Origin of the sequence: Actinomadura formosensis, assembly GCF_050948385.1 — a bacterium.
Classification (GTDB): domain Bacteria; phylum Actinomycetota; class Actinomycetes; order Streptosporangiales; family Streptosporangiaceae; genus Spirillospora; species Spirillospora formosensis.
Map to the genome: position 1 here is coordinate 4,961,059 of NZ_CP192011.1, position 55,897 is coordinate 5,016,955.

The 55,897-nt window shown below is 72.3% G+C and carries 54 protein-coding genes (2 of these 54 running past the window's edge); 22 read left to right on the plus strand and 32 right to left on the minus strand.

What is annotated here, in order from left to right; translation table 11 throughout:
• From ACQP1N_RS23435 to ACQP1N_RS23460, 6 genes are all read right to left on the minus strand, one after another.
• Positions 1–752: the 5' portion of a potassium channel family protein gene (locus ACQP1N_RS23435; RefSeq protein WP_067800423.1), read on the minus strand. Its footprint begins 307 nt before the window's first position; the window shows 752 of its 1,059 coding nt (coding positions 1–752); the start codon lies at positions 750–752; the stop codon falls past the left edge of the window.
• A gap of 98 nt (positions 753–850) precedes the next feature.
• On the minus strand, positions 851–1,201 hold the full coding sequence (locus tag ACQP1N_RS23440) for a hypothetical protein (RefSeq protein ID WP_067800425.1): 351 nt from the start codon (positions 1,199–1,201) through the stop codon (positions 851–853).
• A 70-nt stretch (positions 1,202–1,271) separates the two neighbouring features.
• Complete coding sequence (locus tag ACQP1N_RS23445) at positions 1,272–1,733, minus strand: peroxiredoxin (protein ID WP_433226648.1); 462 nt, start codon at positions 1,731–1,733, stop codon at positions 1,272–1,274.
• Between the two features lie 17 nt (positions 1,734–1,750).
• The gene (locus ACQP1N_RS23450) at positions 1,751–2,179 is read right to left on the minus strand and encodes a DUF3052 domain-containing protein (protein ID WP_067800433.1); all 429 of its coding nucleotides are present in this window, start codon (positions 2,177–2,179) and stop codon (positions 1,751–1,753) included.
• A 216-nt stretch (positions 2,180–2,395) separates the two neighbouring features.
• Positions 2,396–2,803: a secondary thiamine-phosphate synthase enzyme YjbQ gene (locus ACQP1N_RS23455; RefSeq protein ID WP_067800437.1), complete on the minus strand. Its 408-nt coding sequence runs from the start codon at positions 2,801–2,803 to the stop codon at positions 2,396–2,398.
• A gap of 119 nt (positions 2,804–2,922) precedes the next feature.
• On the minus strand, positions 2,923–3,120 hold the full coding sequence (locus ACQP1N_RS23460; protein WP_067800440.1) for a DUF1918 domain-containing protein: 198 nt from the start codon (positions 3,118–3,120) through the stop codon (positions 2,923–2,925).
• A gap of 215 nt (positions 3,121–3,335) precedes the next feature.
• Between ACQP1N_RS23460 and aceE the strand changes: the two genes are divergently transcribed.
• Positions 3,336–6,125 carry a pyruvate dehydrogenase (acetyl-transferring), homodimeric type gene (gene aceE, locus ACQP1N_RS23465; RefSeq protein ID WP_067800443.1) on the plus strand — a complete coding sequence of 930 codons (2,790 nt, stop codon included), beginning with the start codon at positions 3,336–3,338 and terminating at the stop codon, positions 6,123–6,125.
• 117 nt (positions 6,126–6,242) lie between these two features.
• On the opposite strand, the gene ACQP1N_RS23470 is transcribed toward aceE, so the two are convergent.
• The 3 genes from ACQP1N_RS23470 to ACQP1N_RS23480 form a co-directional block, all read right to left on the minus strand.
• A complete protein-coding gene (locus ACQP1N_RS23470; protein WP_067800446.1) occupies positions 6,243–6,617 on the minus strand; it encodes a VOC family protein in 375 nt (124 codons plus the stop codon).
• An 87-nt stretch (positions 6,618–6,704) separates the two neighbouring features.
• Positions 6,705–7,409 carry a helix-turn-helix transcriptional regulator gene (locus tag ACQP1N_RS23475; RefSeq protein WP_067800449.1) on the minus strand — a complete coding sequence of 235 codons (705 nt, stop codon included), beginning with the start codon at positions 7,407–7,409 and terminating at the stop codon, positions 6,705–6,707.
• Between the two features lie 118 nt (positions 7,410–7,527).
• Positions 7,528–8,556, minus strand: coding sequence for a PHP domain-containing protein (locus ACQP1N_RS23480; RefSeq protein ID WP_067800452.1), 1,029 nt, complete (start codon positions 8,554–8,556; stop codon positions 7,528–7,530).
• A 276-nt stretch (positions 8,557–8,832) separates the two neighbouring features.
• Here ACQP1N_RS23480 and ACQP1N_RS23485 point away from each other — a divergent pair, with 276 nt between their 5' ends.
• From ACQP1N_RS23485 to ACQP1N_RS23510, 6 genes are all read left to right on the plus strand, one after another.
• Positions 8,833–9,876: an alpha/beta hydrolase gene (locus ACQP1N_RS23485; RefSeq protein WP_433226652.1), complete on the plus strand. Its 1,044-nt coding sequence runs from the start codon at positions 8,833–8,835 to the stop codon at positions 9,874–9,876.
• A gap of 112 nt (positions 9,877–9,988) precedes the next feature.
• Positions 9,989–11,110, plus strand: a complete 1,122-nt coding sequence (locus ACQP1N_RS23490; protein WP_084263078.1) for a PucR family transcriptional regulator — start codon at positions 9,989–9,991, stop codon at positions 11,108–11,110.
• Between the two features lie 121 nt (positions 11,111–11,231).
• Positions 11,232–12,146 (plus strand): ACP S-malonyltransferase, encoded by a 915-nt coding sequence (locus tag ACQP1N_RS23495; protein ID WP_067800458.1) that lies wholly within the window; start codon positions 11,232–11,234, stop codon positions 12,144–12,146.
• Positions 12,143–13,111 carry a beta-ketoacyl-ACP synthase III gene (locus ACQP1N_RS23500; protein WP_433226655.1) on the plus strand — a complete coding sequence of 323 codons (969 nt, stop codon included), beginning with the start codon at positions 12,143–12,145 and terminating at the stop codon, positions 13,109–13,111. The genes ACQP1N_RS23495 and ACQP1N_RS23500 overlap by 4 nt, the downstream gene beginning before the upstream one ends.
• A 56-nt stretch (positions 13,112–13,167) precedes the next feature.
• Complete coding sequence (locus ACQP1N_RS23505) at positions 13,168–13,419, plus strand: acyl carrier protein (protein WP_067800465.1); 252 nt, start codon at positions 13,168–13,170, stop codon at positions 13,417–13,419.
• Positions 13,420–13,498: 79 nt separating this feature from the next.
• Positions 13,499–14,806: a beta-ketoacyl-[acyl-carrier-protein] synthase family protein gene (locus tag ACQP1N_RS23510; protein ID WP_067800468.1), complete on the plus strand. Its 1,308-nt coding sequence runs from the start codon at positions 13,499–13,501 to the stop codon at positions 14,804–14,806.
• A gap of 162 nt (positions 14,807–14,968) precedes the next feature.
• Here ACQP1N_RS23510 and ACQP1N_RS23515 read toward each other — a convergent pair whose 3' ends face one another.
• Complete coding sequence (locus tag ACQP1N_RS23515; RefSeq protein WP_067807251.1) at positions 14,969–15,463, minus strand: DUF3145 domain-containing protein; 495 nt, start codon at positions 15,461–15,463, stop codon at positions 14,969–14,971.
• A gap of 241 nt (positions 15,464–15,704) precedes the next feature.
• On the opposite strand from ACQP1N_RS23515, the gene ACQP1N_RS23520 reads away from it, so the two are divergent.
• The 4 genes from ACQP1N_RS23520 to ACQP1N_RS23535 all read left to right on the plus strand — a co-directional run bounded on the left by ACQP1N_RS23520 (position 15,705) and on the right by ACQP1N_RS23535 (position 20,412).
• Complete coding sequence (locus tag ACQP1N_RS23520) at positions 15,705–16,865, plus strand: S8 family peptidase (RefSeq protein WP_433226658.1); 1,161 nt, start codon at positions 15,705–15,707, stop codon at positions 16,863–16,865.
• Between the two features lie 78 nt (positions 16,866–16,943).
• A complete protein-coding gene (locus tag ACQP1N_RS23525) occupies positions 16,944–17,468 on the plus strand; it encodes an RNA polymerase sigma factor (RefSeq protein ID WP_242608921.1) in 525 nt (174 codons plus the stop codon).
• On the plus strand, positions 17,465–17,914 hold the full coding sequence (locus ACQP1N_RS23530) for a hypothetical protein (RefSeq protein WP_067807261.1): 450 nt from the start codon (positions 17,465–17,467) through the stop codon (positions 17,912–17,914). Before ACQP1N_RS23525 ends, ACQP1N_RS23530 begins: the two co-directional genes overlap by 4 nt.
• Entirely contained in the window at positions 17,911–20,412 is a 2,502-nt protein-coding gene (locus ACQP1N_RS23535) for a CHAT domain-containing protein (protein WP_433226661.1), read from the plus strand. The genes ACQP1N_RS23530 and ACQP1N_RS23535 overlap by 4 nt, the downstream gene beginning before the upstream one ends.
• Positions 20,413–20,423: 11 nt before the next feature.
• Here ACQP1N_RS23535 and ACQP1N_RS23540 read toward each other — a convergent pair whose 3' ends face one another.
• From ACQP1N_RS23540 to ACQP1N_RS23555, 4 genes are all read right to left on the minus strand, one after another.
• Entirely contained in the window at positions 20,424–21,251 is an 828-nt protein-coding gene (locus ACQP1N_RS23540; protein WP_067807264.1) for a sulfurtransferase, read from the minus strand.
• A 71-nt stretch (positions 21,252–21,322) separates the two neighbouring features.
• Positions 21,323–22,435: an alkaline phosphatase family protein gene (locus tag ACQP1N_RS23545; RefSeq protein ID WP_067807273.1), complete on the minus strand. Its 1,113-nt coding sequence runs from the start codon at positions 22,433–22,435 to the stop codon at positions 21,323–21,325.
• An 11-nt stretch (positions 22,436–22,446) separates the two neighbouring features.
• A complete protein-coding gene (locus tag ACQP1N_RS23550; RefSeq protein WP_067807268.1) occupies positions 22,447–23,028 on the minus strand; it encodes a DUF5998 family protein in 582 nt (193 codons plus the stop codon).
• Positions 23,029–23,440: 412 nt separating this feature from the next.
• Positions 23,441–25,879 (minus strand): GNAT family N-acetyltransferase, encoded by a 2,439-nt coding sequence (locus tag ACQP1N_RS23555; RefSeq protein ID WP_067807958.1) that lies wholly within the window; start codon positions 25,877–25,879, stop codon positions 23,441–23,443.
• 168 nt (positions 25,880–26,047) lie between these two features.
• On the opposite strand from ACQP1N_RS23555, the gene ACQP1N_RS23560 reads away from it, so the two are divergent.
• The gene (locus ACQP1N_RS23560; RefSeq protein WP_433226664.1) at positions 26,048–26,971 is read left to right on the plus strand and encodes a carbohydrate kinase family protein; all 924 of its coding nucleotides are present in this window, start codon (positions 26,048–26,050) and stop codon (positions 26,969–26,971) included.
• Between the two features lie 33 nt (positions 26,972–27,004).
• On the opposite strand, the gene ACQP1N_RS23565 is transcribed toward ACQP1N_RS23560, so the two are convergent.
• Positions 27,005–28,030, minus strand: coding sequence for a LysR family transcriptional regulator (locus ACQP1N_RS23565; RefSeq protein ID WP_207394117.1), 1,026 nt, complete (start codon positions 28,028–28,030; stop codon positions 27,005–27,007).
• A 427-nt stretch (positions 28,031–28,457) separates the two neighbouring features.
• Complete coding sequence (locus tag ACQP1N_RS23570; protein WP_067798639.1) at positions 28,458–30,536, minus strand: RecQ family ATP-dependent DNA helicase; 2,079 nt, start codon at positions 30,534–30,536, stop codon at positions 28,458–28,460.
• 193 nt (positions 30,537–30,729) lie between these two features.
• Between ACQP1N_RS23570 and ACQP1N_RS23575 the strand changes: the two genes are divergently transcribed.
• Genes ACQP1N_RS23575 through ACQP1N_RS23585 form a run of 3 tightly spaced genes read left to right on the plus strand, consistent with a single transcriptional unit; the run spans position 30,730 to position 33,596 of the window.
• On the plus strand, positions 30,730–32,058 hold the full coding sequence (locus tag ACQP1N_RS23575) for a threonine/serine ThrE exporter family protein (protein ID WP_067798656.1): 1,329 nt from the start codon (positions 30,730–30,732) through the stop codon (positions 32,056–32,058).
• Positions 32,059–32,108: 50 nt separating this feature from the next.
• Positions 32,109–32,435, plus strand: coding sequence for a hypothetical protein (locus ACQP1N_RS23580; protein ID WP_433226667.1), 327 nt, complete (start codon positions 32,109–32,111; stop codon positions 32,433–32,435).
• Between the two features lie 9 nt (positions 32,436–32,444).
• On the plus strand, positions 32,445–33,596 hold the full coding sequence (locus tag ACQP1N_RS23585; RefSeq protein WP_067798633.1) for a DUF6745 domain-containing protein: 1,152 nt from the start codon (positions 32,445–32,447) through the stop codon (positions 33,594–33,596).
• Positions 33,597–33,609: 13 nt separating this feature from the next.
• Here the strand turns inward: ACQP1N_RS23585 and ACQP1N_RS23590 are convergent, their stop codons facing one another.
• From ACQP1N_RS23590 to ACQP1N_RS23630, 9 genes are all read right to left on the minus strand, one after another.
• The gene (locus ACQP1N_RS23590; protein ID WP_433226669.1) at positions 33,610–34,464 is read right to left on the minus strand and encodes an STM4011 family radical SAM protein; all 855 of its coding nucleotides are present in this window, start codon (positions 34,462–34,464) and stop codon (positions 33,610–33,612) included.
• Positions 34,464–35,744 carry an STM4012 family radical SAM protein gene (locus ACQP1N_RS23595; protein WP_433226671.1) on the minus strand — a complete coding sequence of 427 codons (1,281 nt, stop codon included), beginning with the start codon at positions 35,742–35,744 and terminating at the stop codon, positions 34,464–34,466. The genes ACQP1N_RS23590 and ACQP1N_RS23595 overlap by 1 nt, the downstream gene beginning before the upstream one ends.
• Positions 35,741–36,541, minus strand: a complete 801-nt coding sequence (locus ACQP1N_RS23600) for an STM4013/SEN3800 family hydrolase (RefSeq protein WP_433226673.1) — start codon at positions 36,539–36,541, stop codon at positions 35,741–35,743. Before ACQP1N_RS23600 ends, ACQP1N_RS23595 begins: the two co-directional genes overlap by 4 nt.
• A complete protein-coding gene (locus ACQP1N_RS23605) occupies positions 36,529–37,605 on the minus strand; it encodes an STM4014 family protein (protein WP_433226675.1) in 1,077 nt (358 codons plus the stop codon). The genes ACQP1N_RS23600 and ACQP1N_RS23605 overlap by 13 nt, the downstream gene beginning before the upstream one ends.
• Positions 37,602–38,552 (minus strand): STM4015 family protein, encoded by a 951-nt coding sequence (locus ACQP1N_RS23610; RefSeq protein WP_433226677.1) that lies wholly within the window; start codon positions 38,550–38,552, stop codon positions 37,602–37,604. The genes ACQP1N_RS23605 and ACQP1N_RS23610 overlap by 4 nt, the downstream gene beginning before the upstream one ends.
• Positions 38,549–39,514 (minus strand): STM4015 family protein, encoded by a 966-nt coding sequence (locus ACQP1N_RS23615; protein ID WP_067798618.1) that lies wholly within the window; start codon positions 39,512–39,514, stop codon positions 38,549–38,551. The genes ACQP1N_RS23610 and ACQP1N_RS23615 overlap by 4 nt, the downstream gene beginning before the upstream one ends.
• Before the next feature lie 157 nt (positions 39,515–39,671).
• Positions 39,672–40,466, minus strand: coding sequence for a hypothetical protein (locus tag ACQP1N_RS23620; protein ID WP_067798615.1), 795 nt, complete (start codon positions 40,464–40,466; stop codon positions 39,672–39,674).
• A complete protein-coding gene (locus ACQP1N_RS23625; RefSeq protein WP_433226680.1) occupies positions 40,463–41,110 on the minus strand; it encodes a response regulator in 648 nt (215 codons plus the stop codon). The genes ACQP1N_RS23620 and ACQP1N_RS23625 overlap by 4 nt, the downstream gene beginning before the upstream one ends.
• Positions 41,098–42,354, minus strand: coding sequence for a histidine kinase (locus ACQP1N_RS23630; protein WP_433226682.1), 1,257 nt, complete (start codon positions 42,352–42,354; stop codon positions 41,098–41,100). Before ACQP1N_RS23630 ends, ACQP1N_RS23625 begins: the two co-directional genes overlap by 13 nt.
• A gap of 162 nt (positions 42,355–42,516) precedes the next feature.
• On the opposite strand from ACQP1N_RS23630, the gene ACQP1N_RS23635 reads away from it, so the two are divergent.
• From ACQP1N_RS23635 to ACQP1N_RS23655, 5 genes are all read left to right on the plus strand, one after another.
• Entirely contained in the window at positions 42,517–43,035 is a 519-nt protein-coding gene (locus ACQP1N_RS23635) for a hypothetical protein (protein WP_174548856.1), read from the plus strand.
• 110 nt (positions 43,036–43,145) lie between these two features.
• Entirely contained in the window at positions 43,146–43,712 is a 567-nt protein-coding gene (locus ACQP1N_RS23640; protein WP_084262947.1) for a hypothetical protein, read from the plus strand.
• A 40-nt stretch (positions 43,713–43,752) separates the two neighbouring features.
• Positions 43,753–44,334, plus strand: a complete 582-nt coding sequence (locus tag ACQP1N_RS23645; protein WP_067798606.1) for a TetR/AcrR family transcriptional regulator — start codon at positions 43,753–43,755, stop codon at positions 44,332–44,334.
• 83 nt (positions 44,335–44,417) lie between these two features.
• Positions 44,418–45,167: an SDR family NAD(P)-dependent oxidoreductase gene (locus tag ACQP1N_RS23650; RefSeq protein WP_433226685.1), complete on the plus strand. Its 750-nt coding sequence runs from the start codon at positions 44,418–44,420 to the stop codon at positions 45,165–45,167.
• Between the two features lie 39 nt (positions 45,168–45,206).
• On the plus strand, positions 45,207–45,896 hold the full coding sequence (locus tag ACQP1N_RS23655; RefSeq protein ID WP_067798600.1) for a class I SAM-dependent methyltransferase: 690 nt from the start codon (positions 45,207–45,209) through the stop codon (positions 45,894–45,896).
• Here ACQP1N_RS23655 and ACQP1N_RS23660 read toward each other — a convergent pair.
• The 5 genes from ACQP1N_RS23660 to ACQP1N_RS23680 all read right to left on the minus strand — a co-directional run bounded on the left by ACQP1N_RS23660 (position 45,893) and on the right by ACQP1N_RS23680 (position 50,931).
• Positions 45,893–46,498: a response regulator transcription factor gene (locus ACQP1N_RS23660; RefSeq protein ID WP_067798597.1), complete on the minus strand. Its 606-nt coding sequence runs from the start codon at positions 46,496–46,498 to the stop codon at positions 45,893–45,895. The genes ACQP1N_RS23655 and ACQP1N_RS23660 overlap by 4 nt on opposite strands.
• Entirely contained in the window at positions 46,495–47,634 is a 1,140-nt protein-coding gene (locus ACQP1N_RS23665) for a sensor histidine kinase (protein ID WP_433226687.1), read from the minus strand. The genes ACQP1N_RS23660 and ACQP1N_RS23665 overlap by 4 nt, the downstream gene beginning before the upstream one ends.
• 39 nt (positions 47,635–47,673) lie before the next feature.
• Positions 47,674–48,318 (minus strand): ABC transporter ATP-binding protein, encoded by a 645-nt coding sequence (locus ACQP1N_RS23670; protein ID WP_433226689.1) that lies wholly within the window; start codon positions 48,316–48,318, stop codon positions 47,674–47,676.
• A 91-nt stretch (positions 48,319–48,409) separates the two neighbouring features.
• Positions 48,410–49,690: an alpha-amylase family glycosyl hydrolase gene (locus tag ACQP1N_RS23675; RefSeq protein WP_084262945.1), complete on the minus strand. Its 1,281-nt coding sequence runs from the start codon at positions 49,688–49,690 to the stop codon at positions 48,410–48,412.
• A 77-nt stretch (positions 49,691–49,767) separates the two neighbouring features.
• A complete protein-coding gene (locus ACQP1N_RS23680) occupies positions 49,768–50,931 on the minus strand; it encodes a lactate 2-monooxygenase (protein ID WP_433226692.1) in 1,164 nt (387 codons plus the stop codon).
• 147 nt (positions 50,932–51,078) lie between these two features.
• Between ACQP1N_RS23680 and ACQP1N_RS23685 the strand changes: the two genes are divergently transcribed.
• Entirely contained in the window at positions 51,079–53,559 is a 2,481-nt protein-coding gene (locus ACQP1N_RS23685; RefSeq protein WP_067798585.1) for a DNA gyrase/topoisomerase IV subunit A, read from the plus strand.
• 240 nt (positions 53,560–53,799) lie between these two features.
• Here the strand turns inward: ACQP1N_RS23685 and ACQP1N_RS23690 are convergent, their stop codons facing one another.
• Positions 53,800–54,162, minus strand: a complete 363-nt coding sequence (locus ACQP1N_RS23690) for a nuclear transport factor 2 family protein (RefSeq protein WP_067798582.1) — start codon at positions 54,160–54,162, stop codon at positions 53,800–53,802.
• 324 nt (positions 54,163–54,486) lie between these two features.
• Between ACQP1N_RS23690 and ACQP1N_RS23695 the strand changes: the two genes are divergently transcribed.
• On the plus strand, positions 54,487–55,230 hold the full coding sequence (locus ACQP1N_RS23695; protein ID WP_433226695.1) for a hypothetical protein: 744 nt from the start codon (positions 54,487–54,489) through the stop codon (positions 55,228–55,230).
• Positions 55,231–55,282: 52 nt separating this feature from the next.
• Here ACQP1N_RS23695 and ACQP1N_RS23700 read toward each other — a convergent pair whose 3' ends face one another.
• On the minus strand, positions 55,283–55,897 hold the final stretch of the coding sequence (locus ACQP1N_RS23700) for a DNA gyrase/topoisomerase IV subunit B (RefSeq protein ID WP_433226697.1). 1,476 nt of this gene lie beyond the right edge of the window; the window shows 615 of its 2,091 coding nt (coding positions 1,477–2,091); its start codon lies beyond the right edge, outside the window; its stop codon occupies positions 55,283–55,285.

Here is a 55,897-nt window from a genome sequence, read left to right on the forward strand (position 1 = left end):
GGGTCGTCGATGTCGACCGGCTCGATGTCGGCGCTGACCAGGTTCAGCGCCTCGGTGATCTCCGTGCGGCGGCCGCCGTCGCGCAGCCCGGCCAGCAGATGCGCGGACGGCTCCCCGCACCGCCGCAGATAGGCCGACACGCCCAGCATGACGCGGACGGTCTCGTCGTCGGAGCGTCCGACGACCAGTACGGTCCGCGCCTTCTCCAGGCATGCCCGCTCGTAGGCGGTGTCGTCGTTGGCGACCACCTCGTAGAGGTCCGGGTCGGGGTTCTCGCCCGTCAGCTCCTCCGGCCAGAAGAGCGCGACGACGGGCGTCTTCACGAACTCGGGGTCGGCGCGCAACTGGCCGATGATGGCCCGCAGCGCGTCGCGGTCGTAGCCGACGACCACGATGTGGTCCCGCCGGTGCAGTTGCGCGTGGCCGTTCGCCTTCATGGTCCTGCCCTTCGCCATCCAGAGCGTCAGCTCGGCGAACAGCACGAGCCCCGCGGTGAGCCCGGCCACGATGATCAGCACGCCGCCGACCCGCCCGCCGGGCGTGGCCGGGGCGAGATCGCCGTACCCGGTGGTGGTGCCGCTGACGAAGAAGTACCAGAAGTACTCGTGCGGCTTCTTGATCTTGGCGCCCGGATCCTCGAACACCGCGATGAGCAGCCAGCCCACCAGGAACGCGGCGAGGAGCACGAGCGCGGGGGCGCGCCAGGTCCGCGCGGTGAAGCGGCTGACCAGGCGCAACAGCACGATCGGCATTCGCGCAGCGTTGCAGCGGACAAAACCCCACGTCAAGCGCGGTTCGGTCACGGTGTGCGACGCTCACCGGCCGGACCCGGCCACCGGGCGGCCGGGGCTCAGCCGGCCGGGCCCCGCTTCAGGACGCGCGACAGCGCCGCCGCCACCTCCTCCGACAGGCCGCCGTCGGACGGCCGCTCCGCGCCGGAGTGCACCAGGGCCGCAGTGCCCGGCTCGTCCCGCACGGCGTCGCGGGTGTGGCCGCAGGCGCGGCACTCGACCTCGCCGAGCCGGCACACCAGCGCGGTCGAGCCGCAGGCCGCGCAGCGGTCCAGGTCGTCCGCCCAGTCGCCGCCGGCCTGGCAGCCCGGGCAGATCAGGACCTGGTGGTCCGCCCGGACCCCGCGCTTCCACGGGCTGGCGCCGCGCACGGGATCGGTCTGCCGCACCCCGCAGCGGAAGCAGGGCATCAACACCTCCACAGGTGCGTGGACCGGTTCCGGCCACCGGCTCGGCCAGGCCCGGGACCGGTCCGTCCGCTCAGAGCCCGGCGAGCGCCTTGCGGTACTCGCCGATGTCACGTGCGTCCGGGATCGCGTTCACGACCTTCCACCGGACCACGCCCTCGGTGTCGATGATGAAGGTGCCGCGCAGCGCGACCCCCTTCTCCCCGTCGAAGACGCCGTACCGCTCCGCCGTGCCGCCGTGCGGCCAGAAGTCCGACAGCAGCGGGAACGGGAACTTCTCCCGGTCGGACCAGGCCCGCAGCGCGAACATCGAGTCGACCGAGACGGCGAGCACCTGCACGCCGTCCTCGCCGCCCAGGGTCGGGAGTTCGTCCCTGAGCCGGGAGAGTTCGCCCGCGCACACGCCGCTGAACGCCAGCGGATAGAACACCAGGACGACGTTCTTCCCGCCGCGGAAGCCCGACAGCCGTACCGGTGCGCCGTGCTGGTCCTGCAGCTCGAAGTCCGGCGCGTCGTCGCCCACGTTGACGGCCAAAGTCCTACCGTCCCCGGCTACTTGTGGACCTTGGGTGCGACCAGCCGCGTGCCGGACCACTCCTTGGCGGCGCTGATGCTGCTGGTCTGCGACAGGCCGGCCGTCTGCGCGGCCTCGCCGATGTCACTCGGCTCCACATGCCCGTCCCGGCCCGCCTTCGGCGTCAGCAGCCAGATGTTGCCGCCGCCGGTGAGCGGGATCATCGCATCGGTCAGGCCCTCGAACAGGTCGCCGTCCTCCTCGCGCCACCACAGCAGCACGATGTCGACCACGTCGTCGTAGTCCTCGTCGACCAGCTCGTTCCCCGTGAGCTCCTCGACGGAGCGGCGGAGCTCCTCATCGACGTCGTCGTCGTAGCCGATCTCCTGCACCACCTGGCCCTGCTTGATGCCGAGCCGTTCGGCCAGGCTGCGCTCAGACTGCGCCTGACCCGCGGTCGCGCTCACGAAAGTCCTCCCCTGTCGTCAGTCCGCACGATGCCGTGCGCTTGCTCGTTCGGCCCCCCGGGACGGGTGGCCCGCCCGCACCTGTGCGGTGTTTGCGGGACAGTCCACACAAGTGAGGGCTCCAGCGCAAGTGCCTTCCGCGCTTTTTGGTGGCCTCATTGGCCCGAATACGGATCTCTCCGTCATGACACGGCCACCGAGAGCGACTCCACGCGCTCATCCCTTGATGAACGACAGCCGGATCTGGCGATCCGGATTGTCCACGTTGAGGTCGACCAAAGCGACCGACTGCCATGTTCCCAGCGCGAGCCGCCCGCCCGCGACCGGCAGGGTCGCATACGGCGGGACGAGCGCGGGCATCACGTGCGAGCGCCCGTGCCCCCGGGACCCGTGCGCGTGCCGCCAGCGGTCGTCCGCCGGCAGCAGGTCGCGCAGCGCGTCCAGCAGGTCGGTGTCGCTTCCGGATCCGAGCTCGATGATCGCCACGCCGGCGGTGGCGTGCGGGACGAAGACGTGCAGCAGCCCGTCGCCGCCCGCCGACGCGGCGAACCGCTCGCATTCGGCCGTGATGTCGTGCACGGTGTCGCTCGTACCGGTGGCCACCCGGACCACGGTGCTCTCCATGATCCCGTGTCTACCCGATCCGCGGCACCGGACGCATCCGGGGCCGCACGGATCCGGGGCCGCACGGATCCGGGGCCGCACGGATCCGGGGCCGCACGGATCCGGGGCCGGTCCGCCGGCTAGTGCGGTACCCGCCCGGCGGGCTCGATCACGGCGTCCGGCCCCGGGTAGACCAGGGCCTCATGGCCGTCGTCGAACCGCACCAGGTACGGCGGGCCGCCGTTCTGGCCGCGCACCTCGATGATCTCGCCTTGCCGGTCCGGCTGCCCCACGACGTTGCCGTGAACGTGCAACCGGTCTCCTATCCGCCCGTACATGACGCCTCCGCTCTCGCCGGGAAAATCAGTTCTCCCAGGGGTGGGTACCCCGTTGACCGGGGAAAATGGTTACCGGCTGGTAGAGATGCGTTCGCCGCCATAAACGGCGACGATGGGTCGCGAGACGAGCGACGAACAGTCTGCCGGGGACCGGTGGCCTCCCATGCGACGGTCCCGGTCTCACCAGCAAAGACGGCATGGACAGAGGGGACCCCGTGGCTTCCGGACGTCAACGCTTTTCGATCATCAGCGACGGCCTGCCGAGCCAGTTGCCCGACATCAACCCGGATGAAACCCGGGAATGGCTTGAGTCTCTGGACACGGTCATCAAGACCGAGGGCCGCGGCAGGGCGCGGTACGTGATGCTCCGGCTCCTGGAAAGGGCGCGGGAGCTGCAGGTCGGCGTGCCCGGCCTGCGCAGCACCGACTTCATCAACACGATCCCGCCGGAACACGAGCCCTGGTTCCCCGGCGACGAGCATGTGGAACGGCGCATCCGCGCCTACATCCGGTGGAACGCGGCGATCATGGTGTCGCGGGCGAACCGCCCCGAACTCGGCGTCGGCGGGCACATCGCCACCTACGCCTCCGCGGCCTCGCTGTACGAGGTCGGCTTCAACCACTTCTTCCGCGGCAAGGACCACGGCGAGTCCGGCGACCAGGTGTTCATCCAGGGGCACGCGGCGCCCGGCATCTACGCCCGCGCGTTCCTGGAGGGGCGGCTGCCGGAGGACAAGCTCGACGGGTTCCGGCAGGAGCACTCGCACCCGGGCGGCGGCCTGTCGTCCTACCCTCACCCGCGGCTCATGCCGGATTTCTGGGAGTTCCCCACGGTCTCCATGGGGCTGACCGCGATCGACTCGGTGTACCAGGCCCGGTTCAACCGGTACCTGTACAACCGCAGGATCAAGGACACGTCGCGCTCGCACGTGTGGGCGTTCCTCGGCGACGGCGAGATGGGCGAGCCGGAGTCGCTCGGCGCGATCGGGCTCGCCGCCCGCGAGGAACTCGACAACCTCACCTTCGTCGTCAACTGCAACCTGCAGCAGCTGGACGGCCCGGTGCGCGGCAACGGCAAGATCATCCAGGAGCTGGAGTCGTTCTTCCGCGGCGCCGGCTGGAACGTCATCAAGGTCATCTGGGGCCGCGACTGGGACCCGCTGCTCGCGCAGGACGTCGACGGCGTGCTCGTCAACCAGATGAACACCACCCCGGACGGGCAGTTCCAGACCTTCTCCGTGGAGTCCGGCGACTACATCCGGGAGAAGTTCTTCGGCGCCGACCCGCGGCTGCGCAAGATCGTCCAGCATCTGTCGGACGACGAACTGCGCAAGCTGTCGCGCGGCGGGCACGACTACCGCAAGGTGTACGCGGCGTTCAAGGCGGCCCGCGAGCACGTCGGGCAGCCGACCGTGATCCTCGCGCACACCATCAAGGGCTGGACGCTCGGCTCCGACTTCGAGGCCCGCAACGCCACGCACCAGATGAAGAAGCTCACCAAGGCCGAGCTGAAGGAGTTCCGGGACCGGCTCTACCTGGACATCCCCGACTCGGCGCTGGAGGCGCCGCTGCCGCCCTACTATCACCCGGGCGAGGACTCCGACGAGATCCAGTACATGCGCGAGCGCCGCGCCGCGCTCGGCGGGTTCCTGCCGAAGCGGGTCGTGCGGGCCAAGCCGCTCAAGCTGCCCGGCGACGCCGTCTACAGCGAGATGAAGAAGGGCTCCGGCAAGCAGAACGTCGCGACGACCATGGCGTTCGTCCGGCTGCTCAAGGACCTGATCAAGGACGAGAACATCGGCGCCCGGTTCGTGCCGATCGCCCCGGACGAGTACCGCACGTTCGGGATGGACTCGCTGTTCCCCACGTCCAAGATCTACTCCCCGCACGGGCAGACGTACGAGGCGGTGGACCGCAAGCTGCTGCTGTCGTACAAGGAGTCCGAGAGCGGCCAGATGCTGCACGAGGGCATCAGCGAGGCCGGCTCGATGGCGTCCACGATCGCGGCGGGCACCGCGTACGCCACGCACGGCGAGCACATGATCCCGGTGTACATCTTCTACTCGATGTTCGGGTTCCAGCGGACCGGCGACCAGATGTGGGCGCTCGGCGACCAGATGGGCCGCGGGTTCCTGCTCGGCGCCACCGCCGGCCGCACCACGCTCACCGGCGAGGGCCTGCAGCACGCCGACGGCCACTCCCCGCTGCTCGCGGCGTCCAACCCGGCCTGCGTCCACTACGACCCGGCATGGGCGTTCGAACTGGGCCACATCGTCCGGGACGCGCTGCGCCGCATGTACGGGTCGTCGGAGGAGCACCCGGACGGCGAGGACGTCTTCTACTACCTCACCGTCTACAACGAGCCGTACCAGCAGCCCGCCGAGCCCGCGGACCTCGACGTCGACGGCCTGCTCAGGGGCCTGTACCGGTACCGGGCCGCCCCGCAGATCGATTCTCGCAACGGCGAGCCGCCGCGGGCGCAGATCCTCGCGTCCGGCGTCGGCGGCCGGTGGGCCCTGGAGGCGCAGCGGCTCCTCGCCGAGGACTGGGGCGTCGCCGCGGACGTGTGGTCGGCGACCTCGTGGAACGAACTGGCCCGCGAGGCCCGCGCGTGCGACGAGTGGAACATGCTGAACCCGGACGCCGAGCAGCGCATCCCGTACGTCACCCGGACGCTCGACAACGTCGCCGGGCCGATCGTCGCGGTATCGGACTTCACCCGCGCCGTGCCCGACCAGATCGCGCCCTGGGTGAACGCGGACTTCGCCTCGCTCGGCACCGACGGGTTCGGCTTCTCCGACACCCGCGCCGCCGCCCGCCGGTTCTTCCACGTGGACGCCGCGTCGATCGTCCTCGCGGTGCTCACCAGGCTCGCCCGGCACGGCGAGATCAAGCCGGAGGCGCTCCCGCGGGCGATCGAGCGCTACCGCCTGAACGCCCCGGTCAGCGAGGTCTTCGCGGGCGGCGTCGGCAGTCCCGAGAGCAACACCGGCGGAGACGCGTAGTTCATCGCAGTGGTGTTCACCACGGTGATCGCGGAGGTGTAGGCCGCGATCACCCGCGCGGAAAGGGCCCCGAGTCGTCTCGGGGCCCTTTCCCGTGTTCCGGTTTCCGTGCGCCGGTCAGGGGGCCGCGGGGGTGAAGACGCCGAAGCGGTTGCCGGCGGGGTCTTCCAGGTAGGCGAACTTCAGGCCGCTGGAGGCCGTCGCGGCGGGCATGGCGACCTTGCCGCCGTGTTCCTCGGCCTGCGCGCAGGCGGCGTCGACGTCCTCGACCAGCACCAGGAACATGGCGTGGTTCTCCGCCGGGCCCGAGGTGTGGGCGATCCCGCCGCTCGGGCGGTCGGCGCCCGGGTAGCTGATGAGGTCGTAGCCGTCGTCGTCCGGGTCGAGCGCGAACCTCCAGCCGAACATGTCGCCGTAGAAGCGGCGGGCCTCCACCGGCGCATCGGCGCCGACCTGGAACCACGTGACGGTATTGAACGCGGGGACTGTCATGGCCCTCTCCTCTGCCTTCTCAAGCGGTGACGAGAACCAGCGTCGGCGAGGGGCACGACAGCCCTGTGTCGGTGTTTTCCATGTTTCTCACACGAGTTCGAGCGGGCGGACGACGTGGTCGGGCGGCGGCGGGCTCATGTCCTCGAAGCTGCGTTCCGGGGCGGGCTCGTCCAGCAGCGCGGCGCGGCGGACGCGGTCGATGCGGAACACCCGGGCGCCGTCGCGCAGGCGGCACCAGCCGATCAGGTACCAGCGCAGCGAGACGGCGGTGAACGCGACGGGTTCGACGTCGCGTTCGGTCTCGGCGCCGTCGGCGTCGACGTAGCCGAGCCGGACGACGCGGCGGGCGGACATGGCCTCCTCCAGGACGGCCGGGACGGAGGCGGGCTCGCCCGCGTCCGGCGGCGTCACGAAGCGGACCCGCTCGGCCAGTTCGCGGGCCGAGGCGCTGTCGGCCGCCGACATCGCCGCGACGATCTTGTGCAGGGCGGTGCGGGCGGCCCGGGAGTACGGCGAACCGCCCGCCCGGGACAGGGTGATCGCGACGGCCACGGCCTCGGCGGGCGTGAAGTTCATCGGCGGCAGCGTCCGGCTCTTGTCGAGGGTGTAGCCGCCGCCACGGCCCACATCCGCGTAGATCGGCACACCGGCCTGCTGGAGCGCGCCGATGTCGCGTTCGATCGTGCGGACGCTCACCTCGTACCGCGCGGCCAGCTCCCGCGCGCTGAGCCGGCGCGGCGCGCGGGCGCGCAGCTCCTCCACCAGTGCGTACAAGCGGTCGGTGCGGTTCACGCGCCGACCGTACGCGCCGGGTGCGACATTCCGGTCCCGGTCAGGACGCGCGGAGGAAAGCCGCTCATGACGGACGCGACGGTCGCCCCGCACGGGTGCCGGCAGGGGCGGGTGGCCGTCAGAGCTTGGAGCGTGTCCAGGCGACCAGGTCGCCGGCCGGGAGCGTGTTGACGATCCGGGACACAGGGACCCCGCACCGGGCGGCCCGCTCACAGCCGAAGGGCAGCCAGTCGAGCTGGCCCGGCGCGTGGGCGTCGGAGTCGATCGAGAAGCGGCAGCCCGCCTCGACGGCCAGGCGCAGCAGGCGCTTGGGCGGATCGAGGCGTTCCGGACGGGAGTTGATCTCGACGGCGACGTCGTAGGCGGCGCAGGCGTCGAAGACCAGGGCGGCGTCGAACTCCGATTCGGGGCGCAGGCCGCCGCGTTCGCCGCCCGCCTTGACGATGCGCCCGGTGCAGTGGCCGAGGACGTCGACCCGCGGGTTCGCGATCGCGGCGACCATGCGCCTCGTCATCGCGACGCGGTCCATGCGGAGCTTGGAGTGGACGCTCGCGACGACGACGTCCAGCCGTTCCAGCAGGTCGGGGTCCTGGTCGAGGGTCCCGTCCTCCAGGATGTCGACCTCGATGCCCGTCAGGATGCGGAACGGCGCCAGGTCCTCGTTCAGCGACGCCACGATGTCGAGCTGGCGGCGGAGACGGTCCGCCGAGAGGCCGCCTGCGATCTTCAGGCGCGGCGAATGGTCGGTCAGCGCGAGGTATTCGTGGCCGAGGGAGCGGGCGGCCTCGGCCATCTCCTCGATCGGCGACCCGCCGTCCGACCAGTCGCTGTGGGTGTGCAGGTCGCCCTTCAGCGCGGCGCGCAGCGCGGCCGTGGACTCCTCCGGCGGCTCGCCCTCGGTCGCCTCCAGGCGCCGCAGGTAGACGGGGGTCTCGCCGCGCAGCGCCTCCTCGATGACCAGCGCGGTGACCTTGCCGATGCCGGGCAGGGCGGTCAGTGTGCCGGCACGGGCGCGGCCGGCGAGTTCGCCGGGGGAGGTCCGCTCGGCGAGGGCGGCGGCCGTGCGGAACGCCCGGACGCGGTAGGTCGGCTCCTGGGCGCGCTCCAGGAGGAACGCGATCCGGCGCAGCGCTTCGACGGGCTCCACGCCTCGCACCGTACCCGGGTCCGGCCGCACCCCGGTTCGACCAGGGCGTGGGGCGGGCCTGCTTCGGCGCGGACCCCGCCGGCCCGGCGAACCCCGGAAGGCCCACCACTCACGTTGGGTAACCTGCAAGGGTTGCACTCCGTGCCGAACCGGCCGGAATGGCTCATGGTGCGCATTCCGTGACCGACCGGCAGGTCGCACGGCCGTGCTCGCCGCGATCCGGGCCCTGGCCGCCCGGTTCGGACGCGGGCCGTCCCACCCGCACAAAGATCTTGGATGGTAGACATACCCACGATGCCGCCGCACCGCACGATTCCGGGGACACCCTCCCGGCGGCCGCGCCTCCGGCGGCTGCGGAAGGCTCTGGCCGGTACCGCGTCCATCGGCGTGATCATGATGACCACGGCCGGGACCGGCCACGCCGACCCCTACGCCGCGCCGGTCGCCGTCCCCACGATGGCGCCCTCGACGCTGGACGTCCGGTACACCGCCGAACGCCAGTCCATCGAGAAGGCCCTGAAGACGGCGCAGGCGGTCGGCGACGTCGACCGCGGGAAGGCGCTCGGGGCGTTCCTCCAGCCCGGACGCCGTTTCCTCTACTTCGACCCACGCGGCCGCGGGCGCGCCATCGAGGTCATCGGCGACCTCACCAGGGCACGGCGTGTCGCGGTGCTCGTCCCGGGTGCGGACACCACGCTGTCGGCGTTCGACAACCGCGGCGACAAACCGTGGTCGACACCGGGGGGCGGCGCGCGCGCCGTCTACGCACAGGCTGGTTCCATGTCGCCGAGCCCGGGGCTGGCGGTCGTCGCCTGGCTCGGATATGCGGCGCCCAAGACGTTCAGCAGTGACGTCCTCACAGATGAACGAGCCTCCGAAGGCGCCGGGCAGTTGAGTCGCTTCCTGAAGGGCGTTCATCGAGTCAACCCCGGCGCGAGCGTGAGTCTGCTCTGCCACAGCTACGGATCGGTGGTCTGCGGCCGTGCCGCATTGGACAGCCACCACAGCGCGGCCTGGCGGAAGGTCACCGACATCGCCCTCTACGGCAGTCCAGGGACGACGGCACTATCGGCCTCCAAGCTGAGCAGCACGGCCCGTATCTGGGCGGGACGGGGGTCCACGGACTGGATGGAGGACGTCCCCCACGTGCGCATCTTCGGGCTCGGGCTCGGTGCGGACCCGGTGTCGTCCTCGTTCGGCGCGCGGGTCTTCGACGCCGGTTCCGGCGGCCACAGCGACTACCTCGCCCCCGGCTCGACCTCCCTGCGCAACCTCACCGGCATCGCGCTCGGCGGTGTCGCAGGCGTCACACCCGGCTGACTCTTTCGCCACTTGAGGCCGGGTCACCTTGGGGTGATGGCACTCTGGGGTGGTGAACAGCGCGAACGAGGCCGAAATCCGCGAGCAGACCACCCGGCGCCTGGAGAAGGCGATGGGGACGTTCGGCACCGCGGCCCTGAGCAGCATGGAGGAGCAGCTCCCCTGGTTCCGGCGGATGCCCGCCGACCAGCGCTCCTGGATCGGACTCGTCGCCCAGGCCGGCATAGCCGCGTTCGTCGAATGGTTCAAGAACAACGAGAAGACGCGCCCGGCCATCGCCGGCGAGGTGTTCGGCACCGCGCCCCGCGAACTGCTGCGCTCCATCAAGCTGCACCACACCATCGACATGGTCCGCGTCATCATCGAGGTGGTGGAGACCCGGCTGGACGAACTGGCCGCGCCCGGTGGCGAGGCCCAGCTCCGCGAGGCCATCCTCCGCTACACGCGGGACGTGGCGTTCGGCGCCGCCCAGGTCTACGCGCGCGCCGCCGAGACACGCGCCGCTTGGGACGCCCGGCTGGAAGCCCTCGTCGTCAACGCGGTGCTCCGCGGCGAGGTCGATGACGGCATGCACTCCTGGGCCGCCGCCCTCGGCTGGAGCTCCAAGCCCGTCACCGTCATCGCCGGCTTCACCCCGGAGGACGAGGAGCCCGAGGTCACCATCGACCAGATGCAACGGGCCTCACGCCGCGCGCGCGCCGACGTGCTGGCCGGCGTCCAAGGGCACCGCGTCATCGTCATCGTGGGCGGCGACACCGACCCCATGGAGGCGGCCCGGCCCATCGCCGCCAAGTGCGGGCCCGGACCCGTCGTCGTCGGCCCGCAGGTCACCGACCTCTACGGCTCCACACACTCGGCGAAGGCCGCCGTCGCCGGGCTGCGCGCCGCCACCGGATGGCCGGACGCGCCCCGCCCCGTCCAGGCGACCGAACTGCTCCCCGAACGCGCTCTCGACGGCGACGAGGACGCACGCCGCTACCTGGTCGAAAGCGTCTACAACCCGATGCTCGCCGCCGGTGCCCCCCTCCTCGACACGCTCACCACCTACCTCGAACAGGGCTCGTCGCTGGAGGCCACGGCGCGGCTGCTGTTCGTCCATCCCAACACCGTCCGCTACCGTCTCCGCCGCGTCACCGAACTGACCGGCCTGGCCCCCACCGACGGCCGCAACGCCTTCACCCTCCGGATCGCCCTGGTCCTCGGCCGTTTCGAGACCCGCTCCGCCTACGGATGACGGATTGGCAGGTGTGCCGCCTCTGAGCGGCCGCATCTTGTAGGGGTCGTACAAAGCGTTCGGACAAAGTTCGTGGTGATCGGTATCGAGTCCACGCGGCATTGACGGCAGGCTGGACGCTGTGATTCTCCTCGCATCGCCCGGCCAGGGCGCCCAGACCCCAGGCTTTCTGCAGCCATGGCTAGAGATACCCGGAGTCGCCGACCGCCTCGCCTGGTGGTCTGCGGTCACCGGGATCGACCTGGTCAGGTACGGGACCGAGGCGGACGCCGAGGAGATTCGCGACACCGCCATCGCCCAGCCGCTGCTGGTCGCCGCCGCGCTCGCCGCCTACGAGGTCCTCTACGGGGAGACGGTGCCGGGCGCGGTCGCCGGGCACAGCGTCGGTGAACTGGCCGCCGCCGCGATCGCCGGGGTGCTGTCCCCGGAGGCCGCGCTGGTCCTCGTCCGGGAGCGGGGACGGGCGATGGCCGAGGCCGCCGCGATCACCGAGACCGGCATGACCGCGGTCCTCGGCGGGGATCCCGAGGAGGTCCTCACCGTGATCGACAAGCACGGGCTCACCCCCGCGAACGTCAACGGCGCCGGCCAGATCGTCGCCGCCGGGACGATGGAACGGCTTGCGGCGTTCGCCGACGAACCGCCCGCAAAGGCGCGGCTCCGTCCGCTGTCGGTCGCGGGCGCGTTCCACACCGAGCACATGGAGCCCGCGGTCGAGACGCTCCGCCGGCTCGCGGCCGGCGCCCCCGTCGCCGACCCGAGGACGAAGCTGCTGCAGAACCGCGACGGCGCCGTGGTCGAGGACGGACGCGACTTCGTGGCACGGCTCGTCGACCAGGTCAGCGCCCCCGTCCGCTGGGACTCGTGCATGGCCGCCATGCGGGACCTCGGCGTCACCGCGATCATCGAGCTGCCGCCCGCCGGGACGCTGACCGGCCTCGCCCGCCGCGAGCTGAAGGGCGTCGAGCTGGTCGCCCTCAAGACCCCCGCGGACCTCGACAAGGCCCGCGAGCTGATCAAGGCGGACGCGGCATGAGCGCCGCGCTCCAGATCCCCCAGGCGACCGCCGGCGCCCGCATCCTGGCGTTCGGGGACTACCGCCCGGCCCGCGTCGTCACCAACGACGAGCTGGCCGGGATGGTCGACACCAACGACGAGTGGATCCGCAGCCGCGTCGGCATCTCCGAACGCCGCATCGCGGGTGAGGACGAGGGCGTCGTCGAACTCGGCGTGCACGCGGGCGGCAAGGCCCTCGCCAACAGCGGCCTCGCCCCGTCCGACATCGACCTCGTGATCCTCGCGACGTGCTCGGCGGAGTCGCCGATGCCGTGCAACGCCACGATCGTCGCGCACCGCCTCGGCATCGACGCGCCCGGCGCGTTCGACCTCAACGCCGCCTGCGCCGGCTTCTGCTACGCCCTCGCCACCGCCAGCGCCGCCGTCCGCGCCGGCAGCGCCCGCAACGTGCTGGTGATCGGGTCGGAGAAGATGTCCCAGTGGGTCGACTGGACCGACCGCTCCACCTGCATCATCTTCGCCGACGGAGCGGGCGCGGCGGTCGTCACCGGCAGCGACTCCCCCGGCATCGGCCCGGTCGTGTGGGGCAGCGCCGGCGACAAGGCCGACAAGATCATCATTGATGACCGGCACTCGTTCATCCGGCAGGAGGGGCAGGCGGTGTTCCGCTGGGCCACCACCGCGATCGCCCCGGTCGCGCTCCAGGCGTGCGAGCGCGCCGGGATCAAGCCGGAGGACCTCGCCGCCGTCGTCCCGCACCAGGCCAACCTGCGCATCATCGAGGCCATCGCCCGCAAGATGAAGGCCACCAACGCCATCGTGGCCGACGACATCGTGCACTCGGGCAACACTTCGGGAGCCTCCATCCCGCTGGCCCTGTCCCGCATGATCGAGCGCGGCGACGTACCGTCCGGTGCCCCGGCCCTGCTGGTCGGATTCGGCGCCGGACTGTCCTACGCTGCCCAAGTCATCCAGATCCCGTAGGCCGTCACGCCTGCTCGCAGGCTCTGGACCAACCCACCGAAGGAGAACGCAGAACCATGGCAGTCGCCACCGAACAGCAGATCCTGGACGGCCTCGCCGAGATCATCGACGACATCGTCGGCATCGACAAGGCCGAGGTGACCCCGGAGAAGAACTTCATCGACGACCTCGACATCGACTCGCTGTCGATGGTGGAGATCGCCGTGGCCGCCCAGGACCAGTTCGGCGTCGAGATCCCCGACGACGAGCTGCGCAACCTGAAGACGGTCCAGGACGTCATCAACTTCGTCCAGAAACTCCAGAGCTAGAACCGCGGGTCCGGCGCGCCGCCGACCGGCGGCGGCGCGCCGGACCTCCACACCTCACAGTCCGCAAGGAGCATCCACCATGAGCCAGAGCCAGACCAGAGTCGTTGTGACGGGTCTCGGTGCAACGACCCCTCTCGGCGGAGACCTCCCGTCGACCTGGTCCGCCCTGCTCGCCGGCGAGTCCGGAGTCCGCAAGCTGGACTGGGAGGACGTCGAGAACCTGCCGGTCCGCTTCGCCGGGACGCTGAAGGTCCAGCCGTCCGAGGTGATGCCGAAGCAGATACTGCGCCGCCTCGACCGCAACCAGGCGATCGCGCTGATCTCCGCACGCGAGGCGTGGACGGACGCCGGGTTCGCCCCGTCCACCGGCGGCAAGCCGCAGAAGGGCATGGAGCGGGCCGGCGTGGACGGCGGCTTCGTCGTGGACGGCGAGCGCCTCGGCGTCGTGTTCTCCAGCGGCATCGGCGGCCTGCACACCGCGCTCAACAGCTACGACGTGTACAAGGAGAAGGGCTGGGCGCGGGTCTCGCCCTTCACCGTCCCGATGCTGATGCCGAACGGCGCGTCCGGGCACGTCGGCATCGAGTTCGGCGCGATGGCCGGCTCGCACGCCCTGGTCAGCGCCTGCGCGTCCAGCGGCGAGGCCGTCGGCTACGCCATCGACATGATCCGCGCGGGCCGCGCCGACGTGGTGATCTGCGGCGGCACCGAATCGTGCATCCACCCGCTGCAGATGGCGTCGTTCGGTTCCATGCGCGCGATGTCGACCCGCAACGACGAGCCGGAGCGCGCGTCCCGGCCCTACGACAAGAACCGCGACGGGTTCGTCCTCGGCGAGGGCGCCGCCGCGATGATCCTGGAGTCGGAGGAGCACGCCCGCGCCCGCGGCGCCCGGATCCACGGCATCGCGGCCGGCTGCGGCTACTCCGGCGACGCCTACGACATCGTGCTGCCCGACCCGTCCGGCGCCGGGCAGGCCAAGGCGATGCAGCGCGCCCTCAAGGACGCCGGGCTGGAGCCCGCCGACATCGTGCACATCAACGCGCACGCCACCTCCACCCCCGCCGGCGACGTGGCCGAACTCGCCTCGATCAAGGCGGGCCTCGGCGAGGAGGCCGCCCGCCAGGTCGCCATCACCGCCACCAAGTCGATGACCGGGCACCTGCTCGGCGGCGCCGGCGCGCTGGAGTCGGTCTTCACGATCCTCGCGCTGAAGGAGGGCCTCATCCCCTTCGTCGCCAACCTGGAGGACATCGACGACGAGGCCGACCTGGACATCGTGCGGGACGAGCCGCGCAAGCTCCCGGACGGCCCCGCCGCGGCGCTCAACAACTCGTTCGGCTTCGGCGGCCACAACGTCTCGGTCGCCTTCCAGCGCGCCCTCTGATCGTCCGGCGCACGCGAACGGCCCGGCGGCCTCTCGGCCTGCCGGGCCGTTTCTCGTTGTCCCGCGGCGGGCGCCCGGCGCGTGGAACGCGGCCGGGGGCGGCCGTGCGGCCGCCGGCCCGCAGCGCGCTCGCGGGGGGCGGGCACGCTCCGGGCCGGCGGCTCAGACGGCGGCGTGGAGCCAGCGGACGGGGGCGCCGTCGCCGGCCCTGCGGAAGGGCTCCAGTTCGTTGTCCCACGGGGTGCCGAGGAGGCGTTCGAGCTCCTGATCCAGCGTGACCTTGCCGAGGGCGGCGTTGGCCATGGCGGAACGGAGCCGGTCCTCGGGGATCATGATGTCGCCGTTGGCTCCGATGACGCCGGAGAACACCCCGAGGGACGGGGTGAAGCTGAACCGGACGCCGTCGCTGCCGGGCGTCGGGTCCTCGGTGACCTCGAACCGCACGAGTTTCCAATTTCGCAGCGCGGAGGTGATGCCCGCGGCGGTGCCGGGCCTGCCCTCCCAATGAAGCTCCGCGCGCAACGTTCCCGGCGCGGCCGCCTGATCCGCCCATTCAAGGGAAACGGGCACGCCGAGAACACCTGCGGCGGCCCACTCGATGTGCGGGCTCAGCGCAGGCGGCGCAGAGTGGACGTAGAAGACGCCACGTGCGGTCACCGGACCTCCTGGATCTGTACCGAGGCTCGTCTTCCCCTACGGCCTCGTACGTCCCAAGTCGGCTTCCGCGTCCCTCATTGTGCATCATCGGCACGTCTCGCACCACCGGGAGACCACGGTTTATCGACCGCTTGACCATACGATGCGCGGCGGTCACCGGGGTTGAACGACAAGATAGGCGTTCACGGTCCCCTGCGAGGCAAAAGTGTCCGAGGCCGTGACCCGGCGAGAGCGAGGACCGATGTTAGATCAGCAGGCACGGCTGGAGCGGGTGCTGGCACGCCACCCGGACGCGACGGTGGTGGAGCCGCTGCCGGGACGGCCGGCACTGATCCGCCGGGACGAGATCCTGGTCACCGGGCCGGATGCCGGAGCCGCCGAGGACCTCGTCCGGCGCTGGTACGACTCGCGGCAGGACGGGTCCGGTGTCACGCGGATCCGGCTGCGCGCCCCCGCGAAGGTGGACGTGTGCGAACTCACGGCCCTGCTCGGCACGGGCGGGCGGCATCGCCGGCTGAACGCGGCGCCGAACCATCTCGTCCTCGGTCAGCCGATGTGGTGGAGCGGGCCCGCGGACCTGCCCCGCCCGGCGGCTCCCCTGCCCGCGCCGCGGGCCGCCGCGGCGCGCCGGGAGGTGACGGTCGCGATCCTGGACACGGGCCTGTCGCCGCACCCCTGGTACGCGGACGCCGGCTGGTACCGCGAGCAGCGCGACGAGGTCGCGGAGGTCCTGGACGCCGACCTGGACTTCGAACTGGACGCGCAGGCCGGCCACGGCACGTTCATCGCGGGCGTCGTGCTGACCCGGGCGCCGGCGGCGCGGCTGCGGGCCCGCCGGGTCATCGGCGGCGACGGGGTCGGCGACGAACTGGAGGTGATCCGGGCACTGGAGTGGCTCGCGGAGTGGGGCCGGGCGGACATCGTGAACATCTCGCTCGGCTGCCACACCTACGACGACCGTCCCTCGCCGGTGCTCGCGCGGGCGGTCGCCGCGCTCGGCCGCCGGACGGTCGTGGTGGCGTGCGCGGGCAACGCGGCGACCGACCGCCCGTTCTGGCCCGCCGCGATGAAGCCGGTCGTCGGCGTCGCGGCGCTGGACGGCGATGACCGGGCCTGGTTCTCCAACCACGGCTGGTGGGTGGACGCGTGCGCGCAGGGTGTCGATGTGACCGGCACGTTCGTGTCGTTCGACGGCGTGCGACCGCCCGTGAACGGCATCGATCCCGACCTGTTCGAGGGGTTCGCGACATGGAGCGGGACGTCGTTCGCGGCGCCCGCGGTCGCGGGACGCATCGCCGCCCGCGCGGCCGCGGACGGCGTCGACGCGGTCACGGCGGCCGACCGCGTGCTCGATCCGATCGCGCATCCCGTCCTCCCGGATCTGGGCGTGGTCGTCGATTAGCCGAAAACCACCGAACGTCAGCGTCCGATGGCTTAGAGTTAGCCGCCGATGGCGGGGGGCCTCGGGAGGAGGACTTCGGTGGCCCAAGGGGACGGAACGGACGAGCTGGTGGTCCGGGCACGCGAGGGCGACGGTGACGCGTGGGCCCGGCTGGTCGAGCGGCACAGCGCGCTGCTGTGGTCGATCGCCCGCTCACACGGATTGAACGAGGCCGACTCCGGTGACGTGGTGCAGACCACGTGGCTGCGGCTGGTGGAGCGGATCGACGGGCTGCGCGATCCGGCCGCGACCGGGTGCTGGCTGGCCACGACGGCGCGGAACGAGAGCCTGCGGCTGGTGCGGCGGCGCAGCCGCGACGTGCCGCTGGTGCCGGCGCCGCGGCGGCCGGAGCCCGGCCCCGACCGGGTGGTCGCGGCGCGTGAGCGGCTCGGCCGGGTCGGGGCCGCGCTGGACACGCTGCCGCACCGCTGCCGGACGCTGCTGCGGCTGTTCGCGCTGGCGCCGACGCACGCCGAACTCGCCGCCGCGCTCGGCATCCCGGTGGGCAGCGTCGCCCCGACCCGGGCGCGGTGCCTGGAGGCGCTGCGGAGGCTCGTCCCGTGAACGACGACGAGCTGATCTCCGGCGTCCGGGACGCGTTCGAGATCCTGGACCCGGTGCCGCCGGACGTGCTGGCGGCGGCGCGCGCGTCGATCGCGTGGCGGACGCCGTCCGCGACGCTGGCGGAACTGTCCCACGACCGGGCCGGGCGGACGGCGGCCGGGGTGCGCGGCGGGACGGGCCGGACGCTGACGTTCACCTGCCCCGGCTCGACCGTGGAGATCGAGGTCGCCGAGCAGGGCCGGCACCGGGAGATCACCGGGCGGCTCGTTCCGGCCGCGGCGGCGGTGGTCGAGGTCCGGCATCGGGACCTGCCGCCGGACGGGCTCACGTCGCGGGCCGGGCCCGCCGGGCTGTTCCGCGTTCTCCGCGTCCCGCAGGGCCCGGTCAGCCTGGTGTTCCGGCTGGAGGACGGCACGTCGATCGTCACGAGCTGGATCCGGCTGTGACCGGGCGGGACGAGCGTTCCCTGCTGCGGATGGCGGCGACGGACCCGGCGACCGCCTTCACCCGGGCGCTGCACCTGCTGGAGGACGGCGGCGGGGTCGTCGCGCTGCGGGTGGCCGGGCTGGCGGCCAAGGAACTGGGGCGGCTGGAGGAGGGCCTCGGTTTCCTGAACCGCGCCCTGGAACTGGCCGAGGGCTATGCGGCGGCCCAGGTGCGGATGAACCTCGTCGGCCTGCTCACCGCGCGCGGTGATGTCACCGGGGCGCTCACCCGTGCGCGGGAGGCGGAGACCGTTCTGCACGGTGCCGACGCAGACCGGCTGGCCGCGAACAAGGCATGCGCTCTGGCTCGCGCCGGGCGGCTGGACGAGGCACGCGAAGTGGCGGCGCACGCATTGCCTCGCCTACGCCAAGGCAACGAGCCGGTCGTTCTCAACGGCCTGCTCACCAACCTTGGTCTTGCGCTGGCCTTCCGTGGCGATTACGACGATGCCGAGGAGGCCCTGGCGGAGGCCGCTGACGTCGGTGAGGCCGCCGGGTTGCGTCATCAGACGGCCATGTCGAAGGGCAATCTGGCCTTTGTGGTGTCGCGGCGCGGGGACGTCCCGCGCGCGCTTCGGCTCTTCGCCGAGGCCGAACCCGGCCTGACCGGCGAGCGCCTGGCCCAGTGCCGGTTCGACCAGGCGGAGACCCTCATCATGGCCGGTCTGCCGGGTGAGGCACGTCCCGTCCTGACCGCCGCCTTGGAATCGGCCATGGCGAACGGGTACGCATGCGATGTCGCGGACGGTTTCCTCCTCCTCGCCCACGCCGAACTGGCCGACGGCAATCCCGAGCAGGCGACGGAGGCGGCCGAACACGCCCGCACCACGTTCGCCGCGCAGGAACGCACCGGATGGATGCTGCTGGCCGAGCATGTCCTGCTGAAGGCCAGGTGGGCCTGCGGTGAACGATCCACCGTCCTGCTCAGTTCGGCCGTCGCCACGGCGGAACGGCTGGAAACCGGCGGCTGGCCGCATGCCGCCGACGAGGCGCGTATCGTCGCGGCCCGTGTCGCGCTGACCCTGGGCAGGCCGGCCGGGCACCTGCTGTCCGCCGTCGGACGTGCACGCGGCCCCGCGTACACCCAGATCGCCGCATGGCATGCCCTGGCCCTCGAACGCGCGGCACGTGACGACCGTGAGGGCGCGGTGGAGGCCGTCAGTTCCGGGCTCCAGGTGACCGAAGAGCACGCAGAGGTGCTCGGCGCGCTCGACCTGCGTGCGCGCGCGGCGGGATTCGCCTCCGAACTGGCCGGGTTCGGGCTCGGCCTGGCCGGTTCGGCGCGGGAACTGCTCGCCGTGGAGGAACGGCGGCGGGCGATCGCGCGTCCGGTCCGGGTCCGTCCGCCCCGGGATCTGGAGCGCGCCGCCGCGCTGGCCGCGCTCCGCGCCCTCAGCGCCGGCCACACGGCCGACACCGCGCAGGGCGGTGCGCCGTCCGCGCTCTCGGCGGACCTGGCGGAGTTGGAGGCACGGGTCCGCTCCCGGACGCGCCGCCGTCCGCCCGGCGCGTCCCCGCCCCGGCCCGCCGAGGCGGCCGAGCTCACCGCGGCACTCGGCGACCGCGCCCTCGTCGAGATGATCGCGATCGGTGGTGAGCTGCACGCCGTCACCGTCGCGGGCGGCCGGACCGAACGCCGTCATCTCGGGGAATGCGGCTACATGGGCGAGCAGACCGGCCTCCTCCGGTTCGCCGCCCGCCGCCTCGCCGAGACGGACGACCCACAGGCGCTCGCCGCCCTGGCCGACACGGCCGGGCGCCTCGACCACCTGCTGCTCGGTCCGCTGGGCCTCGGCGACCGCGAGCTCGTCATCGCCCCGACCGGCGCGCTGCACGGGTTGCCCTGGGCCGTATTCCCGTCGCTGTCCGGACGCCCGTTCACGATCGTCCCGTCCGCGGGCGCCTGGCTCCACGCCCGCGCGGCCGCTCCGCCGGACGGGCACACCGTTCTCGTGGCGGGCCCCGGCCTCGATCACGCCGAGCGCGAGATCGCCGCCCTGCACCGCCTCCACCCGCGGGCCGTCGTCCTGGACGGCGCCGACGCGCGCGCGGAACCCGTCCGGGACGCCCTCGACGGCGCGGCCCTCGCCCACATCGCCGCCCACGGCGAGTTCCGCGAGGGCAACGCGCTGTTCTCCCGGCTGCGCCTCACCGGCGGCCCGCTGATGGTGTACGACCTCGACGAGCTGACCGTCCCGCCGCACCTGATCGTCCTGTCCGCCTGCGACGTCGGCCGCGCCGACGAGGGCGACGCCGTCCTCGGCATGGCCGGCGCCCTGCTCGCCCTCGGCACCGCCACGGTGATCGCCAGCGTCACCCCCGTCCGGGACGAGGCGACGCCGGAGTTCATGTCCGCCTTCCACACCGCCGTCGCGTCCGGCCAGAGCCCGTCCCGGGCCCTCGCCGCACTCCCCCGCACCCCGGCGACGGCCGGTTTCCTGGCGATGGGTGCCGGCTGATGCCCCGCGGGTCAGCTCTCGCCGGTGGCTATCGGGTTGGACGGGTCGGTCACCCAGTTCGACCAGGAGCCGACATAGAGGGCGGCGGGGATGCCGGCGAGGTTCAGGGCGAGGATCTCGTGGGCGGCGGTGACACCGGAACCGCAGTAGGCGCCGACGTCGAGCGCGTCGGTGACGCCGAGCTTGGCGAAGCGCTCGCGCAGCAGCCCGGGCGGCAGGAAACGGCCGTCCACGCCGACGTTGCCGGACGTGGGAGCGTTCCGGGCCCCCGGAATGTGCCCGGCGACGGGGTCGATCGGCTCCTGCTCACCGCGGTACCGCTCGGCGGCACGGGCGTCGAGCAGGACGCCCGCCCGGGCCAGCTCTCCGGCGCCCTCCGCGTCCAGGACGGGAAGGCGGCCGGGGTTCGCAATGAAATCACCCGGTTTCACCTCGGGTTCGGTGGTGCTCACCGGGTGGCCCGCCTCCGTCCAGGCCCGGTAGCCGCCGTCCAGGACACGGACCCGCTCGTGCCCGAAGTAACGCAGCGACCACCACACACGGGCCGCTGACGTGGAGTCGGCGTCGTCGTAGACCACGACCACGCCGTCCTGCGACACGCCGGCGCGGCGCATGGCCGACTCGAAGGCGACCGGATCGGGAAGGGGATGACGGCCGCCGGGACCGGGCGGCCCGGCCACGTCACGGTCGAGGTCCACGAAGGCGGCGCCGGGCAGGTGTCCCCTGCGGTAGGACTCGATCCCCGGCGGCCCCGCCAGATGCCATCGGACGTCCAGCAGGACCACGGGTGTCCGCCGCAGCAGCCGGTCCAACGCGGACACTTCGATGAGAGGGTGCACACGGCCAGTTTGACCGCCGGTGCCCGGATTAGGGAGAGGCGAATCCTGGTTCATCTCACATCCGCAGGGTGTCAGGGGCGGGACGTGGTGAGCAGCGGGACGAGCTGCTCGGCCGGCACGAGGGAGCCGTGCATGCCGACCATCCGGTCCAGCCACGGCTCACGTTCGGACGCGACGATCGCGAGGTCGGTGCGCGGGACGGCGATGACGTCGCCGATGCGGTCCGCCATCCCGTCGCCGAGGGGACCGAACCAGCCGTCCGCCACGGCCTTCTCGCGCGGGACGACCCAGGCCCGGTCGCCGAGGACGGCCGTCCAGGCGGCGAGCACGTCGTCGTGGGCGCCCGGTTCGCTGTAGACGTAGCGGCAGCGCGCGTCGCCGCCGAGGAGCGCCACGCCGTCCCGCAGCTCGGGGACGGTGTCGGCGTCCACCCGCTCGGACGGGTCGACCATGCCGTGGTCGGCCGTCACATGCAGGGCGGATCCGGGCGGCAGGACGGCCGCGATCTGCTGGACGAGCATGTCCACGAACCGCAACTGGTGGCGCCAGTCGGCGGACCCGGTACCGAAGCGGTGCCCGGTCGCGTCGAGGTCGGCGTGGTACACGGTGACGTACGCGCGGTCGCCCCGGCGCAGCGCCATCTCGGCCCGCCCGACGAGCTGCCCGAGGCCGTCGGCGGCCAGGTAGTCGGCGCCGCGGGCGGTGGCGCGGCTCAGCCCGGAACGCTTGTACCGGCGCAGGGACACGTACCCGACCTCGACGCCGTCCGCCGCCGCCCGCTCGTACGCGGTCGGGACGGGCTGGAACACCGCCGGGTCGGGATCGTCGTCCTTCCAGTGCAGGCAGTTCAGCAGCCGGCCGGAGCCGGGGATCGCGACCTGCAGGCCCAGCAGCCCGTGCCCGCCGGGCGGCACGCCGGTGCCCAGCGAGGCGAGGCTGGTGACGGTCGTCGCCGGGAACCCGGCCGTGATCGGGCCGCCGTCCATCGCGTTCAGGTACGGCGCCTCGTCCGGGTGCGCCCTGAGCTGCTCCCAGCCGAGCCCGTCGACGAGCAGGACGCAGGCGCGCGGCAGGGCGGGCAGGCCCAGCACGTTCACCGCGTCCGGGACGCCCAGCGACGCCAGCACCGAGGGCGGCAGGTCGGCGAGCGCGCCCGTCCCGTACCGGGGGACGGGCGGCTCCATGGCGGGGGCGGTCACTGGGCGGTCGCGGCGGACAGTTCCTCGGCGAACGCCAGCACCTGGGCCACCGCGTCCGCCCCGTCCGCCGCCTCGCTGACCCGCAGCGACAGGTCGTCGGCCGTGACGCTGCCGGTGTAGCCGTGGTCGGCCTCGCAGTTCTCGTCGCCGCACGTCGCCGGCTCAAGGTCGATGTGGGCGATCGCGCCCCAGCCGATGGTCAGCACGACCTCGGTGGGCGGCACGCCCGGCACGTAGGACGCGGGGTCCGGGACGACCCGCGTCACCGCGACCGACTGGACGCGTTCCAGCTTGACGGCCTCGGTGGTGGTGGACGCGTGCGGCTGGGCCATCCCCTCTCCGGGCGGGTGCTCGTCGGTGTGGCACACCAGCAGCCGGGTCGCGGACAGCACGAGCACGGTCACATGCCGCCGCACCTCCATCGCGGGGTCGAACGTCGCCTCGTGGTGAACGACATAGGCGACGACACGCTCGTCGCCGACGGCCGACTCGACCGCGTCCGCGACCAGGGCCGGGTAGTAACCGCTGCGCTCGATCGCCGTGCGCAACCCGCTTGCGGTCGCTCGGGTTTCCCTCATGGCCCCATCCTGCCCTGTCGGGGGGCGGACGCGCACATGACCCGTCCATGCGGGCGGTCATTCGCGCGCGTGCGGGGTAGGGGACGGGCATGGACGAGCATCCCCTGCCGAGCCCGCCGCCGGTGCCGCCGCCCACCCCCGACCCGGCCCCGCCGCCGCAGCCGCCGGTGCCGCCGGAACCGCCTCCCGGCCCCGCCCCGGGACCCGCGCCGCAGCCTCCCGGTCCCGTGCCGCCGGGGCCGTCGCCCGAGCCCGTGCCGCCGGGGCCGCCACCGGAACCCGTGCCGCCCGGTCCCCCGCCGGAGCCGGCACCGCCCGCTCCGCCCCCCGAGCCGATCCCGCCGGAACCCGGCCCCATCCCGCCGACGCCGGAGCCCAGCCCGCCACCGCCTCCCGGCTAGAGGCGGCGCGGCTAGAGGCGGCGCGGCCCCATCTCGGTGCGCGGCCCGAGGGGGCGCTCCAGCGTCAGCCTCGCCGCGCACACCGCCGCGCCGGAGCCGTTCGCCATGACCGGGTTCAGCTCCAGCCGCGCCACCTCGGGAAGGTCGTAGCCGAGCCGGGACGCGCGCAGGAGCAGCCGTTCGAGGGCCGCCACGTGCACGGGCTCGGCGCCGCGGTGGCCGAACAGCAGCGGCGCCGTGCGGATCGCGCGGATCATCTCCGCCGCGTCCACGTCCGCGAGCGGCGACAGCCGGTAGGCGCGGTCGTCGAGCAGGTCGGCGGTCTCCTCGGCGATGCCGAACGAGATCAGCGGGCCGAACGAGCGGTCCTCCCGGACGACGATGCGGGTCGGCACCCCGTCCCCGGCCTCGGCGATCTCGATGCCGTAGCAGGCGAGAAGCTCCGCGGCCCGCTTCGGCGGGACGTCCACCGGGCCGCCGTCGCCCAGCCATTCGGCGACCAGCAGGCGCGCGCGGTCGCGGTCCACGTCGTCGAACACCGGCATGTGGCCGGCGGGCCGCTGCCGCCACTGCGCGTACCGGATCACGTACGCCAGCGCGCGGACGGCGTCCTCCGGCGAGGGGTAGGACGGCACCGAGCCTTCGGCCGGCATCCCGTCCGGCCCGGTGATGCGCAGGTCGGCGGGCACGCCCTCGGTGCCGAGGTACGTCGCGACGATCGGCTTGCCGCTCCCGGCCGCGAGCCGGAGGATCTTCTCCGGGACGCGCACGTCGAAGCCGCCGATCGTCGGCGGCGTGAACAGCGCCACGACCGCGTCGACCGTGTCGTCCGCGAGCGCGGCGGCGAGGGCGGCCTCGTAGTCGTCGGCGTCCGCGCTCGGGCCGAGGTCGAGGCGCGGCCTGACGTCCAGGCCGAGCGCGACGGCCTCGTCCTGCGCCAGCAGGCCCAGCGAGTTCGAGTTGTCGATGACCGCGATGCGGTCGCCCGCCGGGAGCGGCTGGTAGGCCAGCACCTGCGCCACGTCGAACAGTTCCGACAGGTCCTCCACCCGGATCACGCCGGCCTGGTCGAACAGGGCGCTGACCGCGTGGTCGGGCAGGGTCAGCGCGCGCGCCGCGTGCCCGAGCGGGACGCCCTGGGTGCTGCGCCCGCTCTTCACCGCGACGATGGGCTTGCGGCGGCCGAGCCTGCGCGCCAGCCGGGCGAACTTGCGGGGGTTGCCCAGCGACTCCAGGTACAGCAGGACGGCCTTGGTCGCCGGGTCTTCCTCCCAGTACTGCATGAGGTCGTTGCCGGAGACGTCCGCCCGGTTCCCCGCGGAGACGAACGTCGACAGTCCGAGGCCCCGTTCGGCCGCCCGCTGCAGGATCGCGATACCGAGCGCACCGGACTGGGAGAAGAACCCCACTGGGCCTCGTCCCGGCATGGTCGGCGCCAGGGTCGCGTTAAGGCGCACATCCGGGTCGGTGTTGGCGATGCCCAGGCAGTTGGGGCCCACGACACGCATCCCATAGGCGCGTGCGAGGCTCACCAACTGTTCCTGGCTGGCTCGTCCTTCGTCCCCCACCTCGCCGAAGCCGGACGACACGACGACCAGCCCGCGGACCCCCTTGCCCGCGCACTGCTCCACCACCTCGTGGACGGCGTCGGCACGGACGGCGACGACCGCGAGGTCCACATCGTCCGGGATCTCCAGGACGGACGCGTACGCGCGCACCCCCGCCACCGCCACCGCCGACGGATGCACCGGGTAGACGGGCCCGCTGAAGTCCCCCGCCAGCAGGTTGCGGAGGACGGTCTGCCCGACGCTGTGCTCCGCCCGGCTCGCCCCGACCACCGCGACCGACCGGGGGAACAGCAGCCGCTGGATCGACCGGGACTCGGCCCGGTGCTCGCGAGCCGTCATGACCTCCAGCGACGTGTCGGTCGGCTCCAGGTCGAGGACGAGCTCGATCACGCCCTCCTCGAACCGCTGCTCCGCCCGGTAGCCGGCCTCCCGGAACACCCGCGTCATCCGCCGGTTGTCGGGCAGCACGCTCGCCACGAACCGCCGCACGCCCCGCTCCCGCGCGGCCGCCGCGATGTGCTCCAGCAGCACCGCGCCGAGGCCGCGCCCCTGATGCGCGTCCTCCACGAGGAACGCGACCTCCGCCGTCTCCGGCCGCTCGCCCAGCCGGTCGTAGCGGACGACCGCCACCATCTCCCCCGCGATGGTGGCGATCAGCGCGACCCGCCGGTCGTGGTCGACGGTGGTGAAGTGTTCGACATCACGGTCCGACAGCTGCGGGCGCGGCGAGAAGAACCGGTAGTAGATCGACTCCGGGGACAGCCGCTCGTGGAACATGCGCAGCAGGTCGGCGTCATCGGGTCGGATGGGGCGCAGATGGGCCGTCCCGCCGTCGCTCAGGACGACGTCGGCCTCCCACTGATCCGGGTAACGCTCGGTCACGTACCCGAGAGTAAGGCACGGAGCCCCCCGGGGCCCGCGCCGGAAAAACCGGGCTTCCTCGGTTTCGCTGCGCGTTCGAGACCTAATCGGGGCTCAAGAGCTGTTACGGTCGAGCACACGCCCGGAATTGCCGCTCGCGCGGGCCGTGTTGATCGAGGTGATGACTCCATGACGCGCGTGGTCGTGGTCGGCGATCTCATGACAGACACCGTCGCCCGTGCCGCCTACCCCTTGGCCAAGGGGAGCGATACGCCCGCCGCCGTGACGACCCACGGGGGTGGTTCGGGCGCCAACGTGGCCGCCTGGCTCGCCCTGGAGGGGGTCGAGGTCGCGTTCGTCGGCCGCCGCGGCTCCGACATCGCAGGCCGGAACCGGGACATGGAGATGGTGGGGTACGGCGTCGACGCCCGCCTCGTCATGGATCCCGAGCGTCCCACCGGCACCTGTGTGGTGATGGTCACCCACAAGGGTGATCGGACGATGCTGTCCGACCCGGGTGCCAACGGCGCGTTCCTCCCCGAGGACATCGAGCGCTGCAAGGAGCTGTTCGTGCAGGGCATCCACCTGCACCTGTCCGGCTACTCGCTGATCAACGAGGGTTCGCGGCAGGCGGCCATCCACGCGCTGGACCTCGCCCGCAAGGCGAAGATGTCGGTATCGGTGGACGGGGGCTCGTCCTCCCCGCTCAAGCGGATGGGCGCCGAGCCCTTCCTGGAGTGGACGCAGGGCGCCCGCCTCCTCGTCGTCAACGCCAAGGAGGCCGAGATCCTCACCGGCCGCGACACGCCATCGCAGGCCGCCAAGGTCCTGACCGCCTGGTATCCGCAGGTCGTCATCAAGAACGGCGCCGAGGGCGCCCTCTGGTACACCAACGGCCGCCCCGAACCCGTCACCGTCCCCGCCGAGCCCGTCGACAAGATCGTCGACGGCACCGGCGCGGGTGATGCGTTCATCGCCGGGTTCCTTCCGCCCTGGCTGGAGGGCCAGCAGCCCGCCGACGCGCTGACCGCCGGCTGCCGCCTCGCCGCGCGGGCCATGAAGCACCTGGGTGCCCGGCCCACCCTCGCCGTGGTCAACAACCAGATCAAGTAGCGGCGTATCCGCCGCCCCCCGGGGGGCGGCGGATCAGGCGAGGGGTGTGTAGGTGCGGACGTCCTCCTTCACCGCGTCCCAGAGGCGGTTGAGAGGGTGGTCGGCGCCGTAGCGTTCGAGGTCCGCGCGGCGGACGAAGGCTCCCGTCATGAGTTCCGCCTTGGGCTCCAGATCGTCGTGCAGTCCGATGGCGCGGAGCGGCACGGTGGCGGGGTCGTCCTGGGCGGCCATGCCGCGGCCGATCGAGCCGGTGACGATCATGCAGCCGCGGACGAAGCCGGAGCGCAGCAACGACAGGCCGTAATGGACGTCGTCGATGTAGGCGACGACGTTGAGGCGGTCGCGGAAGCCCGGCCCGTACCAGGTGGCGAGCAGATCCGCGACGAGACCGGCCGGCGGCACCACGAGCGGGACACTGCCGAGGCGGCTGGTCTCGACGGGCGTGTCCGGCAGTTCGCTCTCCGGCAGGTTGGTCAGCAGCAGCGCCTGGCCCCGCGCGTACTCGATGACCTCGTACTCCTCCAGGCGCAGGTCGCCCTCGGGGGTGCTGACGATGCTGCCGCAGATGAGGTCGACCTGGCGCGTCTCCAGGCGTGACCACAGGTCCCTGGTGCGGACGTGGGCGACCTTGAACTCGACCTCGCGCTGCCGGAACTCCTCCGAAACGCGGTCCCGGGCCCGGGAGACGATCGGCAGGGTGAACTCGGTGGTGCCGACGGTGAGCATCCGGCCGAGCCGGCGCCGGCTCCAGTGAATGGACTCCAGCCATTTGTCGAACGTCATGCGCGCCAGTTCGACGGTGGCCTCCCCGGTGGGCGTGAACAGGAAGTCCCTGCCGCGGCCCTGCCGGACGGTCAGGACCTCACCGCAGAGAATCTGGCTGTTGCGGTTCAGGATGTCGAGCTGTTTCTGGACGCTCGACTGCTCACGCCCCAGGGCACGCGCGGCCCTCAGCGCGGACCCCGTCTCATGCACCACCAGGAAGGTCCGCAACTGGTCGAACGTCGTGTCGAGCAGCGCCGACGGGCAGTCCAGGAGCGCATCGAGGGTGGGTGACACGGTGAGGGACATTACTACCTGTTCCGCCGTCCCGCGGAAAATGGCCGCACGGCCAGTCCAGCGGGAAATGATGACATTTCCCGCTGAACTTATCTCAAGATGTTCTTGCAAACAACTGGACAGAGTTTTCTAACCTCTAGAACACTTTCTTACGAGCCGCTCCTCGCCGCCGTCACCCGTCCCCTCCAGGACGGCGGCGTTCCCGGGCGCGCCCCGGCGGTGCCGGCCGCCGGGGCCGCCGCCCGGTGCCACGACTCCCGTTCGCCGCGGCCCTTCTCCGCCGCGGCGCCGGGGCAGGACGCCGGCTCGTGCGCGGGGCCGCGCGCACGAGCCGGTCAGATCGTTCCGCCCGCGCCCGCGGGGGCGCGCGGGCGGCACACGATCGCCCCCGGCCGGTTCGTCCGGACGAGCCCGGCCGGGGGCCGGGCTAGTTGGGGGTCGCCAGGGTCAGCGGGAGGACCGTTCCGGCGCCCGCCTGCTTCAGGAGGCGGGTGGCCGCCGTCATGGTCCAGCCGGTCTCCACCCGGTCGTCCACCAGGAGGACGGGGCCCGGGGCGCCCGGGAGGGCGGCGACCAGGTCTTCGGGGACGGCGAGGGCGTGCCAGACGGAGCGGAGGCGTTGGGCGCTGTTGTGACGGCGGGGGACGGGATCGCCCACGGGGGTCAGCTCACCCAGGTACGGGAGGCGGCCTATTTCGGCTATGCGGCGGCCGAAGGTCGTGACCAGGCGGGGACGGGAGCGGGAACCGACGGTGATGACGCCGGTGGGGCGGGCGGGCCAGTCCCAGGCGGCGAGGACCTTCACGACGGCGTCCACCAGGTCGGCGGGGACGTCGGTGTCGGCGGACGCGAACAGGTCGCGGAGGCGGTTGCCCCAGCCGATGTCGGTGAGGCGGCCGAGGGCCCGGCCGGTCTCGGCCTGGAGATCGATGCGACCGGAGACGCCCAGGTCGTCCTTGACGCCGGTGGGCCACATGCGGCGGGGCGCGATGTCGACGCCGGGGCGGTGCAGGCGGTCGCGGGCCTGCGCCGCGCTCTCCCCGGTGACGTCGGTGGGCCAGTGGCGGCCCGTGCAGTTGTCGCAGCGGCCGCAGGGGGCGGCGGCCGGGTCGTCGAGCTGGCGGCGGAGATACTCCTCCCGGCAGGTGGCCGCCGATATGTAGTCGAGCATGGCCCGCTGTTCACGGCGGCGTTCGGCGGTGACGCGCTCATAGCGTTCGCGGTCGTAGACCCAGGGTTCGCCGGTGGACGTCCAGCCGCCCTTGACGCGGCGGACCGCGCCGTCCACGTCCAGGACCTTGAGCATCATCTCCAGACGGGCCCGGTTGAGGTCCACCATCGGTTCGAGCGCGCTCGTGGAGAGCGGGCGGCCGGCCGTTTCCAGCACGTCGAGGGTGCTGCGGACGAGGGGTTCCGGCGGGAACGCCAGACCGGCGAAGTAGGCCCAGATGTCACGGTCCTCCCGGCCGGGGAGCAGGATGACCTCGGCGCGGTCGACACCGCGGCCGGCCCGTCCGATCTGCTGGTAGTAGGCCACCGGCGACTGCGGGGCGCCGACATGGACGATGAAACCGAGATCGGGTTTGTCGAAGCCCATGCCGAGGGCGCTGGTGGCGACGAGCGCCTTGAGCTTGTTGTCCTGGAGGTCCTGTTCGGCCTGGAGTCGCTCGGCCTGCTCGGTCTGACCGGAGTAGGCGGCGACCTCGTGGCCCCGGTCGCGCAGGTAGCCGGTGATCTCGTGGGCGGCGGCGACGGTGAGCGTGTAGATGATGCCGGAGCCCGGCAGGTCGGCGAGGCGCTCCCCCAGCCAGGCGATGCGCTGCTCGGCGGTGGGCAGCGTGGCGACGGCGAGGCGCAGCGACTCGCGTTCGAGCGGGCCGCGCAGGACGAGGGCGTCGTCGCCGGCGAGCTGCTCGGCGACGTCCTGGGTGACGCGGGCGTTGGCGGTCGCGGTGGTGGCGAGCACCGGGACGCCCGGCGGCAGCTCGGCCAGCAGGGTGCGCAGCCGCCGGTAGTCGGGGCGGAAGTCGTGGCCCCAGTCGGAGATGCAGTGCGCCTCGTCGACGACGACCAGCCCGGCGCCGGCGGCGAGCCTGGGCAGGACGAGGTCGCGGAAGTCGGGGTTGTTGAGCCGTTCGGGGCTCACCAGCAGGACGTCCACCTCGCCTGCCTCGACCTCGGCGAAGATCTGCTCCCAGTCGCCGGTGTTGGAGGAGTTGATCGTGCGGGCGTGGATGCCGGCGCGCACGGCGGCCTCGATCTGGTTGCGCATCAGCGCCAGCAGCGGCGAGACGATCACGGTGGGGCCGGCGCCGCGCTCGCGGAGCAGCCGGGTCGCCACGAAGTAGACGGCGGACTTGCCCCAGCCCGTGCGCTGCACGACCAGGGCGCGGCGGCGTTCGACGACGAGCGCGCTGATCGCCGTCCACTGGTCGTCGCGGAGCCGCGCGTGGTCGCCGGCGAGGGCGCGCAGGCAGCGCTCGGCATCGTCCCGGAGAGTGCTCATGCGTCCTTGGTACCAGCGGCATGGAAGACGCCGCACCTGAATGGTGTTCTGTGGAAAGGCGGGTGGGAAGCCGCGGATTCGCGGGGCCGGACCCCTGGGTAGCCTGCCATTCAAGATCGGTGACGAGGCGGGAAGGGGCACGGGCGGGGGAATGCGCACGGCCGAACGCTTGCGGCGGACATGGCAGGTCCTGATGGACGGGGCACCTCCGGAACCGCCCGAGGAGGAGCCCGGCGAGATCGTCGATCCCCGGGCGCTCGACCTGGTGCTGCGCGTCGGTGAACTGCTGCTGGCCAGCGGCGAGACCACCGAGCGCGTGAACGAGGCCATGCTCAGCCTGGCCGTGGCCTATGAAATCCCTCGGTGTGAGGTTCAGGTCACGCTGACGAGCCTTCTCGTCTCGGCCCACCCGGGGAAGGGTGCGGCGCCCGTGACGGGGAGCCGGGCCATCCGGCGGCGGACTCCGGCCTACTGGCGGCTCACCGCGCTGCATCAGCTCGTCCAGGACGCGTCCATCGGCATGCTGGAGCTGGACGAGGCCCACAAGAAGCTCGCAGAGATCAAACAGGGGCGCGCCCCCTATCCGGCTTGGCTGATGGTGGTGTCGCTGGGGCTCATCGCCGCGTCGGGCAGTGTGCTGGCCGGCGGCGGACCGCTCGTGGCGACCACGGCGTTCATCGCCACCCTGCTCGGCGACCGCACCGCCGCCGCACTGGCGCGGCGCGGGATCGCGGAGTTCTTCCAGCTGACGCTGGCCGCCGCGATCGGCGCCGCCGCGGCGGCCCTGGTGGTGGCGATGGGCAATCCGGGACATGCCGCGACGGTCGTCACGGGGGCGATCCTGGCGCTGCTGCCGGGGCGTCCGCTGGTCGCCAGCATCCAGGACGGCATCACCGGCGACCTGATCAGCGCGGGGGCGCGGCTACTGGAGGTCTTCTTCCTGATCGCCGCGATCGTCGCCGGGCTGGGCGTGGTCGTCTACGCCGCGGTCAACCTGGACGTGCCGATCGACGTCAAGCATCTGCCCACGCCGGCGGCGGAGCTGAGACCCGTCGCGATCATGGCGGCCGCCGTCATCTCGCTGACCTTCGCGATCTCGCTGGCCGCGCCCAGGGCGGTCCTGACCGCCGCGGCCCTGGGCGGGGCGCTGATCTGGGTGCTCTACGTCCTCGCGCGGGTCTGGCACGTTCCACCCGTGCTGGCGGCGGCGGTGGCCGCCACCGTGGTCGGTACGCTGGCGAACTGGCTGGCCCGCCGGCACCGGCAACCTGTCATGCCGTACGTGGTCCCGGCGATCGGCCCTCTTCTGCCTGGGACGGCGCTGTACCGGGGGATGGTCGAACTCAACACGGGTTCACCGAACGCGGGGGTGCTGAGTCTCATCGGGGCGATTTCCGTGGCGCTCGCCCTGGGCGCCGGGGTGAACCTCGGCGGTGAGTTCATCCGGGCGTTCCAGCGGGTCGGGCTCGGCGCCTCCGGACGGTGGGCCCGTCCGGCGGCCCACCGCACCCGCGGCTTCTGACCCCGGTCCACCGCGCTCGTTCTGTCGGTGGCGGACGTTACGTTCGCCGCATGTACCGACAGGGAGACATCCTGATCCTGCCCGTGCCCGAGGAGGCGGTCCCGCAGTCCGTCCGCGAGCTGCCGCCGGCTCCGCGCGACGGCCGGGGGCGCATGGTGCTGGCCCTCGGAGAGGCCACCGGGCACGCGCACGCGCTGTCCGCGCCCGGCTCGCTGCTGCGCGTCCCGGATCCGCTCGCCCCGGACCATCTGCATCTGCCGTCCGGCGGGCGGCTGGTGCACGAGGAGCACGCGGCGATCACCCTGCCCAAGGGGTGGTACCGGGTGATCCGCCAGCGCGAGTACGTGCCCGGCGCCGTCCGCGTCGTGGCCGACTGAGGGGGCGGGATGCTCACCGGAACGGTACGCGAACCCCACTACGTGGTCGGCGACTGGCAGTCGGCGGCGTTCGGCACCGGCCCCGCCGACCGTGCGCGGGCCGAGGCGGGCGTGGCCGCGGCCTACACCTCGGCCGGGCTGGAGGTCCCCGAGCGGTACGTGTGGGTGCCCTCCCCCGCGCGCGGCGCCGTCATGGCGGCCGTCCTCGCGGGGCACGGCGACGCCCTGGAGGCGGCCGGCCTGGACGGCCTGCTTGAGCAGGCCCGCGCCGACCTGGGCGAGGGCCGGGCGGGCGAGAGCGTTCTCGCGCGGGTGCGGACCCGTCCCTGGGAGGCGGAACGTGCGGCGGCCTGCTCCGAACAGGGGCCGGAGCAGTGGCCGCGCACATGGGCCGGGACGGGGGGCCTGCTCTGGGACCAGGTCCAGTCACTGGTCACCCGGGTTCGCGCCGCCATCGGGGAGCAGGCGCACGGCCGTTCCTCCGCGGCCGGCAACCGGCGGCCGTCCGCACGGGAGGAGCGGGCCGGGTCCCTGCTGCGGGCCGCCACCCTCGACGCCGTCCTGGGCCAGCATGACGCGCCCTGGCTGGCGCTGTTCGAGTCGCTCGGACGGCTGGACGGCCCGCTCACCGGTCTCGCGGAGGCCGCCCGTTCGGCGGGCTGGTGGTGGCCCTACGAACGGCTGGTGGTCCTGTCGGAGCGTCCCAGTGAGCTGTATCGGGACGAGCCAGGCCGGCTGCACCGCGGCGACGGTCCCGCCCTCGCCTACCCGGACGGGTTCGCCCTGCACGCCTGGCGCGGTATGCCGATCCCACGCGACTTCGTCGCGTCCCTGACCGGCCTGACACCCGACCGCATCTCGGCCGAGGAGAACGCCGAGCTGCGCCGGGTGATGCTGGAGATCTTCGGCTACGACCGCTACCTGGCCGAGACGGGCGCGCGTCCCCTGCACCGGGACGAGACGGGCGTCCTGTGGTCCATCGACCTCCCCGGTGACGAGCCCGTGGTCATGGTGGAGGTGGTCAATTCCACGCCCGAACCCGATGGGACGTACCGGACCTACTATCTGCGCGTCCCGCCCGACACCCGCACGGCGCGCGCGGGCGTCGCCTGGACGTTCGGTGTGGACGAGGCCGACTACCGCCCCGAAAGGCAGACCTGAGCCGGCGGGCGCGTCAGGGCCGGTCCAGGAGGGCCGGAATTCGTTCCAGGACCCCGCCCGCGAACGTGTCGTAGAGGCCCAGCGGTTCCAGGTGGACGTAGCCGATGTGGCAGTCGCAGGTGTCCAGGGGGCATGGGCGGGGCCTGAGTGCGGCGCGGAAGGAGCCGTCGTAGAGGTTTCCCAGCACGGACGGGACGAAGTGGCAGCGGCGGACGGTGCCGTCACCGTCGACCGAGACGACCGTTTCGCCCGTCCGGCAGGGGAGGCCGCGGCTGGCGTGCGGGCGGCGGCTGAGCGGGAACAGCGGGTCGATGCCGGTCCAGGCGGCGGCCTCGGCGTCGGTGTAGGTGCGGCCTTCGGCGGCGTTGACCCACAGGTACGTGCCGGTGGGCAGGTCGGCGCGCAGGCGGCGGGCGGCGTCGAGGTGGTCGGGCTGCCCGACGATGCCGACGCTGTGGCGGACGCCGCGCTCCGCCAGGTCGCGGCATTTGCCCAGGAAGCGTCCGTAGGGGACTTGGCCGGGATGGTAGGTCGCCCACAGCGCGAGCCGGGTCAGGTCCGCGCCCGCCGTCCAGGAGACGCGGTGGCTGAGGTTCGTCTGGATCGCCACCCGTTCGACGTGCGGGAGGTGGCTCAAGGCCGTGAGCGCGTGCCTGTACCAGGAGCGCACCAGGCCCTCGCCCCAGGGGGTGAACAGGACAGAGAGGGGGTGGCCGTAGGCGGCGGCCCATTCCGTGAAGCGTTCCAGTGCGGCGCGGTCGTCGCGGAGCTGGGCCGGTGTGTCGCGGCGCTTGGCGAAGGGGCAGTACGGGCAGTCGTAGTCGCAACTGGCGAGCGGGCCCCGGTAGAGGATCGTCAGGTGGTCCATCAGCGCGCCTCATAGGCGTCCATGAGCTTCTGGACGCGGGACGAGAAGAGGGCGGGGCCGATGGCGTCGGAGTAGGCGAGCCCTTCCGGTGTCAGCCGCAGGGTGCCGCCGGAGGCTTCCAGCCATCCGCGGTCGGCGATCGATGTGAGGTCGGCGGAGAAGTCGTCCAGCGGGTCGGTGCCGAAGCGCGCGCGGTACGAGCCCCGGTCGAGACCGCGTGCTTGCAGGAGTGACTGGAGGAGATGGCGGCGGCGTTGTTCGTCGTCGTCCAGGGTGAAGCCCACGCGGGCGGTCGTGAAGTCGTCCTCCCGCACGTAGGAGTCGATGAGGGAGCGCACCTGCCCGGTGCCGACCGCGTACTCGAACGAGTAGTGCAGGCGGGAGGTGTAGGAACGTGCTCCGCATCCGAGGCCGACCATGCCGTCGGTCTGGCAGCAGTACTCCGTTCCGCCGGAGGTGCCTGTGGGCAGCCGGAACATCCGCATCGACACCTGCTCGTAGCCTTCGGCCAGGAGATGGTCGCGGCCGATCCCGTAGAGGGTGAGGCGCTGGTCGTCCCAGTCTTGGGCACGGCGTGCCAGCCCGGTCAGCGGACGGACGTAGAGGGGGTACAGGTAGATCTCCTCTGGGCGCCACGTGAGAGCGGCATTCAGGGAGTGCATCCACGTCGCGGGTGTCTGGCCGTCGATGCCGTAGATGAGGTCGATGTTGAGGGTCGGGAAGCCCACGGCCCTGATGCGGTCTAGCGCGGCCTCCACTTCGCTGCGTTTCTGGGGCCGGACGGCAGCGCGGGCCTCGTCGTCCAGGAAGCTCTGCACGCCGATGGAGATCCGGGTGGCGCCGCGTTCGGCGAGGACGGTCAGCCGGTCGGTGGTGGCGGTGGCCGGGGACGTCTCCACGCCGAGCGGACCCGAGCCGAAGCCGCGGAACCGCCCGGCGATGTCACAGAGGCGTTCCAGTTCGGACGCGGTGAGGTAGGTCGGGGTGCCGCCGCCGAACGCCGCCGTGGCGAACGACGCGTCCCCCAGGACGTCCAGCACGGCGGTGGCCTGCCGGTCGAGCGCGCCGAGGTAGGCCGCGGTCAGCTCTTCGGGCGCGCCAGTGCGGGTGAAGAGGTTGCAGAAGCCGCACCGCATCTCGCAGAAGGGCACGTGGAGGTAGAGGAAGAGCGCGTGCAGTGATTCCCCGGCCCATACATCGCGCAGTGCCGGCGATGGGTGCAGCGGACGGTAGGCGGTCTTGTGCGGGTACGCGTACACGTATCCCTGGTAGGGCTTCACGGCAGAACGAACTCCCCGTACGGAACTGTCCAGACGACCTCGTGGCCGATGCGGTGCCCGGTGTGGCCGTCCTCTCCATAGGCCGTCCCGTGGTCGGAGCAGACGATGACGAAGCAGGGGCGGCGCATCAACGCGAAAAGCCGGCCGATGTGGGCGTCGACATGGTGGAGGGCGGCGGCGTGGCTGGCGCGCGTGTCCCCGTCCAAGCGGGTGGCGCCGGGCAGGTAGAACCAGTTGGGCTGGTGCAAGGACGCGACGTTCAGCAGCAGGAACAGGCGGCGGTCGGCAGGCAGCCGGCCCATGATCTCGGCGATGCGGTCGATCTGGTTGGGCAGCGACTCCGGGTCGGTCACGCCGAAGCGGCGTTCCCAGTGGCTCTCGGCGAACAGCGACGGAAGCGCGGACCCGAGCGGCGTCAGCTTGTTGAAGAACCCGACACCGCCCACGCAGACGGTGTGGTAGCCGGCGGCGGCGAGTCCGGACGGCAGGTCGGCGGCGTCGAACGTCCACGTATGGGACGCGGTGGATTCGCTGCCCGGGAACGTTCCGGCGAAGAGACGTGGGTGCGGCCCAGGGGACGCGGGGGTCGGCATGAACCCGGCCAGCATCGCCGCATGCGCGGCATAGGTGAAACTGCCCGGCGTGTGGCGGCGCTCCCAGCGGCCCCCCGGGAGCAGGCCGGCGAGAGTGGGGGTCTCGCCAGAAGCGGCCAGTTCGGCGGCAACGTCATAACGCAGCGTGTCGAGAGTCACCAGCAGCAGATCATGACTGCCGATGATGTCGTTCATGTCGTACATCGAATTCCCGGCAACGACGCTCTGACCTGGGCGGCATAGGTGTCGATCCCTTCGGCGGGCCCGCCCGGCAGGCCGGTCAGCCCCGGCAGCAGGTCACCGAACGCGTTCACCTCGCACACCGCGAACCGTTTCAGCCCCGCGCCCACCAGCAGGTCGACGCCGACCATCAGGCTGCCGGGGAAACAGGAGGCGGCCCGCGCGCACACGTCGAGCGCCCGGCGCCACCCGTCCTCCCCGAGCGCGCGCTGCACCGCCCCGAGGTCTCCCCTGGCGCCGCCCAGATGAAGGTTGGTCATCGGGGTCCGGCTCGTCCGGGCGACCGCGTGCGTGGGTTCACCGCCGATGACGACGACGCGCAGGTCGAACACGCGCCCGTCCAGGGTCGCCTTGGGCAGCCACCGCTCCACGTGCAGGCCGTCCGGGGCGAGCAGGCCGATCAGCGCGGCGACCTCCTCCTCGGACGCGTAGGAGCGGACGCGCAGCGCGTTCACCAGCCGGTCCCCCGCCATGAACGCCGAGGTCACGGCCCTCACCCGGCCCGGCGCCGTCTGCAACGCGACGACGCCGGACGCGGACGAGCCGTGCGCGGGCTTGACGAACACCCGCCGCTCCCCCGTCTCGTCCATCCGCGAGCGAAGCGCCGTATAGCCGTCGACCCCGGGCAGCGCGACCGGGACGGGAACCCCCGCGGCCAGGAGACGCGCGTGTGCCAGCCGCTTGTCGAACATGACCGCGATCTCCTCGACGTCGCCGAGGAGCCGGGCGCCGGCCTGCGACACCGCCGCGGAGAGCCGCCGCAGCGCCGCCGTGAACGTCCGGTACCAGCGCGCCCCGCCGCCGACCCGCGCCGGTTCACCGGGGCCGCGCAGCAGCACATCGGTCTCGGGGTCCCCGCCCGGCGAGTCGACGCGCACCAGATCGCCCGCCTCCAGCGCGAGCGGGGCGCCGCGCAGCACGTCCGTCCAGGCGATCAGCCGGGGCTCGGGCAGCCCGGCCGCCCGGCACGCCGCCGCGAACAGCGCGGGGCGGCGGTCGCCGGGCGCGCCGACCACGACGAGGCTCATTCGGCCACCGCGATGTAGGTGGTGATGTCGAACCGTCCTCGCGACCGGCGCGGCGGCCCCTGCCCCTCGTCGAGGTTCACCTGGACGCCGGGCGTCCCGGCCCGCACCCGGGCGGTCATCTCCTCGCTCAGGAAGTGATGGTGCAGGTCGAGTTCCTTCAAGTGCGTCAGGGGCTGCCCGGAAAGGAGCGCCTCCGCGCCCCGGTCGGTGAGCGTGCCCATCGCCAGGCTCAGCGACTCCAGCCGCGCCACGACGGGCGCGCCGGCCAGGGCCTCGGCGATCTCGTCCGCGCAGTCGGCGTTCTCCAGCCCGAGGCGCCGCAGCGCGGGCAGCCGCTCACCCGTCCAGATCCCCGCGAGCTCGTCGAGAGGCGGGGCGTCCATCAGGTACTGGCCGAGCCACATGTCCAGGCGCTCCAACCCCGGCAGATCGCTGGCGGCCACCGCTCCCACGACCTCCTCCGGCAGCCGGGCCGCCTCGAACCGCAGCGTCCGCAGCCGCGGGGCGCGCATCGGTTCGAGCCGCAGGCCGTCCCCGCCGCGGATTCCGACGTGCTCCAGACCCGGGAACGCCGCGAACAGCGGCGAGACGTCGGAGTGCCTGATCCAGGAGATGTGCAGATCCCAGTCGCGGATGTCGCCGAGGAACACCGCGCGCAGGTCCGGGAACCGGCCGGCGGCCTCGACCAGCCGCCCGACCGGGTCGAACTCCTCGGTGTCGAACCCCCAGAAGCCGATGACGAGGTGGGTGACCCGCGCGGTGTCGACCGTCCGGAGGAACAGCTCGAAGTTCTCGGGGACCTCGGCTCCCCACGCGCCGTTGTCCTGGATGCGGTGGTAGATGCCCCAGGCCACCTCGTCCTCGGCGGGCCGCGGACCGCCCTCGGGGTCCCCGTCGAAGGTGTGGACGGGGAGCCCGGCGAACGTCGAAAGCCGTTCCCGGATCATTCAGATACCGCGATGTAGTGCCAGTCGCCGTCCGGTTTCTCCTGCTCGTCCAGGTCGACCTCGACTCCGGGCAGCGCCGCCCGCACCCGCTCGACCATGGCGTCGGACAGGAAGTGGTGGTGCAGGTCCAGTTCGCGCAGGTGGGTGAGCGGCTGCCCGGCGAGCAGCGCCTCGGCGCCCTGGTCGGTGAGGATGCCCATCGCCAGGCTGAGCGACTCCAGCCGCGCCACGACGGGCGCGCCCGCGACCGCCGCCGCGATCTCGTCCTGGATCTCGCTGTCCTCCAGGCCGAGGTGGCGCAGCGCGGGCAGCCGCTCGCCGCTGAGGAGCGGGGCGAGGTCGGCGACCGTCGCGTCACCGCCGTAGTTGTCCTCGCCGAGCCACAGGTCGAGATGTTCCAGGTTCGGCAGGTCGCTGGCCCCCACGGCCCGCACGACCGGCGCCGGCAGCCCGCCCGACTCGAACCGCAGCACCTTGAGCCTGTCGCTCCTGATCGGGTCGAGGACGAGGCCCTGCGCGCCCCGCACGTCGAACCGCTCCAGGTCGGGGAACGCGGTGAACAGGGGCGTGATGTCGGAGTGCTCGATCCAGGAGATCTCCGACTCCTCGCCGGTGATGTCGCCGAGGAACAGCGCCCTGAGCCTGGGGAAGGACGCGGCCGACTCGGTGAGCAGCGCCACCGGGTCGGCGGCGCCGCTGTCGTAGGAGGCGCCCCAGTAGCCGATGATCAGCGCCGTGATCTCGGTGGTGTCGATCGTCTGCAGGAAGCGGGCGAAGACGCCGGCGAAGTCCTCCTCGTCGAAGGACGTCCCGACGAACCAGGCGGCCTCCCCGGCGGACGGGAAGTCCTCCCCGGTGACGGGATCGCCGGTGCCGCCGTCCACCTCGTCCGGCCGGGTGTCCTCGTTGAACGTGGCCACCGGAAGGCCGGCATATTCCTCAAGGTGCTGATAAACGCCCATGGATCCCCTTATGCGAGTTCGTCGGCACATGTCCTATCAGGACCGGCGGACAAACCGCGGCGGTTTCCGCCCGGACGGCGCCTGCCGGGCCGGAAAACCCGGACGGTGCCCGGCGTGTCACGACGAGCGGGACGGTGACGGCGTGCGGCCCGCCGCGCTAGTCGTCGCGGTAGTCGACGTAGCTGTCGCCGGAACCGCTGTGGACGGTGATCTGACCGGGGGCGCGGTCGTCGACGACGGCCGGGTTGATGTGGGCGGTGCCGGCGCCCGTCCAGTTCCGCACGCGGTAGTGCGAGCCCGGTGGGACGATGATCCTCGTGGTGCCCGATCCGGCCGCCGCCTCCACCGAGTCCGGGGGCTCGGCGTAGCGAAGGTCGAGGGACCCGGACCTGATCCGCGCCCGCGTCTGCGGCGAGGTCAGCCCGGTCGCGGTGATCGCGCCGGACCCGGCCAGCAGCCGCAGCCGGCCGCGCGCGCCGGCGACGCCGATCACGCCCGACCCGGTCCGCAGATCGAGGTCGCCGGCCAGCCCCCGGACGTTGATCTCGCCCGACCCGGCCACCGCCGACACCCGGGTGCCCACCGGCACCCGGACGGCGAGGTCGGCACCGCAGCCGCCGATCACGCCCGTCCCCGAGCAGCGGACCGTGACGAACAGGGTGTCGCCCACCAGCGATTCGGTCACGCGGGGCTTGCTCAGCGCCCACCGGAGATCCTTGTAGACGCGCGCCTGCCCGTCAGGTCCGGGGCTGACGGAGACGGCCGCGGCGCCCATGTCGAGCCGCAGTTCCCTGATCGCATGGTGGTAGGGCGTGACGGACGCCGACGTCTGCCGGACGGCCCGCCCGAACGCCATCAGCAGGACGGGCACCACCACGACCAGCGCGGTCCCGATCGCCAGCGCGATCCAGACGCCACGCCGCCGGGGCCGCCGCGCGGCACCGGCGGTCACGTCTCACCGCCCAGGAAGCGCAGGACCGCGAGGACGCGGCGGTGGTCGCCCTCGGCGTGCGGGAGGTCGAGCTTGGCGAAGATGCCGTTGATGTGCTTGGCGACCGCGCTCTCGCTCACCACCAGCGCGGCGGCGATGCCCGCGTTGGAGCGTCCCTCGGCCATCAGGGCGAGGACCTCCTTCTCGCGCGGGGTGAGCCGGTCGAGCGGGCCGCGGTGGCGGCGCAGCAGCAACTGCGAGACGACCTCCGGGTCGAGCGCCGTGCCGCCGGAGGCGACCCGGCGCAGCGCGTCGAGGAACGCCGAGACGTCCGCGACCCGGTCCTTGAGCAGGTAGCCGATGCCGCGGGTGCGGGTCGACAGCAGGTCCGCGGCGTACCGCTCCTCGACGTACTGCGACAGCAGCAGGACGGCCACGTCCGGCGCCTCGTGCCGCATGACGAGCGCCGCGCGGACGCCCTCGTCGGTGAAGCCGGGCGGCATCCGGACGTCCACGATCGCGGCGTCCGGGCGGTGCGCGCGGACCGCGGCGAGCAGCCCGTCGGCCTCCCCGACGGCCGCCGCGACCTCGAAGCCGGAGGTCTCCAGCACCTTGATCAGCCCGGCCCGCAGCAGGACCGAGTCCTCGGCGATCACAACGCGCACGGCAACTCCACGGTGACGGTGGTCGGTCCCCCGGCGGGGCTGGTGATGCGGAACGTGCCGTCCACGGACCGGACGCGGCGGGCGAGCCCGGTCAGGCCCGTCCCGCCGGACGGGTCGGCGCCGCCCCGCCCGTCGTCGCGGACGGTGACGCCCAGCACCTCGCCCCGGCGCACCACGGCGATGTCCACCTCGTTGGCCTTCGCGTGCTTCACGACGTTGGTCAGGGCTTCGGAGACGACGAAGTACGCGACGGCCTCGATGGTGGACGAGGCGCGCGGCTCGGCCTCGACCCGCAGCCGGACCGGCAGCGGCACCCGGGCCGCGACGCCGGACAGCGCCGCGTCCAGCCCCCGGTCCTCCAGCACGGCCGGGTGCAGGCCGCGGATCAGGTCGCGCAGCTCGGTCAGCGCCTCCTTGGCCTCCTCATGCGCCTCGATGATCACCCGCATGGCCTCCGCCGGGACGCCGGTCAGCGTCTCGCGGGCCAGTCCGAGGTTCATCGCGAGCGACACGAGCCGCTGCTGGGCGCCGTCGTGCAGGTCCCGCTCGATGCGGCGGCGCTCGATGTCGGCGGCGTCCACGACGCTGGCGCGCTGCTCGGCGAGGTCCTCCACGCGCCGTTCCAGCTCCAGCGCGCGGTCGGGGCCGAGGAGCGCGACGGCGGCGCGCGCGTCCAGCCGGCGGACGCCCGCCGCCAGCCACGGCGCGCCCGCCAGCAGCAGGACGCCGGTCCCGGTGAGCGCGCCGGACTTCACCGGATTGCCGAACAGGCCGACGTGGGGCAGCGCCCACGCGTACAGGGGCGCGGCGGCAAGGACGAACCCCGCGGCCCACGCGAAGATCACGGCCAGCCCGCCGGCCGCCAGGCACGGCCCGGCGAGCAGGTGGTACCGGATGATCCGCCAGAGCACGGGCGAGCGGAGGTTGCGGAGCGCGTCCCACGGGCCCCCGTCATCGAGGTCCGGCACGCGGGGGATGTGCAGGCCGAGCACGGCCCAGCACCGCTCCCGCTGCCAGGCCGTCAGCGGGCGCAGCGCGAGCAGCAGCAGAACGGTCGACGCGCCGGCCAGGATGAGGATCGGTGTGACGTCCGCGGGTGTCCAGGCCGTCCAGACCGAGCCCAGGAGCAGCCATCCGGTGACCTGCAGCGGCACCCCGGAGGCGACGAAGACGGTGTCGCGCCACGCCACCGCCGACCACGGAGCGTGCACGCGGGCACGGTCGGCCGCGGAGATGGATGCCATGGGGGCAACCGTATTGGTGCGGTTCGCCCGCCACCATGAACCAGGCTGCAGAACGAGGGGTGAACCTAGTGCCACCCCAACTCGGATATGCGGGTTACCGACCGCGGCCGAGCCGGCGGCGAGGCTTGAAGGGCACCGATCACCTTCAGCAGGGAGCCCCCCATGGTCGCCGCCACCGCGCCGCTCGCCTCTCGTCCCCGCACCGTGAACCGGCTCGCGGGCGGTCCCCGGCTCGTCCGGGCCGGCGGGAACAGGTGGCTGGGGTGGGGGATGATCGGGGGCGCGGCGGCGCTGGTGCCCTGGATGTGGATGCTCGCGGCCACGATGCCGTCCAGCGCGGTGGTGGCGAACTGGTCGACCGCCTGGGTCGGGCTGGACGCGATGGAGGCCGCCGCGCTGCTCGGGACGGGCGTGCTGTACGTCCGCGGCGACCGCCGGTACGGCCTGGGCGCCGCCGTCACCGGGACGCTGCTGATCGTGGACGCGTGGTTCGACGTGACGACCGCCACGCCGGGGCCGGGCCGGACCGCGGCGATCGCACTCGCGGCCGGTGTGGAACTGCCGCTCGCGGCTCTCTGCGCGGTCCTCGCCGGCCGGGCGTTCACACAAGGTGCAGTGGTGATCCACGATGCGGTGAACAGCGGATGGCAAAGCATTGACAGGAGTACTCCAGACGGGTGAAACCAGACGAGCCGGACCTCTAGAGTGAGTGCCACGTGGGGGCCCTCTGCTGGGAGGGCCCTTCGCCCTGCCTGCACCATCCAGGCCTGCACGATCCAGAGGTCCCGAACATGAACGACTACGAGGTGCACGAGGAGTGCATGCGGCTCCTCCGGGACGGCCTTCCCGTCCCCCCTCCCGCCGCCTTCGAGGAAGGACGGGACTTCCTTCCGCTCGGTCTCGATATGGACGGCGATGTCGCCGTCGTCACATTCCTGCACCAGTGGGGCGAAGCCTCCGGGTACATCGAGGGTTGGACGTTCCACCGCCGCGACGGTGAGTGGCGGGAACTGGGCGGCGGCGGCGGGTCGGCGCCCGACGAGCCGCTCGCGCGCCGCTCACTCGGTGAGATGGGACGCCACCTGCTGAAGTACGGGTCGGGCCGGACGGTCCGCAACTCCAACCGGCTGCTGCCGTGGGGCGCCAAGTTCGTGAACGAGGCGCGCCTGCGGGCCTCGGCGGAGGTGGCGCGGGTGCGGGTCGGCAAGCGGATCCTGGACGTCCCGGCGCACGGGCACGTCGTCGTGGTGTGGGGCGCCCGCCAGGGCCCGGTCGTCGAGGCGCTCGCCGCCGACGGATCGGTGCTGGACGTCCTGGATCTGAGCCGCCCGGCCGTGCCCGCACGCGCGGAAGGCTGATATTTGACCGTTCGTTCTTGAACGGGTTACCGTCCTGCCCATGGCACGGACGAAGGAGTTCGACCCCGACGCCGTCTTGCAGCGCGCCCTGGAGCTGTTCTGGGAACGCGGATACGAGGCGACGTCCATGGCCGATCTCGTGGAGCGTCTCGGCATCGCCCGCGCGAGCATCTACGCCACGTTCGGCGGTAAGCACGACCTGTATCTGAAGGCACTGGAACGCTACCTGCGGACCGCCGACCCGAGCCTCGCCGAGACGCTGTCGCGGCCGGGGCCCGTCCTGCCGGCGGTGCGCGCGCTGATCGAGCGCTATGCCGAGGAGTCGGCGGGCGACCGGCGGCGACGCGGGTGCCTGGTGGTCAACACGGCGGTCGAGCTGGCCGCGCGCGACGCCGAGGCGGCCCGGCTGGTGGAGTCGAGCTGGAGCTTCCTCGAGGCGTCGCTGACCTCGGCGCTGATGCGCGCCCGGGCCCAGGGCGAGCTGCCGCCGGAGAAGGATCCCCGGGCGCTGGCCCGGTTCCTCCTCGTCCTGCTCCAGGGGATGCGGGTCCTCGGCCGCGCCCCCGCAGGCGAGGAGCGCCTCCGGGACGCGGCGCGCGAGGCGCTGTCCCTCCTCGCCTGACCGCCTTCCCCGGCCACCGAGCGGGCCGGGGTTTTTCCCGCCCCCATTCAAGAACGATCGATCTAGTATCCTGGAGTCAGCTCATGATGTTCGATGGCAAGATCGTCCTCATCACCGGCGGCGCGGGCGGCATCGGCCGCGCCACCGCGCACGCCTTCGCCCGCGAGGGCGCCACGGTGGTCCTCGCCGGACGCGATGTGACCGCGCTGACCGAGGCCGTCAAGGAGATCGGCCCCGGCAGGGCCGATCACGTGGTCGCCGACGTGACCGATCCCTCGTCCGCCGCCCAGATGGTCGAGACGGTGGCCGGACGCCATGGCGGCCTCCACGTCGCGGTCAACAACGCCGGAGTCCTCGACGCCGTCGGGCCGGTCGCCGACATCGACACCGGAGCCTGGGACGCCGTCCTGGCGGTGAACCTGACCGGCGTGTTCCTGTCCATGAAGTACGAGATCGCCCATATGCGGACCCACGGCGGCGGGACGATCGTCAACGTCGCGTCCAACATCGGGGCGCACAACCGGCGACCCGGGATGGCGGCGTACGCGGCGTCCAAGGCGGGGGTCAGCATCCTCACCAGGACGGCCGCGCTCGACCACATCGCCGACGGCATCCGTATCAATGCGGTCAGCCCCGGGGCCAGCGACACACCCATGTCGCTCCTACCGGGCGAGAGCGAAACCGACCGCGCCGTCAGGATGCGTACGGCCATCCCAGCCGGCCGCGTGGCGGACACCTCCGAAGTCGCGTCGACCGTCCTGTGGCTGGCGTCGGACACTTCGACCCACGTGGTGGGTCACGACCTCGTCATCGACGGCGGCGCCGCCGCCTGACGGCGCTTTTCCGGGCGGCTCACCGGGCATGCCTAGGGCATGGCCCTCACACCCGACCGTGACTCCGGACCGGAGCGTTTCCGCCTCGCCGGAAGGGTCACCAGGAAATACCTGATCGGGGCGCGGAGCCTGCACGACCACGTCGCCTCGAAGCTGCTGAACGCGGGCGCGTCCCTGGTCCTGGACATCGGCTGCGGGGAGGGCGCCCTCGGCGCCGCCCTCCCCCACCCGCCGCCGCCCCGCCTGGTGGGGCTGGACACGTCCGCCGAGCCGCTGCGCGCCCATCCGGGTCCGCGCGTCCGTGCCGACGCGCTCCGCCTGCCGTTCCGGGATGCATCGTTCGACGCCGTCGTGGCCGTGAACATGCTCTGCCACCTGGACGATCCCGGGCGGGCGCTCCACGAGGCCCGCCGCGTCCTCGCGCCCGGCGGACTGCTGCTGGTCTCCGCGGTGTGCCGGACCGACAGCCCCGAGCTGTCGCCCGTGTGGCGGCCCGAACCGACCGCGTTCGACGCCGAGGACGCCCCCGCCCGCGTCTGCGAGGTGTTCGGGGAGGTCGAGGTGGAACGCTGGGACGCCCCGCTGATCACGCTCCCCGACCACGCCGCCGTCCGCGACTACCTGATCGCCCGCCGCGTGCCCCGCCCGCAGGCCGCCGAGGCCGCCACCCGGCTCCGCACACCGCTCCCGGTGACCAGACGAGGCGCCCTCGTGCTGGCCCGCCGCTAGAGCCAGCCCAGGTCGCGGGCGGTCCGGGCGGCGGCGTGGCGGTTGTCGGCGCCGAGTTTGGTGACGGCGGCGGACAGGTAGTTGCGGACGGTGCCCTCCGACAGGCCGAGGTCGCGGGCGATGCGGGAGACCGGGGCGCCGCCGGCGGCGGCACGCAGGGCGTCCAGCTCGCGCGGGGTGAGGGGGCATTCCTCGGCGGCGAGGGCGTCGGCGGCGAGCTGCGGGTCGATGTAGCGGGCGCCGGCGGCGACCTGCCGGATGACCTCGGCGAGCCGGCTGCCGGGCGCGTCCTTGCCGAGGAAGCCGCGGACGCCGGCGGCCATGGCGCGGCGCAGGTTGCCGGGCCGCCCGTGCGCGGTCACGATCACCAGGCGGCAGCCGGGCAGGTCGCGGGAGAGGCGTTCGGCGGCGGCGAGCCCGTCGAGGCCGGGCATGTCGATGTCGAGGACGGCGACGTCGGGTTTGAGGGCGAGGGCGCGGTCGACGGCCTCGTCCCCGCGCCCGACGTCGGCGGCGACCTCGATGCCGTCCTCGGTCTCCAGCAGCAGGACGAGCGCCTCCCTGATCAGAAGGTGGTCGTCGGCCAGCAGCACGCGGATCATGCCTCTCCCTTCCCGGGGGGCCTCGCGGGGACGGCGGCCGTCACCCGGAACGTCCCGTCGCCGGCCGGTCCCGCGGTGAACGCGCCGCCCGCCGTGGTGATCCGCTCGGCGAGACCGGCCAGGCCGCTGCCGGCGTCCCCGGCGGCGCGGCGCGCGGCACCGTCGTTGACGATCTCCATCTCGACACGGTCCCGGCTGGCCCGGACCGTGATCTCACACCAGGTGGCACTGGAGTGCCGCAGGACGTTGGTCGCCGCCTCGCGGGCGACCCAGCCGAGCGGCTCGTGGACGTGCGCGGGCAGCGACGGCGACACCTCGGGACGTTCGCAGCGGATTCCGGCGGCGCGCAGCACGGCGGTCATTCCGTCCAGTTCGGTGCGCAGGGACGTGGCGCGGTAGCCGCGGACGACCTCGCGCACGTCCCGGACGGCGTCCCGCGCCATCGCCTGGATCTCGGTCAGCTCCTTGCGGACGCGCCCGTCGTCGCGTTCCACGAAGCGTTCGGCGACCTCGGCGCGCAGCGCGACCGCCTGGAGGCTGTGGCCGAGGACGTCGTGCAGGTCGCGGGCGAAGCGGAGCCGCTCCTCCCGCACCGCGGACCGGGCCAGCTCGGCGCGCGCCTCCCGCAGTTCCTGGACGACATGGAACAGCCAGACCGTGACATATCCGGAGAAGGCGCCGAGCGGCACGCCCGTCGCCTCGTACAGGACGGCCAGGGCGGGAAGCCCGAGCAGCACCCCGTAGACGGGGGTCAGCACGGTCGCCGCCGCCGCCACGGTGACCGACTGGCGGACCGGGAGGACGACGGCGATCAGCCCGGCCGGGACGAGCAGCGCGTTCCCCCAGCCCGGACCGGTGCCGAGCAGCGCCGGCATCGCCCAGCAGATCAGCGCGATCGCGGCCAGCCCGAGCCGGTGGACGGGCGCGGTGCGGCGCATCAGGTTCTGCCACAGCAGCCGGGTGTAGAGGGCGAACACGGTGCCGACGCCGGTGAGGGCGAGGAGCAGGTGCCCCGTCTCCCTGCGGTTGACGATCTCGTACCAGAGCGCCGGCAGCAGGAGCCCCGCCAGCGTCAGCACCGTCATCCCCACGATGATCGCGGCGATGGCGGTGGGGCGCGGGATCCTGGGCTGCACGCGCCCAGCGTATGCGGCCGGCACGGGACGCGCCGCCGGTCAGGCGGCGCGGAGCCGGGTGGCGTCCCGGCCGGTGACCAGGCGTCCCTCGTCCAGTACGCCGACGCGGTCGGCGCGGCACGCCTCGCCGGGGTCACGGGTCGTGACCACCGCGCTGACCCCGTGCGCGGCCAGCGTCAGCAGGACGGACCACACCTCGCGGGCGGCGGCGGCATCGAGCCCGGCGGTGGGCTCGTCGAGGAAGAGCACGTCGGAGCGTCCGACCAGGGCCAGCGCCACGTCGAGCATGCGCCGCTGCCCGGGGGTCAGCCGCTCGAAGGGGACGTCTGCGGCGTCTGTGAGGCGGGCCAGGCGCAGTGCCTCGTCACGCGTGAGCGGGTCGAGTGTCCAACGTCGCCATGTGTCGATGACCTCGGTGACGGTCAGCCCTGGGAACAGGCCACCGTCACACCACACGGCCCCAGCGCGCGCGGAGTCGCGGTCGGTGTAGGGGTCTGCGCCCTTTAGCCGGACGGTTCCGCTTGCGGGTCGGCGTAGGCCGGCCAGCATTTCCAGGAGAGTGGTCTTTCCGGACCCATAGCAGCCCAGGAGTGCGTAGACCTCGCCCTCGGCCACGGTGAACGAGACGTTCCGCACGGCCTCGTTCAGGTCCAGGTCGCGTACCTCGATCACGGGTGCCTTCATGACATCCATGCTGCCGGGGGACGGTGCGGGCGTGCAGTCACAGGCGTCAGGAAGCGATCATGAGGAATGCCCGGACGACCCATGACGAATGTCATGCTTCGGCGATCGCCCATCCCCCCGGGGGAACGGTGGCTCTGTCAGGGGTGAAGCGCGCTTCACCGGCTGCACACGTCCAGTCCGCGGCGGGCAGTTCTGCGGTGGCGGGCTCGTCGTCCAGGTTGAGGACGACCGCGAGCCGCTCTGTGCCGTGCCCCACTGTGTAGGAGAGAGCCGTGTTGGTCAAGGTCGCCACCACGGTCTGGGCGCGGACGAGCCAGGGGTGGCGTCGTCTCAAACCGATCAGGTCTTGGTGCAGGCGGTGGTAGGGGGCGGCGTAGCCGGGTGTCTCACCGGGGCGTTGCGGGAAGACCGGCCGGATGGCGTCGTCCCCGCCTGCGCGCTCTTCCTTGATCCCCTCGAAACCGAACTCGTCGCCGGCGTAGATGGACGGGACACCACCGACGGTCAGCAGGATCACGAGCGCATGCTCTTCATGCCGGTGCTCGTTCAGGCGGCTGGCGATCCGGGTCACGTCGTGGTTGCCGAGGAAGGTCTGCGGAGCGAACGTGTCGAGCATCCCGTTGTGGCGGTCGAGGGCGTGGGCCAGTTCGAAGAAGTTGCGGTCGTTGAGGGAGCTCCAGATGGCCTTCCAGAGCTCGTACTGGGTGACGGAGTCGAATCCGGTCCGTTCCACAAGGCCCGTGTAGTCGCCGTGGATGACCTCGCCGACGAACCAGGCGTCGGGGAAGCGCACGCGGACACGGTCTATGACCGTCCGCCAGAACTCCGGGGGGACGGCGTAAGCGGCATCAAGACGCCAGCCGTCTACACCGCGCTCCAGCCAGTGGGTCATGACCTCGGTGACGTAGTCGGCGACCTCCGGTTCGGCGTGGTTCAGCGTGACGAGGTGGGCATGGCCTTCGAAGGTGCGCAGATCCGGATGGAACCACTTCCGGTACGGGGAGGCGTCACCCTTGGCGGAAACGTCTTTGAACGGTGCGAAGTCGCGTCCGACGTGGTTGAAGACGCCGTCGAACAGGATCCTGACGCCCTTCTGGGACGCCTCGTCGATGAGCCGTTGCAGGTCGTTCTCGCTGCCGAGCCTTGGGTCGATGCGGTAGTGGTCGATGGTGTCGTAGCCATGAGTCTCGGACGCGAACACCGGGCCGAGCGCGAGCCCGTTGCAGCCCAGTCCGATGAGGTGGTCGAGCCAGGCGGTGAGCCTTGTCAGTCTGGGGGTCGGGGGTGTGCCTTCGGGGAGGGCCTCACGTTCGGCGCCGACGAAACCGAGCGGGTAGGCGTGCCACCAGATGGCGTGATCGGGCCAGCGCATGCCGATCTCCCTACCCGGGAAGCACCGGCAATCACGACGTGGCCGCGGGGCCGCCGCCCCGGAAATGATCGCGCGGCCTAAGCGCGCGCAAGGATCTCCTGAGTCAGCTCGTCCGGAGTCCTGATCCCGGAAAGCGCCATGGTCAACTCCAGTTCGGCCTGGAGACAGCGCAGAACATGCTGAACACCCGCCTGGCCGGCGAGCGCCAGCCCATACGCATACGGTCGCGCGACCAGGACGGCCTTGGCTCCGAGCGCGAGCGCCTTCGCGATGTCCGCCCCCGTCCGGATACCACTGTCGAACAGGACGGTCGCCTGGTCGCGGACGGCCTCGACGACACCCGGCAAGGCGTCCAGTGAGGCGATGGCCCCGTCCACCTGGCGTCCGCCATGGTTGGAGACGATGACCGCGTCCATGCCGGCGTCCACGGCCTGGCGCGCGTCGTCGGGATGCTGGATGCCCTTGAGCGCGATGGGCCCGTCCCAGTGGTCGCGCAGGAAGATGAGGTCGTCCCAGGTCAGGCTCGGGTTCCCGAAGTTGGCGACCCAGTGCAGGATCGCGGTGTCCCGGTTGGCGTCGGTGATCTCCCCGCCCACGGCCTTCCGGAAGACCGGATCGCTGAAGTAGTTCGCGACACCGATCCCGCGCAAGAACGGCAGGTATGCCTGATCCAGGTCGCGTGGGCGCCAGGCCAGTGTGAACGTGTCGAGCGTGACGACAAGGGCCGTGTACCCCGTCGCCTTAGCACGTTCCAGGAAGCTGATGGCGAGTTCCCTGTCCTTGGGCCAGTACAGCTGATACCAGCGGGGCCCGTCCCCACTCGCCTCGGCCACGTCCTCCATGGAGTACGACGACGCCGTGCTCAGCACCATCGGCACTCCCTCGGCCGCCGCCGCCCGCGCGACGGCCAGCTCACCGTCCGGGTGGAAGATCGACTGGACGCCGATGGGCGCGAGCAGGACGGGGGACGGCATCGCGGTTCCGAGCACGTCCGACGACAGGTCACGTTCGGCGACGTCCCGCAGCATGCGCGGCACGATCCGCCACCGGCCGAACGCCTCCCGGTTGGCCCGCGCGGTCGCCTCGCTGCCCGCCGACCCCGCCACGTACCCGAACGCCCGCGCCGACAGGGCGCGCTCCGCGAGACCCTCCAGTTTCGTCAGGTCCGTGGGCAGCGCCGGGAGGACGTCCCCGAGCCCCTGCAGATAGATCGAGTTCTGGAAGTCGGCGAGCCCGCTCAAGGGAACCTCCACCCGGGGAATCGAAACCGTCCGTGCCCAATCTGCCAGGTTCGTCACGGTGACGGAACGGCACCGATCCGCCGGGTCGGGCGGCACACCCGGCGGGACGGGCGAAAGATGTCCCCGGAACCGGCCACAATGTGTGGCATGGCACGACGCGGATCCCAAGCCACCCCACCGCCGGACTTCGAAGAGAACATCATCGACGTTGATGTCTCCGACGAGATGCGCGGCAGTTTCCTCGAGTACGCCTACTCGGTCATCTACCAGCGGGCGCTTCCAGACGCGCGGGACGGCATGAAGCCCGTCCAGCGCCGGATCCTGTACTCGATGAACGAGATGGGGCTCCGCCCCGACCGCGGGCACGTCAAGTGCGCCCGCGTCGTCGGCGAGGTCATGGGCAAGCTGCACCCGCACGGTGACAGCGCCATCTACGACGCGATGGTGCGGATGGCGCAGCCCTGGGCGATGCGGATGCCGCTGGTGGACGGGCACGGCAACTTCGGCTCGCTCGGCGGCGACGACCTGCCCGCGGCCATGCGGTACACCGAGGCCCGGATGTCCCGCGAAGCGATGCTGCTGGTCGAGTCGATCGACGAGGACACCGTCGACTTCCGGCCCAACTACGACGGGCAGGAGCAGGAACCGGAGGTCCTGCCGGCGGCGTTCCCGAACCTCCTGGTGAACGGCGCGGCCGGCATCGCGGTCGGGATGGCCACGAACATGGCGCCGCACAACCTCGGCGAGGTCATCGCCGCGGCCCGGCACCTGCTCGACAATCCCGATGCCTCGTTGGACGAGCTGATGCGCTTCGTCCCCGGCCCAGACCTGCCCACCGGCGGCAAGATCGTCGGCCTGGACGGCATCCGCGACGCCTACCAGCGCGGCCGGGGGACGTTCCGCACCCGCGCCACCACGACCATCGAGAACGTCACGCCCCGCCGCAAGGGGATCGTCGTCAGCGAACTCCCCTACGCCGTCGGGCCGGAGCGCGTCAAGGCCAAGATCAAGGAACTGGTCAACGCCAAGAAGATCCAGGGCATCTCCGACCTGAAGGACCTCACCGACCGCAATGTCGGCCTCCGCCTGGTCATCGAGATCAAGAACGGCTTCAACCCCGAGGCCGTCCTGCAGGACCTCTACCGGCTCACCCCGATGGAGGAGACGTTCGGCATCAACAACGTCGCCCTCGTCGACGGCCAGCCCCGCACCCTCGGCCTGCGCGACATGCTGCAGGTCTACGTCGACCACCGCATCGAGGTCGTCCGGCGCCGCTCGATGTTCCGCCGCAAGAAGCGCGAGGACCGCCTCCACCTGGTGGACGGCCTCCTCGTCGCGCTGCTGAACATCGACGAGGTCATCCAGGTCATCCGGCAGAGCGACGACGCCGCCCAGGCCAAGCAGCGCCTCATGCAGATCTTCGAGCTGTCGGAGATCCAGGCGCAGTACATCCTGGACACCCCGCTGCGCCGCCTCACCCGCTACGACCGGCTGGAGCTGGAGAAGGAGAAGGAGCAGCTCGCCAAGGAGATCGCCCGGCTGACCGCGATCCTCGATTCGGAGAAGAAGCTCCGCGGCGTGGTCTCCAAGGAACTGGGGGACGTGGTCAAGGAGTTCTCCACGCCCCGGCGGACGATCCTTCTCGAATCCTCGGGCCACACCGCGGCGGAGGCCGTGCCCCTTGAGGTGGCGGACGACCCCTGCACGGTGCTGCTGTCGTCCACCGGCCTCCTTGCCCGCACGCACGACGCGTCGCCCCTGCCCGACAGCGGCCCCCGCGCTCAGCACGACGTCCTGACCTCGGTCGTCCCCGCGACGGCCCGAGGCCAGGTGGGCGCGGTGACGTCCCACGGCCGGATGATCCGCATAGACGTCCTGGACCTGCCGACCCTGCCGCCCTCGGCCACTCCCCCCTCCCTGGCGGGCGGAGCCCCCGTGGCGGAGTACGTTGACCTGGCACCGGACGAAACGGTCGTGGGCATAGCCGCCGTGGGCGAGGAAGGCGGCGGCCTCGCCCTGGGAACCGCGCAAGGCGTGGTCAAACGAGTCGTCCCCGAATTCCCGGCCAACCGCGACGAATTCGAGGTCATCTCCCTGAAGGAGGGCGACCGGGTCGTAGGCGCCGTCCAGTTGCTCTCCGAAGACCAGCACCTGGTCTTCATCACGACCGACGCCCAGCTCCTGCACTACGCCGCGTCCCTCGTCCGTCCCCAGGGCCGGGCGGCCGGCGGCATGGCGGGCGTCAAACTGGGCGCGGACGCGCGGGTCCTGTGGTTCGGCGCCCTCGACCCGGCCCGCGAGGCCCGCGTGATCACCGTGGCGGGCTCGTCCTCGGCCCTCCCCGGTACCCAGACGGGCGCGATCAAGCTGGCCGACTTCGCCGACTTCCCGGCCAAGGGCCGCGCCACCGGCGGCGTCCGGGCCCACCGCTTCCTCAAGGACGAGGACGTCCTGCTCCAGGCGTGGGCGGCGCCGACGCCCCTGCGCGCCGCGGCCGCGAACGGCAAGCCGGCCACGCTCAACGTGACCATGGGCCGCCGGGACGGCTCCGGCGAAAAACTGGACAAGCCCATCGTCTCCATCAGCGGCCCCATCGGCCCCGCCCCGGAGGACACGACCGAAGAGTGACGCACGCGGCCCCGGGCCCCAGGCCCGGGGCCTCCGCCGGCAGGGGGCTATCCGGCCCTTGTCATGGCTGGGGCAGATTGCTGCGAAGTCGGGTGTTCAGGTCCTTGTCGGCCACGCCCAGCGGCCCCGGGCCTCGATCTCCCGGGGATGGCGCAGGTCGATGACCGTACCGATGCCGCGACCATCGGCGCCTTGGCGCCCGCCGAGATACCCTCCCGTGGTGCGGGAGGCGGCCACCGGTCAGGTTTCGATGTCGCCGGGGCCCCAGTGGGCCTCCATTCGGGTGATCTTGCCTTCGTCGTTGAAGGTCATCACGTCGATGGCGCGGACGCGCATACCGGGGACGTCGATCGTGAAGGCCATGGCGGCCCGGGCGCCGTGGGAGCCGCGGATGGGGGCGTCGAGGGCGAGTTTGGCACCGCTGGCGATGGCGTTGGCGTAGAACTCCTCGATGGCGGCGCGCCCGGCGATCGGGGGGTGGCCGACCGGATCCTCGATGACGGCGTCATCGGCGTAGAGGCCGCAGACGGCCACCAGGTCGGCGGCGTTGAAGGCGTCGACGTAGGTCTGCAGTGCCTGCTTCATGTGCTCCTGGGACGGCATGGACGAAGCCTAACAAGCGACCGCTTGGTTATGGGCCGAGCATGGTGGGCGGTCTCCGCCTCCGAGCGGACGCGGCCGGATGTGGCCGCGTTATCGATCTTGTTTCAGACACGCCCATGTTTTTGAATCGGGACGCATCATATGGACCGCTCCAATCGCGGTCCCTCCCCGAGAAAGGCCCCCGACCCCTGTGAAGCTCAGTACTCGCGCCGCCTTGGCGGCGGCGCCCGTCGGCCTCGCGCTCGGCATGCTCGCCGTCCCGGCCCATGCCGCCGCACCGCAGGCCACCCCCCTGGCGGCCCCCCGCAGGACCTGCCTCCGGACGTGCCGGAATTCGACTTCGCCGAGCAGTGCCCGCCGCTGCCCGCCGGGCAGGACCCCAAGCTCGCGACCTGCCTGCAGCTCGTCGTGACGGGCGGTTCGATGAAGCTCGGCGGCCTCACCCAGGAGATCACCCAGCCGATGCGGACGGTCATCCAGGCCGTCCAGCCATCGTGGGACGAGCCGGCCACGTACACCAGCGTGAAGATGACCGGCAAGCCGATGACCGTCCCCGGCGGCGTCCTCGGCCTGCTCGGTTTCCCCCTGTCCGGAGCGGACGGCCTCCCCTACAACAAGGTGCAGGTGCAGGCCAAGTACGCGGGCGGGTTCGACTTCGCCCTGCCGACGACCGCGCTGGGCCTGAAGATCAAGCTGATCAACGGCGCGATCGGCAACGGCTGCTTCATCGGATCGAACAAGGACCCGATGAAGCTGAACCTCCTCATCGACTTCAACAAGATCACCAGCGTGTCCCCGGGCGACTACACCAACCCCTTCGCCGACCCGCCGATCCTGAAGATGCCGACCGGGGACACCACGTTCGCGGTGCCGAAGACCTCCGGCTGCGGAATCTTCGGCCCGGTCATCGACTGGAAGGCCGGCCTGCCGTCGCCGTCCGGGCGGAACGCCGCCTCGTTCACCGTCTACATGGCCACGGCCCCGTACAAGCCGGCGTACGCGGACGTCGCCGCCAGGCGCACCCAGGACCCGGTGCAGACGTTCCGGAAACTGAAGATCCACGGCTGAGCCACAGCCGCTCCGGGGCCGTCCTTGGACGGCCCCGGCCCCCCGCCGGCGCTCAGGTGTCGATGCGCTCGACGTCCAGTTCGGCGGCGCCCGCGGTGATGAACGCGCGGCGCGGGGCGACCTCGCTGCCCATCAGCAGCTCGAACACCTTCGCCGCCTCCTCGGCGTCCTCGATGCGGACACGCCGGAGCACCCGGTACCGGGGGTCGAGCGTCGTCTCCGCGAGCTGGTCGGCGTCCATCTCACCGAGGCCCTTGTAGCGCTGGATCGGCTCCTTCCAGCGCCGGCCCTTGCGCTCCAGCTCGACGAGCCGCTTCCGCAGCTCGGCGTCGGAGTAGGTGTAGATGTACCTGTCCTGGCCCTTCCTCGGTTTGACCAGCTCGATGCGGTGCAGCGGCGGGACGGCGGAAAAGACCCGTCCGGCCTCCAGCATCGGGCGCATGTAGCGGTGGAAGAGGGTGAGGAGCAGGGTGCGGATGTGCGCACCGTCGACATCGGCGTCGGCGAGGATCACGACGCGGCCGTAGCGGGCGGCGTCCACGTCGAAGGTGCGGCCCGAGCCCGCGCCGAGCACCTGGATGATCGCGGCGCACTCGGCGTTCTTCAGCATGTCCGCGACGGACGCCTTCTGCACGTTGAGGATCTTGCCGCGGATCGGCAGCAGCGC

Coding starts and splice junctions, on each gene's coding strand:
- ACQP1N_RS23500 (WP_433226655.1), top strand. CDS start 12,143: ATGAGCGCCGCGCTCCAGATCCCCCAGGCGACCGCCGGCGCCCGCATC.
- ACQP1N_RS23460 (WP_067800440.1), bottom strand. CDS start 3,120: ATGTACGGGCGGATAGGAGACCGGTTGCACGTTCACGGCAACGTCGTG.
- ACQP1N_RS23685 (WP_067798585.1), top strand. CDS start 51,079: ATGGCACGACGCGGATCCCAAGCCACCCCACCGCCGGACTTCGAAGAG.
- ACQP1N_RS23655 (WP_067798600.1), top strand. CDS start 45,207: ATGGCCCTCACACCCGACCGTGACTCCGGACCGGAGCGTTTCCGCCTC.
- ACQP1N_RS23455 (WP_067800437.1), bottom strand. CDS start 2,803: ATGGAGAGCACCGTGGTCCGGGTGGCCACCGGTACGAGCGACACCGTG.
- ACQP1N_RS23670 (WP_433226689.1), bottom strand. CDS start 48,318: ATGAAGGCACCCGTGATCGAGGTACGCGACCTGGACCTGAACGAGGCC.
- ACQP1N_RS23590 (WP_433226669.1), bottom strand. CDS start 34,464: ATGGACCACCTGACGATCCTCTACCGGGGCCCGCTCGCCAGTTGCGAC.
- ACQP1N_RS23640 (WP_084262947.1), top strand. CDS start 43,146: ATGAACGACTACGAGGTGCACGAGGAGTGCATGCGGCTCCTCCGGGAC.
- ACQP1N_RS23505 (WP_067800465.1), top strand. CDS start 13,168: ATGGCAGTCGCCACCGAACAGCAGATCCTGGACGGCCTCGCCGAGATC.
- ACQP1N_RS23645 (WP_067798606.1), top strand. CDS start 43,753: ATGGCACGGACGAAGGAGTTCGACCCCGACGCCGTCTTGCAGCGCGCC.
- ACQP1N_RS23605 (WP_433226675.1), bottom strand. CDS start 37,605: ATGAGCCTCGTCGTGGTCGGCGCGCCCGGCGACCGCCGCCCCGCGCTG.
- ACQP1N_RS23585 (WP_067798633.1), top strand. CDS start 32,445: ATGCTCACCGGAACGGTACGCGAACCCCACTACGTGGTCGGCGACTGG.
- ACQP1N_RS23440 (WP_067800425.1), bottom strand. CDS start 1,201: ATGCCCTGCTTCCGCTGCGGGGTGCGGCAGACCGATCCCGTGCGCGGC.
- ACQP1N_RS23560 (WP_433226664.1), top strand. CDS start 26,048: ATGACGCGCGTGGTCGTGGTCGGCGATCTCATGACAGACACCGTCGCC.
- ACQP1N_RS23660 (WP_067798597.1), bottom strand. CDS start 46,498: ATGATCCGCGTGCTGCTGGCCGACGACCACCTTCTGATCAGGGAGGCG.
- ACQP1N_RS23650 (WP_433226685.1), top strand. CDS start 44,418: ATGATGTTCGATGGCAAGATCGTCCTCATCACCGGCGGCGCGGGCGGC.
- ACQP1N_RS23545 (WP_067807273.1), bottom strand. CDS start 22,435: ATGGAGCCGCCCGTCCCCCGGTACGGGACGGGCGCGCTCGCCGACCTG.
- ACQP1N_RS23570 (WP_067798639.1), bottom strand. CDS start 30,536: ATGAGCACTCTCCGGGACGATGCCGAGCGCTGCCTGCGCGCCCTCGCC.
- ACQP1N_RS23580 (WP_433226667.1), top strand. CDS start 32,109: ATGTACCGACAGGGAGACATCCTGATCCTGCCCGTGCCCGAGGAGGCG.
- ACQP1N_RS23575 (WP_067798656.1), top strand. CDS start 30,730: ATGGACGGGGCACCTCCGGAACCGCCCGAGGAGGAGCCCGGCGAGATC.
- ACQP1N_RS23485 (WP_433226652.1), top strand. CDS start 8,833: ATGGTAGACATACCCACGATGCCGCCGCACCGCACGATTCCGGGGACA.
- ACQP1N_RS23550 (WP_067807268.1), bottom strand. CDS start 23,028: ATGAGGGAAACCCGAGCGACCGCAAGCGGGTTGCGCACGGCGATCGAG.
- ACQP1N_RS23490 (WP_084263078.1), top strand. CDS start 9,989: ATGGGGACGTTCGGCACCGCGGCCCTGAGCAGCATGGAGGAGCAGCTC.
- ACQP1N_RS23520 (WP_433226658.1), top strand. CDS start 15,705: ATGTTAGATCAGCAGGCACGGCTGGAGCGGGTGCTGGCACGCCACCCG.
- ACQP1N_RS23690 (WP_067798582.1), bottom strand. CDS start 54,162: ATGCCGTCCCAGGAGCACATGAAGCAGGCACTGCAGACCTACGTCGAC.
- ACQP1N_RS23615 (WP_067798618.1), bottom strand. CDS start 39,514: ATGGGCGTTTATCAGCACCTTGAGGAATATGCCGGCCTTCCGGTGGCC.
- ACQP1N_RS23635 (WP_174548856.1), top strand. CDS start 42,517: ATGGTCGCCGCCACCGCGCCGCTCGCCTCTCGTCCCCGCACCGTGAAC.
- ACQP1N_RS23675 (WP_084262945.1), bottom strand. CDS start 49,690: ATGCGCTGGCCCGATCACGCCATCTGGTGGCACGCCTACCCGCTCGGT.
- ACQP1N_RS23470 (WP_067800446.1), bottom strand. CDS start 6,617: ATGACAGTCCCCGCGTTCAATACCGTCACGTGGTTCCAGGTCGGCGCC.
- ACQP1N_RS23510 (WP_067800468.1), top strand. CDS start 13,499: ATGAGCCAGAGCCAGACCAGAGTCGTTGTGACGGGTCTCGGTGCAACG.
- ACQP1N_RS23610 (WP_433226677.1), bottom strand. CDS start 38,552: ATGATCCGGGAACGGCTTTCGACGTTCGCCGGGCTCCCCGTCCACACC.
- ACQP1N_RS23600 (WP_433226673.1), bottom strand. CDS start 36,541: ATGTACGACATGAACGACATCATCGGCAGTCATGATCTGCTGCTGGTG.
- ACQP1N_RS23630 (WP_433226682.1), bottom strand. CDS start 42,354: ATGGCATCCATCTCCGCGGCCGACCGTGCCCGCGTGCACGCTCCGTGG.